The following is a 57,101-nucleotide window of genomic DNA, read 5'->3' on the forward strand; positions in this document are numbered from 1 at the left end:
TCCAGAATCCCAGCACCCTGACGGTGCCGGAGGTTTCTTATTTCCACGGGCCGAGCAGCCGCCCGGGGATGGTGGATGAGGTTGAGGAAGAGGAGGGCGAGCAGCGACAGGCAACCGCCGCTCCGCCAGAGGCAGCCCCGGCAGCACTGCCCGCCGGCCCTGGCCTGTTCTCTCGTTTGGGCGCCACATTCCGCAGCCGGAAGATTGGGCGATCCAGCAAAAAGGGGCCGAATAAGTTGCTGTTTGGCCTTGTGGCCGTCGTACTGCTAGTGATCGGCCTGTATGCATCGCTGCCGCAGCAGCGCTACCGGCACGAGCTGGAAGCGGGACTGACGGCAGCTCTGGACAGCCCGGTGAGCGTGGAGCGGCTCGGATTTGGCTGGGCCGGGCAGCCGGCCTTGCTGGCGAAGGTCAGCAAGGTGGGCGATGGGACCATCAGCCTGGGCGAGGTGGCCCTGGTGCCGCGTTGGGGCAGCCTGTGGTCGGAGCGCCCTGGCTGGCGGCGCATCGAGGTCAATGGCGCGCAATTGCCGCTGGCGGCGGTCGCCGGCCTGCCGACGGTCGCCGAGCGCCTTGGCGCTTCGGGCGAACCGGCCCGGGTCGTGCTACGGGATGCACTGCTGACGCTCGGCCCTTTGGCGGTCGCCGGCCGTTGGCGTGCCGAGTCGGCCGGTGGCGAATCGGTGCAACTGGATAGCGACGATGGCACCTTGCACGCCACCGTGAGCCGGCGGGCCGATGGCGTGGCCGTCAGCTGGCGGGGCCTGGGGTGGAACCCATCTGGCGGTAGCCGTTGGGCCGTGGATCAAGTGGAAGGCGAGGCGCTGGTCGAGCCGGCAACGGGCGACGCCGTTGCCCTGCAGTTGCGCAAGGTCGAAGCCCTGGCCCTGGATGGCCGCTGGCAAGGCGAGGCGCGCCTGGAGGTGCGCGGTGGGCGCATCGCGCTGGAGGGGCGCGCCGCCCTCAAATTCGTGGCCGGGAACCGGCTCGCGTCCCTTGGATTGGTGCCGGTGAAGATTCAGGGGCCTTGCTCCGCCGAGCTGGCGGTGCGCGCCCAAGGGAAGGATTGGGACGCGCTGCTGGCCGGGATGGCTTTCGAGGGGCCGGTCACCGTTGGCAAGGGGGAGCTCACCGGTATCGACCTGCTCCAGTCAGTTCGGGAAGGAGGTGCCAGTCTGACCCGGGGCGGCGTCACCAGCTTCGACAATCTGACCGGCCGCATCCGCCGCGATGGCCGCGGTACGGCGCTGACCGGATTGACCTTGCAGTCGGGGCTGATCGGCGCCAGCGGCCGGGTGGCCGCAGACGGCAACGGCCGGCTCGACGGCCTGTTCGACGTGCAGTTGCGAGGCACCGCCAATCAGTTGCGCGCCCAGCTGGCCTTGACGGGCACGGCGGCCGATCCCCAGCTGCGCCGCCTGAGATAAACAGTCGGTAGACAGCAGGGAAGGGCGCAGCGGTTGCCAAACGAAAAACGCTCCCGAAGGAGCGTTTTTCGTTACGGCGTTGCGCCAGTAAAGACTTAGCCCTTCAGCACTTGGGCGATGCCATCGGCCACGTAGTCGATGTTCTTGGCGTTGAGGGCGGCCAGACAGATACGACCGGTGGACACGGCGTAGATGCCGAAGTCCTTCTGCAGGCTGTCCACCTGGGCGGCGGTCAGGCCGGTGTAGGAGAACATGCCGCGCTGCTTCACCACGAAGGAGAAGTCCTGCTGCACACCCTTGGCGGCCAGCTTTTCCACCAGGCCGGTGCGCATGGCGCGGATGCGGTCACGCATGCCGGCCAGCTCGGCTTCCCACTGGCCGCGCAGCTCGGGGCTGCCCAGCACCGCGGCGACGATGGCGGCGCCGTGGATCTGCGGGTTGGAGTAGTTGGTGCGGATCACGCGCTTGAGCTGGGACAGGACCCGAGCGGATTCTTCCTTGCCGGCGGTGACGATGGACAGGGCACCGACGCGCTCACCGTACAGGGAGAAGCTCTTCGAGAAGGAGCTGGAAACGAAGAACTGCAGGCCCGAGGCGGAGAACAGGCGGACTGCCACGGCGTCCTGGTCGATGCCTTCGGCAAAGCCCTGGTAGGCCATGTCGAGGAAGGGCACCAGGCCCTTTTCACGGCAGACTTCGACCACTTCGGCCCATTGGGCGTCGGACAGGTCGGCACCGGTGGGGTTGTGGCAGCAGGCGTGCAGGACGATCACCGAGCCGGCGGGCAGGGTGAGCAGCTTGGCCTTCATGCCGTCGAAGTTCACGCCGCGGGTGGCCGCGTCGTAGTACGGGTAGGTGTCCACCGGGAAGCCGGCGGCCTCGAACAGGGCGCGGTGGTTTTCCCAGGAGGGGTCGCTGATGTAGATCGTGGCGCCGGGGTTGAGGCGCTTCAGGAAGTCGCCACCGATGCGCAGGGCGCCGGTACCGCCGATGCCCTGGGCGGTGACCACGCGGCCGGCGGCCAGCAGGTCGGAGCCGGCACCGAAGAGCAGGTTCTGCACGGCCTGGGTGTAATTGGCCGGGCCTTCGATGGGCTGGTAGCCACGGGGCGGGGCCGCTTCGAGGCGGGCTTTTTCAGCGGCCTTGACGGCGGCCAGCAGCGGAATCTTGCCGTTGTCGTCGTAGTACACGCCAACGCCCAGGTTGACCTTGGTGGTACGGGTGTCAGCGTTGAAGGATTCGGTCAGTCCGAGAATCGGATCCCGAGGGGCCATCTCGACGGCGGCAAAGATCGAGGAAGTCATAGGTGCTCCAGAAAGCTCCAAAGAAAGGACAACAGGGGTGGGCAGGAACGCAACCGGGAAGCCCGGCCACTAAACCCCTAGAATAGACGGAATCCCCCCGGAAAACCCGGGGCGCAATTCCACCGCGCCCGTTTTTGAAAAACACAAAATCTTAACATGGCTGAAATCGCAAAACTCGCCGATCACCGCCCGGAGGCGGGCACCCAGGTGGTGACCTATCCCGGCAGCCCCTACCGTCTGCACCAGCCGTTTCCGCCGGCCGGCGACCAGCCGGCGGCGATCCGCCAACTGGTCGAGGGGCTGGAGGACGGCCTGTCGTTCCAGACCCTGCTCGGGGTGACCGGGTCGGGCAAGACCTACACCATGGCCAACGTGATCGCCCGTACCGGCCGGCCGGCCCTGGTGCTGGCGCCGAACAAGACCCTGGCGGCCCAGCTCTACGCCGAGATGAAGGAGTTCTTTCCGGAAAACGCGGTGGAGTATTTCGTTTCGTACTACGACTACTACCAGCCGGAAGCTTACGTGCCGTCCCGGGACCTGTTCATCGAGAAGGACTCGTCGATCAACGAGCACATCGAGCAGATGCGCCTGTCGGCCACCAAGTCGCTGCTGGAACGGCGCGACGTGGTGATCGTGGCCACCGTGTCGTGCATCTACGGCATCGGCGACAAGGACGACTACCACACCATGATCCTGCACGTCCGCAAGGGCGACAAGATCGGCCAGCGCGACATCATCGAGCGCCTGGCCACCATGCAGTACACCCGCAACGAGATCGATTTCCGCCGCGGCACCTTCCGCGTCAGGGGCGACGTGATCGACATCTTCCCGGCCGAACATGCCGAACACGCCATCCGTATCAGCTTGTTCGACGACGAGGTGGACGGGCTGACGGTGTTCGATCCCCTGACCGGGCAGATTCTGCACAAGCTGCCGCGCTTTACTGTATATCCATCCAGTCATTACGTGACGCCCCGGGCTACGGTGCTGCGGGCGGTGGAGGCAATCAAGGCCGAGTTGCGCGAGCGCAGCCAGTATTTCCTCTCCACCGGCAAGCTGGTAGAGGCCCAGCGCATCGAGCAGCGCACCAAGTTCGACCTGGAAATGCTCAACGAGCTGGGCTTCTGCAAGGGCATCGAGAACTACTCCCGCCATCTTTCCGGGCGCAAGGCCGGCGAGCCGCCGCCGACCCTGATCGACTACCTGGCGCCGGACGCCCTGATGTTCATCGACGAATCCCACGTGGCCATCGGCCAGGTGGGCGCCATGTACAAGGGCGACCGCTCGCGCAAGGAAAACCTGGTGGAGTACGGCTTCCGCCTGCCCTCGGCCATGGACAACCGGCCCCTCAAGTTCGACGAGTTCGAGGCCATGATGCGCCAGACCGTCTTCGTCTCGGCGACGCCCTCGGACTACGAGGCGACCCACGCCGGCCAGGTGGTGGAGCAGGTGGTGCGTCCCACGGGCCTGGTGGACCCGGAGGTGATCGTGCGCCCGGCCATGACCCAGGTGGACGACGTGCTGTCGGAAATCCGCAAGCGCATCGCCCGGGAAGAGCGGGTGCTGGTGACCACCCTGACCAAGCGCATGGCCGAGGATCTGACCGATTACCTGGGCGAGCATGGCGTCAAGGTGCGCTACCTGCATTCGGACATCGATACGGTGGAGCGGGTCGAGATCATCCGCGACTTGCGCCTGGGTGAATTCGACGTGCTGGTGGGGATCAACCTGCTGCGCGAGGGCCTGGACATCCCGGAAGTGTCCCTGGTGGCGATTCTGGATGCCGATAAGGAAGGCTTCCTGCGCTCCGAGCGCTCCCTCATCCAGACCATCGGCCGGGCGGCGCGCAACCTCAACGGTACCGCCATCCTCTACGCCGACAGGATCACCGACTCGATGCGCCGCGCCATGGACGAAACTGCCCGACGCCGGGAAAAGCAGGTGGCCTTCAACACCGCCCACGGCATCACGCCGAAGGGGGTGACCAAGCGCATCAAGGACATCATCGACGGCATCTACGATGCCGATGCCGCCCAGGAAACCCGCAAGGCGGCCCAGGAGCGGGCCCGCTACGCGGCCCTGGACGAAAAGGATTTGGCCAAGGAAATCAAGCGCCTGGAGAAAGCCATGCTCGAACACGCCAAGAACCTGGAGTTCGAAAAGGCTGCCGCCGCCCGGGACGAATTGTTCAAGCTCAAGGAGCGGGCATTTGGGGCTGCGGTGCACGACGAGGAGTGATGCGTTTTCACGGCGCCAATGAGGCGGCGGGGACGAAATCCGAATCGATGTAAAACATCAATTTCAATAATTTCAATAGCGCCGGATTAAATAAGCGGGGCGTATGAAACCCCTTTATTTACATTTGCTTGTATTTCTTTGATGCAATGCAAATTGCACAAACCCGACCTGGGTGGCATCCTACAATGGAAAAATAAGCGAGTGATTCGAATGACGCGCTTGCACGTCCCGGCCGCTGTGGCTGGTGGTTCGTGTTTCGTGCAACGCATTGAATGGCAAGGTGTTTATGAAAATACTATTCGTTTGCATGGGGAATATCTGCCGTTCCCCGACCGCTGAGGGCGTATTTCGCCACTTTGTCACCAAGGCCGGATTGGCCGATCTGATCGAAATCGATTCTGCCGGCACCCACGGCTATCACGTCGGCGAGGCGCCCGATTCCCGAACCCAGCGCGCGGCGGCGACCCGGGGCTACGATCTGTCCAGCCTGCGGGCCCGCAAGGTGGCGCCGGCGGACATGGATTATTTCGACCTGATCCTGGCCATGGACCGCTCGAACCTGGACAACCTGCGGCGGCTCTGCCCGCCGGAGCGCCAGCACCGGCTCAAGCTGTTCATGCAGTACGCCCGCCAGTTCGACGATTCTGAGGTGCCGGACCCCTACTACGGGCTGGGCCACGGCTTCGATCTGGTCCTCGACATGGTCGAGGATGCTTCCCAGGGATTGCTGGCCTCGATTTGCCGCGAACTGGGCAAGGAGCATATGCTGTCCCCCAAGGAAGAGCAACAGGCCGGCGGCAAGCCCCAGGAGTCGGGCGCCGGCGTGGATCTGCAACTGCCGACGCTGCAGATTCCCCCGCTTGGGGCCAAGGCCCTGCACTGAGCCTTTCGGGCTGCTGAACCCCTAAACCCGTATCGACGAAAACGAAATAACCAAAGACAAAGGGAGCCGCAAGGCTCCCTTTGTCTTTGGGTGGCGCCCCGGGAAGGGGCGCCTGGATAGTGCTTAGTGCTGCTCGCCGGCGGGACGGGTTTCCACCATCACCAGGGGCTCGGAGCTGGTCGCCTGCTGCGGCCGACGCACCGCACGGCCGCGGGGGGCGGCCGGTTCGGGCGTGAAGGCGGGCGCGTTGCCGGACTGGGTCTCGATCATTTCCAGCCCGGAACTGGCCAGGACTTCTTCCAGCTTCGGCGCGGCCGGGGCCGGCACCACCACCGGGGCGGGCGTGGCCGGAGGCGCCAGGGGGGCAGGCGCGGCAGCGGCCACGGGTTCCGCGACGGGCGCGGCAACCGGAGCAGCTTCCACCGGCTCGGCAGGCTGCGTAGCAGGGGCAGCCTCGGTGGCAACCGGAGCCGACGCTTCGACCTGGACCGGCTCGTTGATCGCCGCAGGGGCGGGGGCTTCGACGGCCTGGGGTACGGCAGCAGCTTCTTGGGCCGGGGCGGGAGCGGCTTCGACCACCGGGGCAGCGACTTGAGGCGCCGGGGTTGCGGCAGCGGGGATGGTCACGATGACAGGCTCGGCATTTTCGGCCGGCAGGTCGGCCGCAGCCGCTTCCTGGGCCGCGGTTTCACCGGCGGCTTCCTGAGGACGGCGCTCGCCGCGTTCGCGACGGCCACCACGGCGGCCACGGCGGCGGCCGCCTTCCTCAGCACCGGCTTCGGGGGCTTCACCAGCCTGGGCCTCGCCAGCGGGAACGGCTTCAGCAGCAGCGGCCACGGCAGCTTCAGCGGCGGCGCCGGTCAGCAGGGTTTCGGTTTCGGCCACGGCTTCGGCCTGAGGCTTGGCTGCGCGTTCGCCCCGCTCGCGGCGGCCTTCGCCACGCTCACGGCGCTCGCTGCGCTCCGGACGTTCCTGGCGTTCGCCCTGCTGGGCGGCCTGGGTTTCCTCCGCGCCTTGCGGGGCACGCTCGCGGCGGCCTTCGCCACGGCTGCGGCGGGTTTCACCGGCTTCGCGCGGTTCCCGTGCTTCCCGAGGCTCGCGGCCTTCGCGGGGCTGCTGGGCGGGACGGGCTTCCTGGTTACGGCCGCGGCCCTGGCTTTCACCACGTTCGCCACGACCTTCCCGGGCTTCGCTGGGGCGGGTTTCGCCACGCTCGCTGCGTTCGCCGCGGCGGCCACGGCCTTCACCGCGTTCGCCATTGCGCCGGCCTTCGCCGCGACCTTCGCGCTGGCCGTTACGGCCGCGGGGTGCGGGGGCGGCCGGGGCGGCCTTCTCTTCGGGGCGGTTGCCGCTGAACCAGCCGAGGATGCGGGCGATGATGCCCGGCTCGCCTGCCTTGGCGGGCGTCTCGGCGGCCTTTTCGGCGACCACCGGAGCGGGTTGCTCCGGGGTCAGGTTCTTGATGGCGGCTTCCTGGCGCACCGGCTTTGCGCTGGCTTCGGTGGCCAGGGCCACTTCGTCGGCGGGCGCGTTGACCATTCGGTAGGACGGGGCGCGCACTTCTTCCTGGTTCAGGTCGTCGTGGCGCAGGCGGATGATTTCGTGAGCCGGGGTCTCCAGGTGCTTGTTGGGAATGAGCAGGATGGTGACCTTGTGGCGGAATTCGATCGCCTGGATGTCGTTGCGCTTTTCGTTGAGCAGGAAGGTGCCCACGTCCACCGGCACCTGGCAGTGCACGGCGCCCGTGTTTTCCTTCATCGCCTCTTCTTCGAGGATGCGCAGGATGTGCAGGGCGGCGGACTCGGTGGAGCGGATGTGGCCGGTGCCGTTGCAGCGCGGGCAGGGGATGTAGCTTGTTTCGGCCAGAGCGGGGCGCAGGCGCTGGCGAGACAGCTCCATTAGGCCGAAGCGGCTGATCTTGCCCATCTGCACTCGGGCGCGGTCGTAGCGCAGCGCGTCGCGCAGGCGGTTTTCCACCTCGCGCTGGTTGCGCTGGTTTTCCATGTCGATGAAGTCGATGACGATCAGGCCGCCCAGGTCGCGCAGGCGCAGCTGGCGGGCCAGTTCTTCGGCCGCTTCCAGGTTGGTGCGGAAGGCGGTGTCTTCGATGTCCTGGCCGCGGGTGGCGCGGCCGGAGTTCACGTCCACGGCCACCAGGGCTTCGGTGTGGTCGATCACGATGGCGCCGCCGGAGGGCAGGTTCACCTGCCGGCCGAAGGCGGTTTCGATCTGGTGCTCGATCTGGAAGCGGGAGAAGAGGGGAACGTCGTCCCGGTAGCGCTTGACCCGGCTGACGTTGGCGGGCATCACCGTGCCCATGAAGGCCTGGGCCTGCTCGAAGATCTCGTCGGTGTCGATGAGGATCTCGCCGATGTCCGGCTGGAAGTAGTCGCGGATGGCGCGGATGACCAGGCTGCCTTCCTGATAGATCAGCAGCGGGCCCTTCTGTTCGGAGGAGACGCCTTCGATGGCGGTCCACAGTTGCAGCAGGTAGTTCAGGTCCCACTGCAGCTCTTCGGCGCTGCGGCCGATGGCGGCGGTGCGGGCAATCAGGCTCATGCCGCCGGGGACTTCGATCTGGTCCATTATCTCGCGCAGCTCGGCGCGTTCGTCACCCTCGACCCGGCGGGAAACGCCGCCGCCACGGGGGTTGTTGGGCATCAGGACCAGATAGCGGCCGGCCAGGCTGACGTAGGTGGTCAGGGCGGCGCCCTTGTTGCCGCGCTCATCCTTGTCGACCTGAACGATCAACTCCTGGCCTTCGCGCAGGGCGTCCTGGATGCGGGCCTTGCTGACCTCGACGCCGGCCTGGAAATAGGCGCGGGAGACCTCCTTGAACGGCAGGAAGCCGTGGCGGTCGGCGCCGTAATCGACGAACGCCGCTTCCAGCGACGGTTCGATCCGGGTGATGACCCCCTTGTAGATGTTGCTCTTGCGTTGTTCCTTCGCGGCCGATTCGATGTCGAGGTCGATCAGCTTCTGACCATCGACGATCGCGACACGGAGTTCCTCGGCCTGTGTCGCATTGAAAAGCATTCGCTTCATTGTGGGCTCCCGCGCGCCGGCACGGACAGCCTCCCACTGCAGGGCAGCGAGGCGATTAGTTGTGCGGTTTCCTGTTGTGCATGAAGGGCCGTGAGAGCAACTAATATCCTGAAAATCGCTGGGGGTTTTGGGTAGCGTTGATGGGTCGGTAGGTGTTTTACCGGGTTTCAGCCAGAGGCGCCGTTGTGGGGCGTGCCGGGGAAACCGCTACTGTTCTGCATGGGCGGCTGAACGTGCGTTGCAGGCTGTAATGCTTGAGGCGCGCAAATCCAGTACCATCGCTGCTTTTTGGTGAGCGACATTAACCGTACGATTCGCGTTGGTCCGATCTTGCGCAGGTTCGCGCAAGCGAGGCGTCTGTGGCTGGCCACGGGTGTATTCCGATGCGTTGGAACGGGTCCGTTCGGTCTTACAGCGCAGCGCCCCTTTCAGGCCGGGACGTAAATCGCAGGAAGTATATATCCAAAAATGCCCGAGATTCAAAAAAGCGCGGTGAACCGCGTCGTTATCGACAACGACGATGCGGGGCAGCGCCTGGACAACTACCTGGTACGGGTGTGCAAGGGGGTGCCGAAAAGCCACGTCTACCGCATCCTGCGCAGCGGCGAGGTGCGGGTGAACAGCGGCCGGGTCGATGCCGCCTACCGGCTCCAGGCTGGCGACACGGTGCGCATCCCCCCCATCCGCCTGGCGGAAAAGCCGCCGGCCACCGCCACCGCCGAGGCCGGCATGCTGCGCGCCGACCTGCCGGTGGTCTATGAGGACGACACCTTCCTGGCCATCAACAAGCCGGCCGGGATCGCGGTGCACGGCGGCAGCGGCCTTTCCTTCGGGGTCATCGAGGCCCTGCGCCGCCAGCGCCCCCAGGCCCGCTTCCTCGAACTGGCCCACCGCCTCGACCGGGAAACCTCGGGGCTGCTGCTGATCGGCAAGAAGCGCTCGGCCCTGACCGCCCTGCACGACCTGTTCCGCCACCACCGGGCCGACAAGCGCTACCTTGCCCTGGCCAAGGGGCGCATCGAAAAGCCGGTGACCCACGTCCAGGCAGCCCTGCACAAGTATCTGACCGAAGAAGGGGAGCGGCGCGTCTCGGTGCACGATGACGGCAAGGCTTCCCACAGCATCTTCCGCCTGGTGGCCCGCTGGCAGAGCGCCTCCCTGGTGGAGGCCCAGATCAAGACCGGGCGCACCCACCAGATCCGGGTGCACCTCGACCACTTGGGCCATCCCATCCTGGGGGACGAGAAGTACGGCGATTTCGCCCTGAACAAGGCCCTGGCCAAGGAGGGGCTGAAGCGCATGTTCCTCCACGCCTGGCGGCTTACCTTTCCCCATCCCCTCACCGGGGAGCGGATCAGCCTCGAGGCGCCGCTGCCCGACGACCTCCACGCCTACCTCGGCCGCCTGTCGGCCCGGGAGCAACAAGATTATGGCGAAGCAATTTGATCTGATCGTTTTCGACTGGGACGGCACCCTGATGGATTCGGCGGCGGCCATCGTCACCGCCATCCAGGACGCCAGCCGCGACCTGGGGCTGACCGTGCCCTCCGACCGGCAGGCCCGCTACGTGATCGGCCTGGGCCTGGCCGACGCCCTGCACCACGCCGTGCCGGACCTGTCCCGGGACCGCTACCCGGAGATGGTGGAGCGCTACCGCCACCACTATCTGTCCCGGGACCAGGAGCTGACCCTGTTCCAGGGCGTGCCCGAGTTGATGATGGAGCTGCGCGAAGCGGGCTACGCTCTGGCCGTGGCCACCGGCAAGAGCCGCCTGGGCCTGGACCGGGCCCTCAAGGTGAGCGGCCTAGGCGGCCTGTTCCACGCCACCCGCTGCGCCGACGAATGCCATTCCAAGCCCCATCCCCAGATGCTGCTGGAGCTGATGGATGAATTCGCCGCCCCGGCGGAGCGCACCCTGATGATCGGCGACACCACCCACGACCTGCAGATGGCCGTCAACGCCGGCACCGGCGCCATCGGCGTCACCTACGGCGCCCACGTGCCGGAAGAATTGCAGGCCCTGGCGCCCCTGGCGGTGGTGGACGGCGTGGACGAACTGGGCGCCTGGCTGCGCCGTCACGGCTGATGGACGCCGCGGAGGACGCCGGCTACATCTGCGATTCCGCCAGCCTGGCGGATGGCGGCAAGGGCGTGCGCTTCACGGTGCAGCGCTACGGCGTGGCCGAGCCGGCCTTCGTCGTCCGCTTCGACGGCAAGGTTTATGGATTCCTCAACCGCTGTGCCCATGTTCCGGTGGAACTGGACTGGCAAGAGGGGGAATTCTTCGATCATTCAAGGCTATACTTGATTTGTGCAGTGCACGGTGCGCTTTACGACCCCCAGTCGGGGCGCTGCCTGGGCGGGCGCTGCAACGGGCGGGGGCTGGTGCCCGTACCGGTAATGGAGCGGGATGGCCGCGTGTTCCATGAGCCTTCCCCCAGTACTACTGCCCAGGTTATCCCCCAGGTTTCCAGCCTGTAATGCCGACTGCATGTTTGTGCGTTAAAGTCGCACCCGCCGTACCTGTATCTATTCCTAGACCAATGAGTTTCCATGGCTGACTACCCCCAACCCGATTTCCAACCGAGCGGCAGTTCCGGCAATCCCGACCCTCAATGGGAGCGCAAGCTGCTCGAAAAGCTGGCGAGCGCCTCCCTGAACGAGCAGCGCGCCCGGCGCCGCTGGGGCATCTTCTTCAAGCTGCTCGCCTTCGGCTACCTGGCCGTCTTCCTGTTCATCGCCCTGGGCCTGGGCGGGGGCGACAAGCTGCCGGACGGCAAGCATACGGCGGTGGTCTACGTGCACGGCACCATCGACGCCACCGGCGCCGCCAGCGCCGAGAAGATCAACGCCGCGCTCCAGTCCGCCTTCGAGGACAAGGGCACCGCCGGCGTGATCCTGCGCATCAACAGCCCCGGCGGCAGCCCGGTCCAGTCCGGCATCATCTACGACGAGATCAAGCGGCTGCGCACCAAATACCCGGACACCCCGCTGTACGCGGTGGTCGAGGATCTGTGCGCCTCCGGCGGCTACTACGTGGCCTCCGCGGCGGACAAGATCTACGCCAACAAGGCCAGCCTGGTGGGCTCCATCGGCGTGCTGATGGACGGCTTCGGCTTCACCGGCACCATGGACAAGCTGGGCGTGGAGCGGCGCCTGCTTACCGCCGGCGAGAACAAGGGCTTCCTCGACCCGTTCTCGCCCCAGGAGCCCCAGCAGAAGGCCTACGCCAAGGCCATGCTCGAAGAGATCCACCGCCAGTTCATCGAGGCCGTGCGCAAGGGCCGCGGCAACCGCCTCAAGGAAACTCCGGAAATCTTCTCCGGCTTGGTCTGGACCGGCTCCCAGGGCGTCAAGCTGGGTCTGGTGGACGATTACGGCACGGTGGACAGCGTGGCCCGCGACGTGATCAAGGCGGACAAGCTGGTGGATTTCTCGGTCAAGGAGAACCTGGCCGAACGTTTCGCCAAGCGCTTCGGCGCCGACATGGCCCAGAGCCTGGTGTTCAAGCTGTTCGGCGAAGGTCCGGCGGTGCATTGACCCGCGCGGCGTCTCTCAGCCAAGCAAAACGCCCATCCATCGGATGGGCGTTTTGCTTGGTGGCAACGGAGCAGAGGGCTCAGTACACGTCCCGCCGGTAGCGCCCTGCAACGGTCAGTTCGTCCAGGGCCGCCTCGCCGATCAGCTCGATCAGGGTGTGGTGCACCGCCTCGGCCATTCCCACGGCGTTGCCGCAGATGTAGATGGCCGCGTCCCGGGCCAGCCAGTCCCGCACCTGGGCGCCGGCTTCGCGCAGAAGGTGCTGGACGTAGACCGGCTCGGCCTGGTCTCGGGAGAAGGCCAGGTCCAGGCGCTGCAACAGCCCGCAACGCCGCCAGGCGTCGATCTCGTCCCGGTAGTGGTAGTCGATGGCGGCGTTGCGTTCGCCGAAGATCAGCCAGGTGGGCGGGGCCGGTTCCGCGTGGGGCCCCGTGGCGGCGGCCCGGGCGCGCAGGTGGCCGCGCAGGCCGGCCAGGCCGGTGCCGTTGCCGATCAGGATGAGGGGGCGCCGGGCGTTGTCGCCCAGGCGGAAATTGCGGTGGGGACGCAGCCGGGCCATCACCGTGCCGCCCAGGGGCACGCCTTCGCTCAGCCAGCCGGAGGCGGCACCCAGGCGGCCGTCGGGGCCGCGCTGCTGGCGCACCAGCAGATGCACTCGCCCATCGGCGGGGATCGAGGCGATCGAATATTCCCGGGGCGCCAGCAGGCGGCCGTCCGGGCCGGGGGGCGCGACCTGGAACAGGTCGCCGGATTGCCACGATTCCCCAGACTCTCCTGATTCTCCGGACTCCAACGAGCACTCGGGTGCACCGTCCCCCGCCGGGCCCGGCGGAGGGGCAAGTTCCAGGTGGAAGACCGGCCCGCCCTGGCTGCCCGGATTGAGGTGGCGGCGCACGCACAGGCGCCATGGCGCGTACTCGGGGGCCTGCCAGGCCAGGGGGGCGGCATCGTCGCCGCCGGCCAGGTGGGCCAGGGCGTGCTGCCAGCGTTCCAGGGCGGCGGCGTCGCCGTTGTCGGCTTCGATGCGCTCGAACAGGGGCGTGGCGCCGGCGGCTTGCAGCCAGCCGTCGAGGCGCCGGCCGAAGCCGCAGAAGTGGCGGTATTCCCGGTCCCCCAGGGCGAGCAGGCCGTAGCGCAGGTGGGTCAGCAATGCCGGCTGGGCGGCGGTGGCGTCGAGCAGGCGGCGGACGAAGGCGGCGGCGTTGTCCGGGGCGTCGCCCTCGCCGCAGGTGCTGGCCAGAAACAGCACCGGGCGGCCGGTGTCGTTCCTGGCCAGCCGTTCCAGGGACAGGTCGCCCAGGGCTACGGGGCGGGCGGGCCGGCCGGCGGCGCGCAGGGCGGCGGCGCTGCGCTCGGCCAGCTCCTCGGCGAAGCCGGTCTGGCTGGCGTAGGCCAGCAGCACCTCACCGGAATTCCGTGGGGCGTCGGGGGGCAGGGTGGCGGCGGCCTGGGCGGCGCGCCGCCGCTTGTTGCGCTGGCCCAGGAAGACGGCAGAGCACAGGCCGGCGTAGGCCAGCACCACGGCCGCCGCCCCGGCAAGCCGGGGGGCGTCGGGGAGAATCGGCATCGTGAGATTGGTGAGTGGCGTTATGCGGCGCCGCCTGCGACCGGCCGGCGGGGAAGGGGCCGGACGGTCGCAGGCGGGAGGGGCGGGTTACTGGGGCAGCACTTCCAGGGTGGCGGCGTAGGTCAGGCGCCGTTCGGCGGCGTCCTTGACCGTGGTGCGCTTGTCCTTGACCTCGGCTTCCAGCCAGTACATGCCGGCCTCGGGCCAGGTAAAGGCGATCTTGCCGTCGGCGTCGGTGGTCAGGCGGACTTCGCCGACCTGGTTGCGGTAGCGGGTCTGGCCGCGCACCAGGGCCACCTCGATGCCGGCGGCGGGCTTGCCGTCCACCAGGAAGCGGAAGCTGGCGGCTTCGCCGGCCACCAGGTCGTTGGGGTGGCTGGGGGCCACCGGCACCATTTCCAGGCCGACGCCGCTGGGCTTGAGGGGGCTGGGCTTGCCAACGGTGACGAAGGTCTCGATGCGGCCGACCTGCTCCCCGAGGCGCAGTTCGGTGGCGCCGGCGGGGATGTCCTTGGCGTAGCTGTCGATGCCGCCGCGGAAGCGCTTGGCTTCGCCGTTGAGCTTGTAGTTGCCCATAACGCCGTGGTTGACCACGGCCAGCCGGTAGGTGCCGGGCTGGGCCAGGTTCACGTCGAAGACGCTGCGCAGCTTGCCGCGGGAGAGGTTGTCCACCGCCACCTTGTCGCCATTGGGGGCGGACACCGTCAGGTTGTCCAGGGCCAGGGGCATGTGGTTGAAGAAGAACAGGTCGTTGGAGACGGCGGCGTCCACGGTGATCCACTGGGCCTTGGAGAGGACGGTGGAGGAGGGTTGCAGCCAGACGTTGTGGGCCTGGGCGCTGGGGATGGTCCAGGCCAGGGTGAGGCCCAGGGCCAGGGCGGCGAGGGGAAGGGTACGGGGCATCGCAGACTCCTTGGGAAGTGGAAAAGGCGGCGAGAGAGGCGAAAGGGCGACGGAAGCGGCTCGGGTGCGGCTTGGATGTGGCTTTGAAGGGGCGGGAAAGCGGATGGCGGAATCGGTGGAATCAGCGGCAACCGGGTCAGGTGGCGCGGCCTGCCGCCACAATTGCCGTCGATTTATTAATTTCCTTCATGTTTTCCACGGTGCGGTCGGTGAAACTCAAGAACTGGCGCGGACCTTGGTTTTTCCGCCAGGCGAACACTTGAATTTTATTAATGTATTGGCCGGCCCCATCCTTCGGCGCCGCCGGCACGTGTGCACGCAGATGGCGGCCGGATGGCGGGCGGATTTGGGCCGGATTTTGGGTGGCTTGCGGATCGGTTGTGGTCGGTTGCGGGCGACTTAGGGACAGCGTGCACCTCAGGGCTTCAAGTCCACCACCACGCCGCCCAGCTCGGTCTTGCCCTGGGCCTTCAGCTGTTGCGGCTTTTGCGGCGGCCACTGGAAGGGCAGGTACACCACCTCGCGGCCGCCCACTTCCCGGGCGGCTTCCACGGCCAGGCGGTAGTCGCCGGCGGGGAGGCGGCCCAGGGGCTTGGCACCGTCGGCGAAGCTCAGCTTGTGCTTGCCCACCGCCCGGGTGGCGCTGGTCACCGCATCCATCGGCATCTCCTGCTCGCGGCCGCTGCGCCGCCACCACTGGCGCAGGTCCTGGAGCCACTTGGTGCCTTCCTTGTTGGGCTTCTTCAGGTCGTACCAGACCGCCAGGTTGGCGGCCACGGACTGGTCGGGGCGCTCGATCCACAGGGCCACGTAGGGGCGGTGGTACTCGGCCACGTTGAGGGCGGGAATCTCGATTTCCACCGTCAGGTCGGCGGCCGCGGCAGTGTGGGCGGCGCCGGCGGCGGCGAGGAGCAGTGCGGCAAGGGGCAGGGGATGACGCATGGAGGGCTCGTTGAGGTAGGGGGATCAGTGAATGAAGAGGAGGGCGAGCAGGGCCGGGACCACCAGCCCCAGGCCGACCATGGGCCAGGTGGCGGGGCGGTTGCCGGCGTGGTATTTGAGGATGAGCAGGCCGGTGAGGGAGAACAGCAGGCAGGCGGCGGCGAACACGTCGATGAACCAGCGCCAGGCGGTGCCGGTGTTGCGGCCCTTGTGCAGGTCGTTGAGGTAGGCGATCCAGCCCCGGTCGGTGCGCTCGTACTCCACCGCGCCGCTGTCCCGGTCGATGCGCAGCCAGGCGTCGCCGCCGGGGCGGGGCAGGGCCAGGTAGACCTCTTCCGGCGACCATTCCGCGTCCCGGCCGCCGGCGTTCACCCCCAGGGCGGTGTGGAGCCAGTCCACGAGCGGGGCGGGCAGGGGGGCGTTGGCGGCCTCCGTGGACGCGCCCTCCGGGGCCAGGCTGGCGCGCAGGGGGGCGGGCAGGCGGTCGGCGTGGCGGGTCACCCGGGGATGGGCGGGAATGTCGGCGGCGTGGTTGAGGGTGATGCCGGTGACGCTGAACAGCAACATGCCGAGCAGGCAGATGGCCGAACTGATCCAGTGCCAGCGGTGCAGGGTCTTCAGCCAGCCGGCGTTGCGCTGGCGCTGGGCGAAGTCGTTGCCGGACGAGGCTGCGGGCGCGGCGGCGTTCACAGTTCGGCCCATTGGCGCAGCAGGTTGTGGTAGTGGCTGGTCAGGGCGATCACCTCGGGGTTGTCGCCCACCTGCTGGCGCAGCTTCTGGATGGTCACATCCAGGTCGAACAGCATGGTGCGGCGCCAATCGTCCCGGACCATGCTCTGGGTCCACAAAAAGGAGCAGACCCGGGCGCCCCGGGTCACCGGCTCGACCCGGTGCAGACTGGTGGAGGGATAGACGATGGCGTCGCCGGCGGGCAGCCGGGCCACGTGGCTGCCATAGGTGTCCTCGACGATCAGCTCGCCGCCCTCGTACTCGTCCGGATCGGAAAAGAACAGGGTGGTGGAAACGTCGGTGCGCAGGCCCAGGGCGCTGCCGTGGGCGTAGCGGATGGCGTTGTCCACGTGGTTGCCGAAATGGCCGCCGCCCTCGTAGCGGTTGAAGTAGGGCGGCAGGATGCGCTGGGGCAGGGCGGCGGAGAAGAACAGGGGGTTGGCCATCAGGGCGCCGGTGACGATCTCGCGCAGGCGGGCCAGGGCGGGGGAGCCCTCGGGCAGTTGCAGGTTGCGCTTGGCCTGGGCCGACTGGACGCCGGTGGTGGCCTTGCCGTCGATCCATTCGGCCGCGGCGAGGATCTGGCGACATTCGGCCACCTGTTCGCGGCTGAGAACTTCCGGTACGTGCAGCATCATGATGGTGTTTCCCTTGCCTCGTGGTGGTGTGATGGGCGGGCCGGGCGTCCCGCAAAAACGCAGAAGCCCCGCCCAGGCCGTGGCCGGCCGGGGCGGGGGCGTGGCGCGCCGCGCTTAGAACTTGATGATGCCCGTCAGCATGGCTTGCCGGCCCGGGGCCACGCTCACCATGTGGGTCGCGTAGGCCTTGTCGTAGTAGGTCTTGTCGAAGATGTTGTTCACGTTCAGGCGCACGCTGAAGGTCTTGTCGATGTCGTAGGTGGCCACGCCGTCGAAGCGCCAGTAGCTGGGCACCCACTTGGTGTTGGCGGTGTTGCCGTACACCTTGGACATGTAATAAGCGCCCCCGCCCAGGGTCAGCTTGGGCATCAGCTTGTAGGTGCTCCACAGGCTGAAGCTGTCTTCCGGGGTATTGGGGAACTGCTTGCCCTTGGTGGCCTGGTTGCTGGCGTAGGGGCCCACTTCCACCAGTTCGCTCTTCATGTGGGTGTAGCCGCCGAAGACCTGCCACTTGTCGGTGATGGCACCGGCAAAGCCCAGCTCGAAGCCGTCGGTCTTCTGCTTGCCCACCGTGGAGTAGGTGTTGGCGTCCAGCTGGACCTTGGCGTTGGTCTTTTCCAGCGAGAACACGGCGGCGGTCAGCGCCAGCTTGTTGTTGAGCAGGTTCCACTTGGTGCCCAGTTCGAGGCTGCGCACCTTTTCCGGCTCCAGGTCCTTGATCGACAGGTTGGCGGCGCTGGTGTTGGACAGGTTGTCGGCGCCGTCGCCGGCGCTCATGCCCGAGGGGTTGGCGGCGGTGGCGTAGCTCAGGTAGATGCTGCCGTAATCGACGGGCTTGAACACCAGGCCGGTCTGGTAGCTGGTGAAGCTGCTGCTGGTGCCCATGTTCACCGTCGGCGCGGTGCCGTTGGTGGTGTAGTTGTTCACGTAGGAACGGAAGGTGTCGTGGCGCAGGCCCAGGTTGAGCAGCCAGTGCTTGTTCAGCGTCAGGGTGTCGAAGGCGTAGATGCCGCTGGTGTTGGTGGTGGTCTTCGCGCCGGAGGTGGCGCGGCCGACCGTGCCGGTCCAGGGATCGTTCGGGTTGGGATTGGCGATGTTGGCCAGGGAGTTGCCGACCACGTTGTAGCCGCGGCTGTCGGTTTCGATGTGGGTGAATTCCAGGCCCAGGGTGACGTTGTGCTTGACGCCGCCGGTGGAGAATTCGCCGCTCAGCTGGGTGTCGTTGACCCAGGCTTCGGTCTCGGAATGGCGGCTCTTCTGGCTGCGCCACAGGTAGCCGGCGGGGATGGTGGTGTTGCCGGCAACGCCGCCGATGTTGCTCAGGACGATGTTGCCCGGAGTGAGGTTGAGGCCCCGGCTGTCGCCCGGGTTGGTGGCCACGTAGTCGTTGAGCGACTTGGTGTAGCGCGTGCCGTTGCGCAGGGTCCACTTGTCGTTGAGATCGTGCTCGATCTTCAGGGTGCCGCTGTCCACGTTGGTCTTGCGGAAATCCCGGCCCTTGAGGCCGTAGAAGTTGTTGCGGTTGACGTTCAGCGGGCCGCCGTCGCCGTTGTACTGGAGCTGGTTGGCGGCGGTGTAGGGGTTGTTGTAGGGAATGCCGTAGTCCGGCATGTCGTCGGTCTCGTAGTGGTAGAGACCGGCGGTGACGCGGGTGGCGGTGCCCAGGCCGAAGGCGGCGGACAGATTGGCGCCCAGGTGGTCGTAATCCACGTCCTTGCGGCCCGGCACGTCGCCCTTTTCCTTGAGCAGGGTGAGGCGCACGGCGGCGGTGTCGGCGATCTGGCGGTTCAGGTCGGCGGTGCCGCGCAGGTAGGCATCGGTGCCGATGCCGGCGGTCACTTCGTTGAAGTTGCCGAGACGGGCGTTCTTGGTCGTCATGTTGATGCTGCCGCCCACGGCGCCGCTGCCGCTGTAGGCGGAGTCGGCGCCCTTGACCACGTCGATCTGCTCGACGGCGAACATGTTGCGGGACTGGGAACTGGGGTCGCGCAGACCGTCGATGAAGGTGTTGGCCTGGGAGTCGAAGCCGCGGATGAAGGGCCGGTCGCCCACCGGGTTGCCGCCTTCGCCCATGCCGAAGGTGATGCCGGGCACGGTGCGCAGGGCTTCTTGCAGGGTGGTGGCGTTGGTCTGCTGCAACACTTCCTTGGTGATGACCGTGACGGTCTTGGGGGTGTCGAGCAGCGGCGCGGTGTATTTGGTGGAGGCCGCGGTGTCGGCCTTGTAGCTGGCATCGGGAACCGAAGCGGTCACGTTCACGTTGGGCAGCACGGCCTCGCCGGCGGATTGGGCCAGAGCCGCGCCCGGGACGGAAATCGCCAGGGCGGTGGCGGTCAGGGCGGCGGTGCCGTTGAGACGCGGGTGACGGTCGAGCGGGTGCTTGCGGCTTTCGATGTGAACCATGTAAGGGGAACTCCGGAGAGAGAAGTCAGTTGCTGGCTGGCTTCCCTTCCAATTCCCCCGGGCATCGCGGTCCCGGTGCGGAACGTCGGTGGTCCGCTATGGCTGGAGGGGTGGCTTGCTGTTGGCGCTTGTCGCGGTGCGTTGCCGTACCGCTTAATTTACGAAATGATAAGAAATCTCATTTGCAAAAGTCAAGATTTTGTTACATTCGTCAGCGCGACGGCAGCATGTTGTGTTGCGTAAATGACGACGGCCTGTGACGACGGTGGGTTGGCGGCCTGGGTTGGCGGCCGCTGTGACGCGCGGCACGCAGACACGCGGCAACGAGGCCCGCAGGTCATGGGGCAGGATCGGGTGCGGCGTTCGCTGTGCCTGGAGCGGTCAGCGCCTGGGGCGTCGCCGGCCGTGGGTGGCGGGTTTTAGCGCCACAGCGTTGCCGGGCCGATGTCGGCCAGGGTGGCGCAGCCGGTCAGGGCCATGGCCACTTCCAGTTCCTCGCGCAGCACCTTGATGGCGTGGGCGGCGCCCAGGGGGCCGGCGGCGGCCAGGCCGTAGACCCAGGGGCGGCCCACTAGCACCGCCCGGGCGCCCAGGGCCAGGGCCTTGAGGATGTCGGTGCCGCGGCGGATGCCGCCGTCGAGCAGCAGGGGAATATCGCCGCCCACCGCGTCGGCCACCGCCGGCAGGGCCTCGATGGCCGCCGGCAGGGTGTCCAGGGTGCGGCCGCCGTGATTGGACACCACCAGGCCGTCTACCCCCAGGGCCAGGGCCTGGCGGGCGTCGGCGGGGGAAAGGATGCCCTTGAGGATCAGGGGTAGCCGGGTCAGGCCGCGCAGGGCCTCGATGTCCGCCCAGGTGGGGGCGGTGGCGAGCAGGCCGTCGAAGAGGGGGCTCTGGCCGGGGCGCAGATGGGCCAGGGGATTGGGCGGTGGGGGCATGTCGCGCAGGTTGGCGGCCTCCACCCCGGGCGGCAGGTGGAAGCCGGCGCGCTGCTCGACGTTGCGCAGGCCGTTGATCGGGGCGTCCACGGTCACCACCAGGGCCCGGTAGCCGGCGGCCTCGGCCCGGGCCACCAGGTGCCGGGTGTAGCCCCGGTCGGGCTGGATGTAGAGCTGGAACCACAGGGGCGCCCGAGTGGCGGCGGCGATGTCTTCCAGGGGGACGCTGGCCAGGGTGCTGACCACCATGGCCGCCTCCAGGGCTTCGGCGGCCTGGGCGGCGGCCAGTTCGCCGGCGTCGTGGAAGAGGCGCTGGTAGGCCACCGGGGCGAGCAGGATGGGGTGGGCCAGGGCCTGACCGAACAGTTCCAGCCGGGTGTGGCCGCCGCCCACGTCGCCGAGAACGCGGCCTTGCAAGCGCAGGGCGTCGAAGGCGTCCCGGTTGCGCCGGTAGGTCAGTTCGTCCCCGGCGCCGCTGGCCAGGTAGGCCCAGGCGTTGTCGTCGAGACTGTGGCGGGCGTAGCGCTCATAGTCGGCGACGCAGGCGATGTCGCGGGGGATGGCGCTCAGGCAGGGAGTGGGCATGGCGGCAGTCGTTGGTCATTGATCGGCGTGGATGATAGTGATTCTCATCCGCGAGTCAATGCCAGGACGCTACCGCCGGGGCCGGGCAGGTGGGTTCGCCGCGAGGTGGGCGAGAGGGATTAGGAGGGTGAGGGGGGGCGAGAAAACCAAACCCCGCGCCAGTATTGGCTTTCAGCGGGGCGACCGGGGAACGCCGCGCCAGTGCTTGCTTTCCGGAAGGGCATCCCGGAGATCAAGCACTGGCGCGGGGTTTGGCCGGGGTCAGACCTGGAGCTCGTCCAGCAATTCGCTTTCCAGCTTGACCCGGCCGGCGCTGGAGGCCAGGTCGCCGCCGGAGAGGAGGAATACGTCCTCGACCCGGTCCCCCAGGGTGGCGATCTTGGCGGTGTGCAGGTAGGCGCCGTGGCGGGTGAGGGTGGTGGCGATCTTGTAGAGCAGGCCGGGCCGGTCCGCCGCCACCAGGGAGAGGACGAACTGGGTGCCCTTTTCGTCGGGATGGATGCTCACTTCCGGAGTGATCGGGAAGTGCTTGACCTGCCGCGACAGCCGGCCGGTGGGGGGCGGTTCCGGGGTGCAAGGGTGGGACAGGCGCTGGGCCAGCTCGTGCTCCAGGTAGCTGACCAACTGGCGGTAGTCGTCCCGGCCCGAGACGTCGAGCAGCACGAAGCTGTCCAGGGCGTAGCCGTGGCGGGTGGTGTGCACCTTGGCATCGACGATGGAGAAGCCTTCCCGGCCGAAGAAACCGCAGATGCGGGTAAACAGATCGGGCTGGTCCGGAGCGTAGACCATCACCTGCAAGCCTTCTTCGTTGCGGTTGGGGCGGGCCTTGACGATGGGGGTCGGGGTGTTGATGCGGTAGTGCAGGTTGCGGGTGTGCCAGGCGATCTCTTCGGCGCTGTGGCGCAGGAAGTAGACCGTGTCGAGCTGCTTCCACAGTCCCTCGTGCACCGTATCGGACAGGGCGAAGTAACGCAGCAGGCGCAGGGCCTCCTGCTGGCGCTCCTGGATCACACCGTGGGGCTCGGGGGCGCCGCCCCGGCCCAGGACGTTGCGGGTGGCCGAGTACAGTTCTTCGAGCAACTGGCCTTTCCAGGCGTTCCACACCTTGGGGCTGGTGCCGCGGATGTCGGCCACGGTGAGCAGGTAGAGGGCCACCAGGTGACGCTCGTCCCCCACCACCTGGGCGAAGTGCTTGACCACGTCCGGATCGGAGATGTCCTGCTTTTGCGCCACCTGGCTCATGGTCAGGTGGTGGCGCACCAGCCAGACCACCATTTCGGTGTCTTCCGGGGCCAGGCCGTGACTTTCGCAGAAGGCCCGGGCGTCCGCCGTGCCCAGCTCGGAGTGGTCGCCGCCGCGGCCCTTGGCGATGTCGTGGAAGAGGGCGGCGATGTAGAGCACCCAGGGGCGCTCGAAGCCGTTGATGAGGCGGGAGCAGAGGGGGTATTCGTGGGCGAATTCCTCCACGGCGAAGCGGCGCAGATTGCGCAGCACCTGGAGGATGTGCTGATCCACCGTATAGACGTGGAACAGGTCGTGCTGCATCTGGCCGACGATGGCGCCGAAGTTGGGCAGGTAGCGGCCCAGGATGCCGTAGGCGTTCATGCGCCGGAATTCATGCACGATGCCCTGGGGGCTCTTGAACAGTTCGAGGAACAGGGCCCGGTTGGCCGGGTCGGCGCGGAAGGCGTCGTCGATGCGGAAGCGGGCCCGGTACAGGGCGCGCAGGGTGCGGGCGGTCATGCCCCGCAGCTCCGGGTGGCGCTGGAGCATCAGGAAGGCTTCGAGGATGGCCGAGGGCTGGCGCTCGAACAGGTCGTCGGCGCGCATTTCGAGCAGATCGTGGGCGGCCTGGAAGCGTTCGTTGAGCGGCCGGGTGGTGCCCGCCGGGGGCGGGAAGAGGCGCGCCCCCAGGTTTTGCAGCAGGATGGTGTTGAGTTGCAGCGCCGCCTTGGCCGAGCGGTAGTACTGCTGCATCAGGAGTTCGCTCTCGCGCCGGGTGGCGGTGGGCTCGAAGCCGAACATCTTGGCCACCGCGGTCTGGTGGTCGAACAGCAGCCGGTCCTCGCGGCGCCGGGTGTGCAGGTGCAGGCGGATGCGCACGTCGTCGAGAAAGCGCTCGACGCTGTTGATGAGCTGCTCCTCCTCGGCGGTGAGCAGCCCGGCGGCGGTCAGCTCGGCCCAGCTGGCGCCGATGCCGGCGGCCCGGGCGATCCACAGGATGACCTGGAGGTCGCGCAGGCCCCCGGGGCTTTCCTTGCAGTTCGGCTCCAGGCTGTAGGGCGTCTCGTTGTAGCGCATGTGCCGCTCTTCCTGCTCCAGCTTCTTGGCCTTGAAGAAGGCCTTGGCGTCCAGGCGGCCGTGCAGGCCGGCCTGGAAGGTGCGGAAGAGGGTAGCGTCGCCGGTGAGCAGGCGGGCTTCGATCAGGGCCGTCTGCACCGTGATGTCGCCGTCGGCTTCGGACAGGCACTCGTCCACGGTGCGCACGCTGTGGCCGATTTCTAGGCCGATGTCCCAGAACAGGCTGACCAGCTGGGACAGGCGGGCTTCCTCGCCGATGCCCGGGGCGCCGGGCAGGAGAATCAGCAGGTCGATGTCCGAGGCGGGGAACAGTTCGCCCCGCCCGTAGCCCCCCACCGCCGCCAGGGCGAAGGTTGGCGGTAGCTCCAGCTCGCGCCACAGGTCGGCCAGGGCGCCGTCCACCACCTTGGCCCGGCCGTCGAGCAGGGCCCGGGTGTCGGCGTCGGCCAGGTAGGCGTCGCGCAGGGCGTCCTGCTCGGTCTTGAGGCGGTTGCGGTAGCGGGGGATCAGGTCGGTGGGCAGGTGCAGGGGGGCCATGGCGGACGCCGGTGGGCGGTTGGGTTCGGGGAGGTCGTTACGGGGTCAGGGCAGTCAGGGCAGTCAGGGCAGGATGGGGGCGCCGGCCACCAGGGCAGGCTTGGGGCGGCTGCCCGCCGAGACGGTCAGCACCTCGACGCCGGTCTCGGTCACCACCACGGTGTGTTCCCACTGGGCGGACAGGCTGCGGTCCTTGGTGACGATGGTCCAGCCGTCCGGCATCTCCTTGATGGCGGCCTTGCCGGCGTTGATCATCGGCTCGATGGTGAAGATCATGCCCGGCTTGAGTTCGGGGCCGGTACCGGCGCGGCCATAGTGCAGCACCTGGGGCTCTTCGTGGAATTTCTGGCCGATGCCGTGGCCGCAGAATTCGCGCACCACCGAGAAGCCGTTGCCTTCGGCGTGCTTCTGGATGACGGCGCCGATGTCGCCCAGGTGGGCGCCTGGCTTGACCTGGGCGATGCCCAGCCACATGCACTCGAAGGTGACTTCGCACAGGCGCCGGGCCTGGATCGACCCTTCGCCGACGATGAACATGCGGCTGGTGTCGCCGTGCCAGCCGTCCTTGATCACGGTGATGTCGAGATTGACGATGTCGCCGTTCTTGAGAACCTTGTCCGACGGAATGCCGTGGCAGACCTGGTGGTTGATCGAGGTGCAGATCGACTTGGGGTAGGGGGTGTAGCCCGGCGGGGTGTAGTTGAGGGGGGCGGGGACGCAGCCCTGCACGTTCACCATGTAGTCGTGGCACAGTCGGTCCAGCTCGGCGGTGGTCACGCCGGCCTTGACGTGGGGGGTGACGTGGTCGAGCACCTCGGCCGCCAGGCGGCAGGCGGTGCGCATGTGTTCGATGTCTGCGGGGGATTTGATGGTGATGCTCATTTTTCTAGGGCTCTTCCGAGGGAAAGGCCGGGCGTTGCGCACGCCGGCAAAGGCAAAAAGGATAAGGCCAAGGCCCGGGCTTAGGCAATTTTGCGCGCCGCAGCAACGGGGCGTCGGCCCCATCGGCGTGGTCCCGGCGGCCGGGGCGAAGCGGCAAAAAGCCGCTGCACAATTGAAGCGCCGGTCCGATGGGTGCTATACTCTTGCGGCTTTTCGTTCCGGCCCCGCCGGGACGGAGCAAGCATAAGGCCGCTGGGGGCGGGGATAGTTTCCCTACTTTTCCCGGTTTTGCGGCCTTTTCTTCCCGCGCAGCCTTGGCTGCCGGGGCATTCCACACATCCGCTCATATATGGGGTGTCCGCGCCAAGCGCGGATCGACAATGGCGGATGGCGGTTCAAACCCTTAGGAGTCCTTTCATGGCGACCATGCGTCAAATGCTCGAGGCCGGTGTTCACTTCGGCCACCAGACCCGTTTCTGGAACCCGAAGATGTCCCAGTACATCTTCGGCGCTCGCAACAAGATTCACATCGTCAACCTGGAAAAGACCCTCGTTAAGTACAACGAGGCGATGGCGTTCGTGAAGAAGCTCGCGTCCAACCGCGGCAACATCCTCTTCGTCAGCACCAAGCGTCAGGCTCGCGAGATCATCGCCGAGGAAGCTTCCCGCGCTGGCGTTCCCTACGTCGACCAGCGCTGGCTGGGCGGCATGCTGACCAACTTCAAGACCGTCAAGCAGTCCATCAAGCGTCTGAAGGACATGGAGGCCGCCGTTCAGGACGGTTCCATCGAGCGCATGGGCAAGAAGGAAGCCCTGCTGATGAAGCGCGAGCTGGAAAAGCTGCAAAAGTCCATCGGCGGCATCAAGGAAATGGGCGGCCTGCCCGACGCTCTGTTCGTGGTCGACGTGGGCTACCACAAGATCGCCATCACCGAAGCCAACAAGCTGGGCATCCCGGTGATCGCCGTAGTCGATACCAACCACTCCCCGGAAGGCGTGGACTACGTCATCCCCGGTAACGACGACTCCTCCCGCGCCATCCGCCTGTACGCCCGCGGCGTGGCCGACGCCATCCTGGAAGGCCGTAGCCAGTCCCTCCAGGAAATCGTTGCCGCCGGCTCCGACGACGAGTTCGTCGAAGTTCAGGAAGAGTCCGCCGAGTAAGGCTGGCTGAACGGTTTTTACCCGCCGTGACCATGCAAGCGATGCAAGGCCGGGCGGGCTGGTAGTGCAATGTCAGCGGCCGCCTTCGGGCGGCCGCCGCTTAATCTAGAGATTGGAGCAAGAGATGGCGGAAATCACCGCAGCGATGGTCAAGGAACTGCGCGAAAAGACCGACGCGCCCATGATGGAATGCAAGAAGGCCCTGTCCGAAGCCGCCGGCGACATGGACAAGGCCGAGGAAATCCTGCGCGTCAAGCTGGGCAACAAGGCCACCAAGGCTGCAGCCCGCGTGGCCGCCGAAGGTGTGGTCGGCGTGTACATCTCCGCCGACGGCAAGCTGGGCTCCATCATCGAAGTCAACTGTGAAACCGACTTCGTGGCCAAGAACGACGACTTCCTGGCTCTGGTGAAGAACCTGGCCGAGCTGGTCGCCACCAAGAATCCGGCCGACGTGGCTGCCCTGTCCGCCCTGGAAATCGACGGCCAGGCCGTCGAGGCCGTGCGTTCCGCCCTGGTTGGCAAGATCGGCGAGAACATGAGCATCCGCCGCTTCACCCGCACCGAAGCCCAGGGCAAGCTGGTGTCCTACATCCACGGCGGCGCCAAGATCGGCGTGCTGCTGGATCTGGTGGGCGGCGACGAAGCCACCGCCAAGGACATCGCCATGCACATCGCTGCTTCCAAGCCGAAGTCCCTGGATGCCTCCGGCGTGTCCGCCGACCTGATCGAGACCGAGCGCCGCGTCGCCATCGAGAAGGCCAAGGAAGCCGGCAAGCCCGAAGCCATGATCGAGAAGATCGCCGAAGGCACCGTGCAGAAGTTCCTCAAGGAAGTCACCCTGCTGGGCCAGGTGTTCGTCAAGGCCGAAGACGGCAAGCAGACCATCGAGCAGCTGCTCAAGGCCAAGGGCGCTTCCGTCCCGGGCTTCACCCTGTACGTGGTGGGCGAGGGCATCGAGAAGAAGGTCGCCGACTTTGCCGCCGAAGTGGCCGCCCAGGCTGCCGCCGCTGCCAACAAGTAATAACCACCGTCCTAGGGAGATCCCATGTCCGCACCCCGCTACAAGCGCATCCTTCTCAAGCTGTCCGGTGAGGCGCTCATGGGCGGGGACGCCTATGGGATCAACCGTCAGACCATCTCCGAGATCGTCGAGGAGATTCGGACGGTCACCGACCTGGGCGTCCAGGTCGGTATCGTGATCGGCGGCGGCAACATCTTCCGCGGTGTCGCCCCCGCCGCCACGGGCATGGACCGGGCCCAGGCCGACTACATGGGCATGCTGGCCACGGTCATGAACAGCCTGGCGTTGCAGGACGCCATGCGCGCCGCCGGACTCGTTTCCCGGGTCCAGTCGGCGCTGAACATCGAACAGGTGGTCGAGCCCTACATCCGGGGCAAGGCCATCCGTTACCTGGAGCAGGGCCGCACGGTGATCTTCGCCGCCGGTACCGGCAATCCCTTCTTCACCACCGATACCGCTGCCGCCCTGCGCGGCGCCGAGATCGGGGCCGAGATCGTGCTCAAGGCCACCAAGGTGGACGGCGTCTATACTGCCGACCCGAAGAAGGACCCGACCGCTACCCGCTTCGACAAGATCAGTTTCGACGAAGCCATCTCCCGCAACCTGGCGGTGATGGATGCCACGGCCTTCGCCCTTTGCCGCGACCAGAAGCTGCCGATCAACGTGTTCTCCATCTTCAAGCGCGGCGCCCTGAAGCGCGTCGTGCTCGGTGAGAACGAAGGCACCCTGGTCTATTGCTGACGGAGAACCCGCAATGATCGCTGAACTGAAAAAAGCCACCGAGCAGAAGATGACCAAGTCGCTGGAAGCGTTGAAAAACGATCTGGCGAAGGTCCGCACCGGCCGTGCCCACACCGGTATCCTCGACCACGTGATGGTCGACTACTACGGCACCCCGACCCCGATCAACCAGGTGGCCAACGTCACTCTGCTCGACGCCCGCACCATCGGTGTCCAGCCTTGGGAAAAGCCCATGGTCGCCAAGGTCGAGAAGGCCATCCGCGACGCCGACCTGGGTCTCAACCCCGCCACCCAGGGCGACGTGGTGCGCGTGCCGATGCCCGCCCTGACCGAAGAGCGCCGCCGCGAGCTGATCAAGGTGGTCAAGGGTGAGGGCGAGAACGCCAAGGTGGCGATCCGCAACCTGCGCCGCGACGCCAACAACGGCTTGAAGGAAGGTGTGAAGTCCAAGGAAATCTCCGAGGACGACGAGCGCCGCGCCCAGGACGACATCCAGAAGCTCACCGACAAGTTCGTGGCCGACGTGGACAAGCTGCTGGTCGAAAAGGAAAAGGAACTCCTGGCCGTCTGAGGCCGGGCCTTCCCGCTCTTTCCACCTATGTCATCGTTTGTCAGCTCCACCGGCGGTATCCCGTCGGTGGGCGATGTTCCCCGGCACATTGCCATCATCATGGATGGCAATGGCCGCTGGGCGAAGAAACGCTTCCTTCCCCGCGTCGCCGGTCATACCCGCGGTCTCGAGACCGTGCGCGACATGGTCAAGGCCTGCCTGGAACGGGGCGTGGCCTACCTCACCCTGTTCGCCTTCAGTTCCGAGAACTGGCGCCGCCCCGAAGGGGAGGTGAGCTTCCTCATGCAGCTGTTCGTCAAGGCGCTGCAACAGGAAGTCAAGCGCTTGCACGCCAACGGCGTGCGCCTGCGGGTGGTGGGCGACCTGTCCCGTTTCGATTCCTCGCTGCAGGAGATGATCGCCGCCGCCGAGACCCAGACCGCCGGCAACGAGCGTCTTACCCTGACCATCTGCGCCAACTACGGCGGCCGCTGGGACATCCTCCAGGCTGCCAACCGCTTGGCCCTGGCCGAGCCGGCCAAGCAGGGCACGTGGAGCGAGGACGATCTGGCGCCCTACCTGGCCATGGCCTACGCGCCGGAGCCCGACCTGTTCATCCGCACCGGCGGCGAGCAGCGCATCTCCAACTTCCTGCTTTGGCAGCTGGCCTACAGCGAGCTGCACTTCACCGACATCCTCTGGCCGGAGTTCGACCGGGCCGCCCTGGATGCTGCCATCGCCTCCTATCGCCGCCGCGAGCGCCGCTTCGGCCGCACCAGCGAACAACTCCAGGCCGCCGCGCCTTCGTCCCATGCTTAAGACGCGGGTCATCACCGCGGTCATCCTGCTGCTCGTCTTCCTGGGCGCCATCTTCTACCTGCCGCGTACCGGCTGGGCCCTGTTCTGCGGCGTGGTCGCCGTGCTGGCCGCCTGGGAGTGGGGCGCCTTCCTGAAGTTCGGCGCCACCGCCCGGATCGCCCTGGGCGGGGTGCTGGGGGCGCTGATCCTGGCGCTGATCGCCTTCTTGCCCGGCATGCTCGGCGTCGGCGACGGGTTCGCCTACCAGGGCTGGGGCGTGGGACGCTTTCTCCTCGTCCCCTCGGTGCTCTTCTGGGTCGTGGCCGTGCCGTTCTGGCTGCGCTACCGCTGGCCCCTCAAGTCCCGTGCTCTGGGGCTGGCCGTTGGGCTGGTGGTGATCCTGCCCACCTGGCTGGCATTGGTGCAGCTGCGTGCCCTCGGTCCCTGGCCGCTGCTGGCGATCATGGCCGTGGTGTGGATGGCCGACATCGCCGCCTATTTTTCCGGTCGGGCCTTCGGCAAGCACAAGCTGGCCCCCAACATCAGCCCGGGCAAGACCTGGGAAGGCGCCGTGGGCGCCGGCGTCGGCGTGATCATTTATGGTCTGGTGCTGCGCTATACCTTTCCCTACTACCTGGACATCACTGCGCCGCTGCTGGTCCTGGGACTGGTCCTGCTGACTGCCGTCAGCATCATCGGCGACCTGTTCGAGTCCCTGCTCAAGCGCCAATCCGGTATCAAGGACAGCAGCCAACTCCTGCCGGGTCATGGCGGCGTGCTCGACCGCATCGACAGCCTCACTTCCACCCTGCCGCTGGTGACTTTGCTCTGGCTGGCCTTCCAGCGCTGATCCTGGCCGTCCCGGCGTCAATCCCATGTCCGTGCAGACCCTTACCATTCTCGGCGCCACCGGCTCCATCGGCGGCAGCACCCTGGACGTGGTGCGGCGCCATCCCGACCGTTACCGTGTCTTCGCCCTGACCGCCTTCCAGCGCATGGCCGAACTGGCCGACCTGTGCCGCGAGTTCCGGCCCAATTGCGCGGTGGCGGCCACCGCCGAGCAGGCTGCGGCCCTGGCCGGCGCGTTGCGCGCCGACGGCATCGCCACCGAAGTGCTGTGGGGCGAGCAGGGTTTGATCCAGGTGGCGGCTCACGAACAAGTCGATGCGGTGATGGCGGCCATCGTCGGCGCCGCCGGGCTGGAATCCGCCCTGGCGGCGGCCCGGGCAGGCAAGCGGGTATTGCTGGCCAACAAGGAGGCCCTGGTCATGGCCGGGCCCGTGTTCATGGCGGCAGTACGGGAGAACGGTGCCGTCCTCCTGCCCATCGACAGCGAGCACAACGCGATCTTCCAGTCCTTGCCCCGGGGCTTTTCGCGCAATCTGGACGACGACGGAGTGCGGCGCATCCTGCTCACCGCCTCGGGCGGCCCCTTCCGCACCACCCCGGCCGAGGCCATGGCGGCGGTGACGCCGGCCCAGGCGGTGGCTCATCCCAAGTGGTCCATGGGGCCCAAGATTTCGGTGGATTCGGCGACCTTGATGAATAAGGGGCTGGAGGTGATCGAGGCCTCGTTCCTCTTCAACCTGCCCGCCGAGCGCATCGACGTGGTGGTTCACCCGCAAAGCATCATCCACTCGCTGGTAGAGTACGTGGACGGCTCGGTGCTGGCCCAGCTCGGCAACCCGGACATGCGCACGCCGATCGCCCACGCCTTGGCCTACCCGGAGCGCATCGATTCCGGCGTGGCGCCCCTGGACCTGTTCCAGGTGGCCCGCCTCGATTTCGAAGCCCCGGACCTGGAGCGCTTCCCCTGCCTGGGCCTGGCCTACCGCGCCCTGCGCGAGGGCGGGCGCAGTCCGGCGGTGCTGAACGCGGCCAACGAAGTGGCCGTGGCCGCCTTTCTTGACGGGCGCATCGGCTTTGCCGCCATCCCCCGGCTGATCGCGGCGGTGCTGGACGAGGTCGGTACCGGCGCCGTGCACTCCCTGGGCGACGTCCGGGAAGCGGACCGCCTGGCGCGCCAGGCGGCCCTGGGCCGGGTCGCCGGACATTGATAGCCCCCATCCGGGGGCTATCCCACGCCCTTTTTCGCTGCGCGGCCATTCCGGCCCGGGGCGGGGAGGGCTTCACCAATCCTTGGCGGAGAGATTCCGGGCGCTGATCCGGAAGCCACTCACCGCAGCCTTTTGCGAGAAGACAAGGTGAGCGCTTTTATCCACTACGCCGTCTCGTTTGCCGTGGTCCTGGGCGTGCTGATCGTCGTCCATGAACTCGGCCATTTCGCCGTGGCGCGCTGGTGCGGCGTCAAGGTGTTGCGTTTTTCCGTGGGCTTCGGCCAGCCCCTGTGGCGCCGCCAGGGCCGTGACGGCACCGAATGGGTGCTGGCGGCCTTTCCTCTGGGGGGGTACGTGAAAATGCTCGACGAGCGCGAGGGCAGCGTGCCGCCCGACGAGCGTCATCGGGCATTCAACGTCCAGCCGGTGGGACGGCGCATGGCCATCGTCGCCGCCGGCCCCCTGGCCAATCTCCTGCTTGCCGTCCTGCTCTACACCGTGGTGTTCTGGCAGGGCGCGCCCGAACTGCGGCCCTTGCTCGGCACGCCGCCGGCGGGGTCGGCGCTGGCGGCGGCCGGGGTGGAGAACGGGGACGAGGTACTGCGCCTCGATGGCCGCGACGTGGCGTCGTTCCAGGATCTGCACTGGCAATTGCTGCGCCAGGTGGGCAACGGCGATTTCATCGTCCTGGAAACCCGCAATCAGCGCGGCGAAATCAACGACCGGCGGGTCCTGGTAGGCCCGACCCTGGCCGAGGTCGGCCTGGAGGCGGAATTGCCGGAAAAGCTCGGCATCACCCTGTTCCGCCCGTTGGTGGCGCCGCGGCTGGGCAGCGTGGCCGAATCCGGCCCGGCGGCCGCAGTCGGGTTGCAGGCCGGGGACCTGGTCCTGGCTATCGACGGCCGCGATGTCCGGGCCTGGAGCGACGTGGTGATGGCCGTCCGGGAGGCGCCGGGCCGGCCGTTGCAACTGGAAGTCCGCCGCGGCGACGCGGTGCTGGAGTTCACAGTGACCCCGGCCGAGGACAACGACCGGGGCAAGCCCATCGGCCGCATCGGCGTCGGTGTGGCCAATCCGGGCGACCTGCCGGCCATGGCGGTGACGGTGCGCTATCCCCTGGGGGAATCCCTGCGCCGCGCCGTCCGGGAAACCTGGGAAAAATCCCTGTTCAGCGTACAGATGTTCGGCAAGATGCTGATTGGGCAGGTTTCGCTGAAAAACCTGTCCGGACCGGTCACCATCGCCGACTACGCCGGGCAGTCGGCACGGCTGGGCTGGGCCTCCTTCGTCAAGTTCATGGCCTTGGTCTCGATCAGCCTCGGCGTGCTCAATCTCTTGCCGATTCCCGTCTTGGACGGGGGGCACCTGATGTATCATATGCTGGAGTTTTTGCGGGGCCGCCCCGTGTCCGAACGCGCTCAGGAAGTCGGGCAGCGGATTGGCCTTTCCCTGCTGTTTGCCCTCATGGCATTCGCCCTTTATAACGATTTCGCCCGTCTCGCTACCGGTTGATTATGAAGAAAAACCTCCTTGCGGGGTTGATCGGGGGGCTTTTTGCCACCGCGATCGCCGCGCCTGCCTGGGCCTTTGAACCGTTCGTCGTCAAGGACATCCGCGTCGAAGGCATCCAGCGTACCGAAGCCGGTACCGTATTCAGTTATCTCCCGGTCAAGGTCGGCGAGACCATGACCGACGAAAAGGCCTCCCAGGCCATCAAGGCCCTGTTCGCCACGGGCTTCTTCAAGGACGTGCGCATCGAGGTCGACAACGACGTGCTGGTGGTGGCCCTGGAAGAGCGGCCGGCCATCGCCAAGATCGATTTCGTCGGCATGAAGGAGTTCGAGAAGGACCAGATCCTCAAGGCTCTCAAGGAAATCGGCATCGCCGAGTCGCGCATCTTCGACCGGGCCATGCTGGACAAGGCCGAGCAGGAGCTGAAGCGCCAATACCTGGCCCGGGGCAAGTACGCTGCCCAGATCAAGACCACGGTGACTCCGCTGGAGCGCAACCGGGTGGGTGTCAACTTCACCATCGACGAAGGCGACGTGGCGAAGATCCAGGAGATCAACATCGTCGGCGCCCAGGCTTTCAAAGAGAAAGACCTGCTCAACCTGTTCCAGCTGACCACGCCGACCTGGCTGTCCTGGTACACCAAGAACGACCAGTATTCCAAGCAGAAGCTGTCCGCCGACCTGGAAACCCTGCGCTCCTACTACCAGAACCGGGGCTATCTGGACTTCAACATCGAGTCCACCCAGGTGTCGATCAGCCCGGACAAGAAGAGCATCTTCATCACCATCAACCTCAACGAGGGCGAACGCTATCAGGTGTCCTCGGTGAAGTTGGCCGGCGACCTGTCCCTGCTGCCGGAAGAAGAGTACAAGAAGGCGGTGACGCTCCACGCCGGCGACGTTTTCTCCCGGGAGAAGCTCAACGCTTCCACCAAGGCCATTTCCGAGCGTCTCGGCGCCCAGGGCTACGCCTTCGCCAACGTGAACGCCGCACCCGAGGTGGACAAGGAAAAGCGCCAGGTGGCCTTCACCATCTTCGTGGACCCGGGCAAGCGCGTCTATGTCCGCCGCATCAACGTCGCCGGCAACACCAAGACCCGCGACGAGGTGGTGCGCCGCGAAATGCGCCAGATGGAGGGCGGCTGGTACGACGCCGACAAGATTCAGCTGTCCAAGCAGCGCATCGACAAGACCGGCTATTTCTCCGAAGTCACGGTGGAAACCCCCGCGGTGCCCGGCACCTCCGACCAAGTGGACGTGAACGTCGGCGTGACCGAGAAGCCTACCGGCAACATCATGCTCGGCGCCGGCTTCTCCAGCGCCGACAAGGTGATCCTGTCCGGCTCCATTTCCCAGTCCAACCTGTTCGGCAGCGGCAACTTCCTGTCCCTGCAGATCAACACGGCCAAGGCCTTCAAGACCTACGCCCTGTCCTACACCAACCCCTACTTCACCCAGGACGGAATCAGCCAGGGCTTCGACGTCTACAAGAAGACCTACGACCCCTCCCTGTCGTCCACCTACGTGCAGACCTATAAGACGGTCTCTTGGGGCGGCGGCGTGCGCTGGGGCGTGCCGATCGCCGAAAAGGAAGCGATTAGCCTCGGCGTCGGCTACGACAGCACCAACGTGACCCTGTTCTCGGACAGCCGCCGTCTCTACCAGGACTTCGTGGCCAAGAACGGCAATAACAACTCCAGCGTGCTGCTGTCGTCCGGCTGGTCCCGGGATACCAAGGACAGCCTGATCTACACGACTTCCGGCGCCTACACCCGGGTCGGCGGCGAAGTGTCCACCCCGGGTGGCACGTTGCGCTTCTACCGCCTGTCGGCCCAGCACCAGCGCTTCTTCCCCCTGTCCCAGACCTTCACCCTGATGGTCAACGGCGAGGTGGGCATTGCAGGTGGTTACGGTGGTAAGGATCTGCCCTTCTACAAGAACTTCTATGCCGGCGGCGTGAGCTCGGTGCGCGGCTACCAGCAATCCAGCCTGGGGCCGAAGCAGGACGGCGAAGCCATCGGCGGCCAAAAGCGCTTCCTGCTCAGCAGCGAACTGCTCTTCCCGTTCCCAGGCTCCGGCGTGGACAAGTCCCTGCGCCTGTCCTGGTTCGCCGACGCCGGCCAGGTGTACGGCTCCGGCGACGATTACGGCCGCTACGAGAAATTCGCAGTATCGGACCTGCGCTATTCGACCGGTCTCGCCCTTTCTTGGAGTTCTCCGCTCGGCCCGTTAAAATTCAGCATCGCCAATGCGCTGAACAAGAAGGAAGACGATAAGACGCAGCGCTTCCAGTTCCAGTTCGGAACGGTTTTCTGATCTAGGAGTACAAGTTGAAACGCAAGATGCTCGCGGTGGCCCTGTCCGCCGCCCTGTTCGGCCTGGCTGGCACTGCCGCCGCCGACACGAAAATCGGTTTTGTGAACACCCAGCGCGTTTTCCGCGACGCCCCCGCCGCGGTCAAGGCGCAGAAGAAGCTGGACGGCGAATTCTCCAAGCGCGACCAGGAGCTCCAGGCCATGGCCAAGAAGCTCCAGAGCCTCCAGGAAGGCCTGGAAAAGAACGCCGTGACCCTGTCCGAAAGCGATCGCCGCAACAAGGAACGGGAAATCAACGATCTGAACCGGGATTTCCAGCGCAAGCAGCGCGAGTTCCGCGAAGACCTGAACCTGCGCCAGAACGAAGAGATGGCGGCGGTCCTGGAGCGGGCCAACAAGGCCATCAAGGCCATCGCCGAGTCCGAGAAGTACGACCTGATCCTGCAGGATGCGGTCTGGGCGAACCCGCGCCTGGACATCACCGACAAGGTCATCAAGGCCCTGTCCGACGACAAAGCGGCCGCCAAGTAAATTGGCTGGCCTGACTTTGGCGGGCCAGGGAATGCGCCTGGCGGACATCGTCGCCCGTTTGGGGGGCGAGCTGGTCGGCGATGGCGATACGCTTATCCGCAGCATCGGCACTCTGGCCCAGGCGGGGGAGGGCGACATCGCCTTCCTCGCCAATCCCAAGTATCGGGGCCAGCTGGCAGAAACCGCCGCTTCGGCGGTGATCGTTCCACCCTCGGCGGCGGACGGTACGGACCGGCCGCACATCGTCGCGGCCAACTCCTACCTCTATTACGCCCGGGTTGCCCAGTTGCTGTACCCGGCGGCGCTGCCCAATCCGCCCGTTCACCCCAGCGCGGTGATCGGTGAGGGAGTGGTGCTGGGACGCAACGTGGTCATCCACGCCGGCTGCGTGATCGGTGACGGGGTCGAGATCGGCGACGACACGGTGATCTACCCGAACGCCGTGGTCTACCACCACTGCGTCATCGGCCGCCGTTGCGTGATCCAGGCCGGCGCGGTGATCGGCGCCGACGGCTTCGGCTTTGCCAAGGACGGCGCCGCCTGGGTGAAGATTCCCCAGATCGGCCGGGTGGTGATCGGCGACGACGTGGAAATCGGCGCCAATTCGACCATCGACCGGGGGGCCATCGACGACACGGTGATCGGCAACGGCGTCAAGATCGACAACCTGGTGATGGTCGCCCATAACGTCCAGATCGGCGAGCACACGGCCATGGCCGGTTGCGTCGGCATTGCCGGCAGCACCAAGATCGGTGCCCGCTGCACCATCGGCGGTGCCGGCATGATCAGCGGGCACCTGACCCTGGGGGACGACGTGCATATTTCCGGCGCTACCCTAGTGGCCCGCAACCTGCCCAATCCCGGTCACTACACGGCCGCCTACCCGCTCGAAGCCCACGAGGGCTGGCTCAAGAACGCGGCCCACCTGCGCCATCTGGACAAGCTGGCGAAGCGGGTCCGCGAGCTTGAGAAAAAACTTGAAAAATCAGAGGGAACCAATTGAATTCCATGGACATTAAGGCAGTGATGGAGCACCTGCCGCATCGCTACCCGTTCCTCATGATCGACCGCATCCTGGCCATCGAGCCGGGCAAGACCGTACATGCGCTCAAGAACGTGTCGATCAACGAGCCGATGTTCCAAGGCCACTTCCCCGGCAATCCGGTGTTCCCCGGTGTGCTGATCGTCGAAGCCCTGGCCCAGGCCGCCGGCGTCCTGGCATTCACCTCCACCGGCGACAAGCCCAACGAGAAGACCGTCTACTACCTGGCCGGCGTGGACAAGACCCGCTTCAAGAAGCCGGTGGTGCCGGGCGACCAGCTGCACCTGCACGTCACCGTGGACAAGGTCAAGGCCGGCATCGGCCGTTTCAAGGCCGTGGCCCAGGTGGACGGCCAGACTGTATGCGAAACCGAACTCCTCTGCGCGGTGCGGACCATCGAATGACCCAGATCCACCCGACCGCCGTCGTCAGCCCGGGAGCCCGGCTGGGGGATAAAGTCTCCATCGGCCCCTACAGCGTCATCGGCGAGAACGTCGTCATCGGCGACAACACCTCCGTCGGCTCCCACACGGTGATCGAGGGCCATACCGAGATCGGCCGGGACAACCAGATCCATCACTTCTGCGCCCTGGGCGGTATTCCCCAGGACAAGAAGTACGACGGGGAACCGACCAAGCTGGTGATCGGCGACCGCAACACCATCCGCGAATTCTGCTCGTTCCATACCGGCACGATCCAGGATGCGGGCGAGACGCGCATCGGCAACGACAACTGGATCATGGGCTATGTGCACATCGCCCATGACTGCGTTGTCGGCAACCACACCATCTTCGCCAGCAACGCCCAGATCGCCGGCCACGTGCATGTGGAGGACTGGGTGATCCTGGGCGGCATGACCGGGGTGCACCAGTTCGTGCACATCGGCGCCCACGCCATGACCGGCGGCGGCACCATCCTGTTCCAGGACCTGCCGCCCTACGTGATGGCCGTCGGCAACAACCCGGCTCCCAAGGGGATCAACAGCGAAGGCCTGAAGCGCCGCGGCTTCTCTCCCGAGAGCGTCATGGCGATCAAGCGCGCCTACCGCACCCTCTACCGCTCCGGCCTGACCCTGGAAGAGGCCCGCGACAAGATCGCCGCCGAAGCCGGCGCCCATCCCGAGCTTGCCGTTCTGGTCGACTTCCTCGCCCAGTCCAAGCGCGGCATCCTGCGTTAAGCCATGACCCGTCCCCTTCGCATCGCCATGGTGGCGGGGGAGGCGTCGGGCGACCTCCTGGGCGCCAACCTGATCGCCGCCCTCAAGGAACGCCTGCCCGACGCCCACTACTACGGCATCGGCGGGCCGAAGATGCTCACCCAGGGGCTCGACTCCTGGTGGCCCCAGGAAAAGCTGGCGGTCATGGGCCTGGTGGAGGTGCTCAAGCACATCAAGGAGCTGTCCGGCATCCGCAAGGGCTTGGTCAAGCGCCTGCTCGCCGAGCCGCCCGACGTCTTCATCGGTATCGACGCCCCGGACTTCAACCTGGGGCTGGAAAAGCGGCTCAAGGCCAAGGGCGTGCCCACGGTGCACTACGTCAGCCCCTCGATCTGGGCCTGGCGTCCCGGGCGGATCAAGGGCATCGCCAAGGCGGTGTCCCACATCCTCTGCCTGTTGCCCTTCGAGCCGGCCCTGTACGACGCCAAGGGCATCCCCAACACCTACGTGGGGCATCCCCTGGCCGACCAGATCCCGCTCCACGTCAGCCAGTCCGAGGCACGCCACAAGCTCGACCTGCCCGCCGGCGCGCCGATCTTCGCCCTGCTGCCGGGCAGCCGCACCACCGAGCTCAATTTTTTGGCCGACACCTTCATCGCCACGGCCAGGCTGATTGTCGAGCAACTGCCCGGTGCCATGTTCCTGGTGCCCCTGGCCACCCGGGAAACCCGGCTCCAGTTCGAGACCGCCCTGTACCACGCCGGCGCCCAGGACCTGCCGTTCCGCTTGCTCTTCGGCCACGCCCAGGACGCCATGGCGGCGGCCGATACCGTGCTGGTGGCGAGCGGCACCGCCTCCCTGGAGTGCGCCCTGATGAAGCGCCCTATGGTGATTACCTACAAGGTGGCCCGGATGTCGGCCTTCCTGTGGCGGCGCATGTCGATCTCGCCCTGGGTGGGGCTACCCAACATCCTGGCCCACCGCGAAGTGGTGCCCGAGCTGTTGCAGGAAAAGGCCACGCCGGCCAACTTGGCGGCGGCCCTGCTCGACCTGCAGCAGAACAAGGAGGTGAGGGCGGCCATGGTGGACGAGTTCGAGCGCCAGCACCTGCTGCTGCGCCAGAATGCGGCGGAGAGGGCCGCCGGTGCGGTGCTCCGGACCCTGGGCGTGGCCCCGGCCGTCGTCGCGCCGCCGGTCTATGCCTCCCAGCCGGCCTCCCATGGCTGAGAAGGTCGCCAAGGCGCCACTGGTCTGGCTGGCGGGGCGCATCGCCGGAGTAGACGAAGCCGGGCGCGGCCCTCTGGCTGGCCCGGTGGTGGCCGCTGCGGTGATCCTCGATCCATCCCGGCCCATTGTCGGCCTCAACGACTCGAAGAAGCTATCGGAAAAGCGCCGCGACGCCCTGGCCCCGGAAATCCGTGAGAAGGCCTTGGCCTGGGCGGTGGCCGAAGCCAGCGCCGAAGAGATCGACCGGATCAACATTCTCCAGGCCACCTTCCTGGCCATGACCCGGGCGGTGGTGGGCCTGGGGGCGACGCCGGAGAAGATCCTGGTGGACGGCAACAAGGTGCCCCGTTCCCTGGCCGAGCTGTGCCCGGCCGAGGCCGTGGTCAAGGGCGACGGCACCTACGCCTGCATCGCCGCCGCCTCGATCCTGGCCAAGACCCACCGGGACGCCCTGATGAAAGCCCTGGACCGGGACTACCCGGCCTACGGATTCGCCCAGCACATGGGCTACCCGACTGCCGCCCACCTGGACGCCTTGCAGGCCCACGGCCCCTGCGTCGCCCACCGGCGCAGTTTCGGTCCGGTGGCACAATTGAGCCTGCTCTGACGCCCGCTCGCCCCGCTGCCTTGGCTTGCGGCGGGGAGCCGGCCTACCCATTTCCATACTTTTTCCTGCGTCCTCCATCGTGAAGAACGTCCGCACCATCAATTCCCGGGACAACCCCCGCATCAAGCGCCTGAAGAAGCTCGCCGGCTCGGCCCGGGAGCGGCGGGAGGAGGGGCTGATGCTACTCGACGGCGTGCATCTGCTCGAAGCCCTGCTGGCGGTGCGCATCAAGCCCCGGGAGCTGTACGTGGCGGAAAGCGCCCTAGCGCAGGCGTCGGGCGAGATCGCCGCCTGCCTGGCCCGGCCGCTGCTCGGAGCCACACCCCTGTACGTGCTGCCCGATTCCCTGCTGCGGGACGTGGCGCCCACCGAGACGCCGACCGGCCTCCTGGCCGTGGCCGAGCTGCCGGCGCTTCCGGAACAGACCGATCCCCAGGCCGACGCGGTGCTGCTCGACGGTGTGCAGGACCCGGGCAACCTGGGCACCCTGATCCGCACCGCTGCCGCCGCCGGCTTCCGCCAGATCGTCCTGTCGTCCGGCTGCGCCGACCCCTGGAGCCCTAAGGCCCTGCGCGCTGCCCAGGGCGGCCAGTTCCGCGCCACCCTGTTCGAGGGCCAGGACCTGTGCGCCTTCCTCAAGGGCTACCGGGGAACACCCATGGTGACGCGGCTCGACGGGGCCACCTCCCTCTACGCCATGGCCGATACCCCATTCCAGGGGCCGGTGGCCTGGGTGTTCGGCGCCGAGGGGCGGGGCGTTTCCCCGGCGGTGATGGCCGCCGTGCCCACCGGCGTGCTGATCCCCCTGCCGGGCCGGGTCGAATCCCTCAACGTGGCCGCCGCCGCTGCGGTCTGCCTGTTCGACACCCTGCGTCGGCGCGGCGTTAAATAATTACGGGAGCACCCGGCGTGCCCAACAAAAAACCCGGCTTCGGCCGGGTTTTTTGTTGTCTGGGTTGCCTTGGTTGTTCAAGGCACCGTGTTCAGAAGTCTTCGCTGCGCTCGATGCGCACTTCCTGCATCACCGTGGTGGAGATTTCCTCGATGGACTTGGACGAGGAATCGAGCCAACGGATGCCTTCGCGGCGCATCAGCTTTTCGGCCTCGTGCACTTCGTACTGGCAGTTGGCCAGGGACGCATACTTGCTGTTGGGCCGGCGTTCTTCGCGGATCTGGGAGAGGCGCTCCGGGTCGATGGTCAGGCCGAACAGCTTTTCCCGATAACGCTCGATGGTGGACGGCAGCTTCATGCGCTCGAAGTCCTCGGGGATGAGCGGGAAGTTGGCTGCCTTTACGCCGAACTGCATGGCCAGGTACAGGGAGGTGGGGGTCTTGCCGCAGCGGGACACGCCCACCAGGATCACGTCCGCTTCCATCAGGTTGCGGTCGGTGATGCCGTCGTCGTGGGCCAGGGTGTAGTTGATGGCGTCGATGCGGCTCTGGTAGCCGGTGGAGTTGGTGGTACCGTGGGACTTGCCCACGCTGTGGTTGCACACCGCGCCCAGCTCGGCCTCCAGGGGGGCGAGGAAACTCTCGAAGAACGACAGGCAGAAGGCGTCGGCTTGATGGACGATGGCCGAGAGCTTGCCGTCCACCAGGGTGGTGAACACGATCGGGCGGATGCCGTCGCGCTGGGCCGCCTCGTTGATGCGCGCCACGGCGGCATGGGCCTTGTCCTCGGTGTCGATGAAGGGCGCGCGCACCGGCTTGAACTTCACGCCCTCGAACTGGGTGAGCAGGCTGTGGGCCAGGGTTTCGGCGGTGATGCCGGTGCCATCGGAAATGTAGAAGACGGTGCGGTTGATCGACGAGTTCATGGGGAAGAGGGTGAGGGCAAAGAAAAACGGCGGCCAGTGACAGGCCGCCGTTGAAGTTTACTGGAAGTTGCTATTCCGGACTCAGGGAATCATCCACGTAAACACGTAGGCCTGCAGGGTGGTGATGATGCCCACCATGGTGGCGAACAGCAGGCTGTGCTTGACGGTGAAGCGGAACAGGTCCGATTCCTTGCCCACCAATCCCACGGCGGCGCAAGCCACGGCGATGGACTGGGGCGAGATCATCTTGCCGGTCACGCCACCGGTGGTGTTGGCCGCCACCAGCAGGGTGTCGGAAACGCCCACCTGGTGCGCCGTGGTGGCTTGCAGGGAGCAGAACAGGGCGTTCGACGAGGTGTCCGAGCCGGTCAGGAACACGCCCAGCCAGCCGAGGAACGGCGAGAAGAACGGGAACAGGGCGCCGGTGCCGGCCAGCAGCAGGGCCAGGGTGGCGGACAAGCCGGAGTAGTTGGCGACGAAGGCGAACGCCAGCACCATGCCGATGGAGTAGATCGGGCGCTTCAGCTCGACCACGGTCTCCTTCAGGGTCTTGGCCGCATCGGAGGGCTTCATGCCGAGCACCAGCATGGTGATGATGGCCGACAGGAAGATGGCGGTGCCGGTGGCGGCCAGCAGGTCGAGCTTGTAGACCGCAGCGTAGGGCGTGGCCTTGGCGACGATCGGCTCCACCTTGGTCACCAGCTTGTCGAGCATGGGCACCGGGAACTGGAACACCGTGCCGTACAGGGCGCCGTCCTTGGCGAACAGGGCCTTGAAGGGCTTCAGGCTCCAGATGGTGACCATGACGGTCAGGATGACGAAGGGCGACCAGGCCTTGGCGATCTGGCCGAAGGTGTAGTGCTTGTCTTCGCCCAGCTCGGCGTGGTGCTGCTTGTCGAAGCGGAAGATGTTCTTCGGCTTCCAGTTCTTCAGGAACACGGTCAGGCAGATCAGGCTGACCAGGGCCGAGGTGATGTCCGGCAGTTCCGGGCCGATGAAGTTGGCGGTGAAGTACTGGGTCACGGCAAACGACAGGCCGGCCACCAGGATTGCCGGCCAGGTCTCGCGTACGCCGCGCAGGCCGTCCATCATCATCACCAGCCAGAAGGGCACGATCACCGACAAGAGCGGCAGCTGGCGGCCGGCGGCCTGGCCGATCTTGAAGGCGTCGATGCCGGTCACTTGGCCGGCCACGGTGATGGGGATGCCCATGGCGCCGAAGGCCACCGGAGCGGTGTTGGCGATCAGGCACAGGCCGGCGGCGTAGAGCGGGTTGAAGCCCAGGCCGACCAGCAGGGCGGCGGTGATGGCCACGGGAGCGCCGAAGCCGGCTGCGCCTTCGAGGAAGGCGCCGAAGGCAAAGCCCACCAGCAGCATTTGCAGGCGCTGGTCATCGGTGATCGACACCACCGACGAGCGGATGACGTCGAACTGGCCGGTCTTGACCGTGATCTTGTAGAGGAACACGGCGGCCACGATGATCCAGGCGATCGGCCACAGCCCGTAGAGGAAGCCGTAACCGGCCGAGGCCAGGGCCATCGGCACCGGCATCTTGTAGAAGAACACGGCCACGGCCAGGGCGATGGCCACGGTGATGGTGCCGGCGATGTGCCCCTTCATGCGCAGGACGGCGAGCGCGATGAAGAAGAAGAAAATCGGCAGCGCGGCGACCAGCGCCGACAACCAGAGGTTGCCGAGGGGGTCGTAAATCTGCATCCACGGTTGCATGGGGTACAGCCTCCTTCAGGGATTGCGGTGGTTTGTCGAAGTGAATCAAACAAGGTGCTGGGGTTGTCCCTCGCGGTCGGTTTTTATTGGTGGATGCCTGGATCGCCGCACGGGTTATGGGTTTCCACGGAGCCCCTCGGGAAAACGAGCACACACGGGCCTCCCGAGGCGATCCCTTTCGAGATCGGCTCCCTGTCTTGCGTTTGGAGGTGGGGGTGTCGTTTCCCGCGGCGCCGCCGGGGAAGGTTCGGTCAGCAGGTCGCCATGCGGGCGGCCTCCTGGCTGCATTCGTCGAGCAGGTGGACGATGGAGTGGTAGGGCACGCCGGTGGCGGCGGTCAGGCCGATCTCACAGGTCTTGTTGCTCGAATAGCCGCCGCAACAATTGGCCGGCACGTCATCGTGAATCTTGCGCAGGGCGTGGGCGTTGAGTTCGGGCACGACAAAGCCCCGGTCGCCGCCGAAACCGCAGCACTTCACCTCGGGCGGCATCACCACCTGCTCGGCGCAGGCCTGGGCCAGGGCCTTGAGCTTGGCCTCGGCGCCCATGCGCCGGGCGCTACAGTTGAGGTGTACCAGCACCGGGTCGGCCTTCTTTTGCAGCATCAGGCGCGGCAGCAGGGCGTCGTGGGCGAACTCCACCAGGTCATAGACCGGCAGCCGCTCGGCCAGGTAGGTCTTCATGCGCAGGGTGCAGGCGCTGGCGTCGAGCACGATCGGGTACTTGCCGTTGTCGCTGGCCTCGCGCAGGGCCGCTTCCAGCTCCGCCGACTTGCGGTCGGCTTCCGCCGCCAGGCCCTTGCTGGCAAACGACTGGCCGCAGCACAGGGCATCGACGCCAGCGGGGACGATCGGCGCGTAGCCGGCTCGCTCCAGCACCCGGATGACGGTGGCGGAAAGGGCCTGTTCCGGCGACTCTGCGCCGAAGATGCGCCCGGCGCAGGTGGGGAAATAGACGATCTTGTCGCCCTGGCCGACGCGGGCGCGGCCCGCCGGCTGGGGCCGGGGCATGCCGGCCTTCCAGGCGCCGCCGGTGAACTTGCCGAGCAGCGTGGCACCCACCAGGGATTCGGCCAGGTGGCCGGCCTTGAGGGCGGTGCGCGCCAGGGCCTGGGTGGTGGCGAAATTGCGGGCAGCCACCTGGCCTAGCTGGCGGGCGACGCCGGACAGGTTTTCGCCGCGCACGGCGCGCACCAGGGCGCCGGTCTCGATGCCCACCGGGCAGGCGGTGGAGCACAGGCCGCAACCGGCGCAGGTTTCCAGGCCCTGGTAGAGGTAGTCCTCGCCCAGCTCGCCAGTGGCTTCACCGGCGGCATGGCGGCGCGATAGCTCGCGCCAGGCGACGATGCGCTGGCGCGGCGACAGGGTCAGGCCGTGGGAGGGGCACTGGGGCTCGCAGAAACCGCACTCGATGCAACGGTCCACCGGGGCGTACAGCTCGCCGGCGGCGGGCATGGGCTTGAGGTGCTGGAGGTGGGCCTCCGGGTCGTCGTTGATGATCACGCCCGGGTTGAGCAGGCCTTCCGGGTCGAACAGGTCCTTGATCTGGCGCATCAGGCCGTAGGCCCGGGCGCCCCATTCCAGTTCGACGAAGGGCGCCATGTTGCGCCCGGTGCCGTGCTCGGCCTTGAGGGAACCGTCGTACTTCTTGACCAGCAGGGCGCACACGTCGTCCATGAAGGCGGCGTAGCGGGCCACCTCGGTTTCGATGCCGAAGTCCTGGGTGAACACGAAGTGCACGTTGCCTTCCAGGGCGTGGCCGAAAATGATGGCCTCGTGGTAGCCGTGCTTGGCGAACAGGTGTTGCAGGTCGAGGCAGCAGGCGGCCAGGTCGGGCACCGCCACCGCCACGTCCTCGATGATCACCGTGGTGCCCGGCTTGCGCACCGCGCCGACGGCGGGGAAGGTGCCCTTGCGCACGTTCCAGAGGCGCTCGATCTCGGCGGCGTCGGTGGTGAAGGCCGGGGCTTCCACCAGGGGATAGGCGTTCAGTTCGTCGAGCACCGCGCCGATGCGCGCTTGCAGCTCGGCGGCGGAGGGCGCCCGGGTCTCGATCAGCAGGGCGGTGGCGCCTTCGTCCAGGGTCTTGAGCAGCGGCGGCATGCCCGGCTTGTGGGCCACGGCGCGCAGCGAGGCCCGGTCGAGCAGTTCGACGGCATCCACCGGCCGGGCCTTGAGACCGACCACGGCGCGGCAGGCGGTCTCCATGTCCGGGAAGAAGGCCAGGGCGCTGGCCTTGTTGGCGTATTCCGGCACGGTGCGGTAGGTCACCTGGGAAATGAAGCCTAGGGTGCCTTCGGAGCCGATCATCAGGTGGGCCAGGATGTCCACCGGGTCGGTGAAGTCCACCAGGGCGTTGAGGCTGTAGCCGGTGGTGTTCTTGATCTTGTACTTGGTGCGGATGCGTTCGCACAGGGCCGCATCGGTGCGCACGTCGTCGGCCAGTTGATCCAGGCGGGAGAGGAGGGCGGCGTGGCTGATGCGGAAGGCGGCGACATTGGCCGGCTCGCCGGTGTCGAGCACGGTGCCGTCGGCCAGCAGCACCCGGATCGCCGCCAGGGTGTTGTAGCTGTTCTGAGCGGTGCCGCAGCACATGCCGCTGCTGTTGTTGGCGGCCATGCCGCCGATCTTGGCGGCGTTGATCGATGCCGGGTCGGGGCCGATCTTCTTGCCCAGGGGGGCGAGGCGCCGGTTTACCTCGGCGCCCACCATGGCCGGACCCACCGCCACGGTGGCGCCGTCGGCGGCGATGGCGCAGGTGGCGAAGCCCTCGCCGAGCAGTACCAGCACTCCGTCGGTGACCGCCTGGCCGCACAGGCTGGTGCCGGCGGCGCGGAAGGTGACCGGGCGCCGGTGCTGGCGGGCCAGATGGGCCACATCGCGAACCTCAGCCTCGTCATTGACCACCGCCACCACTTCCGGCACCAGGCGGTAGAAGCTGCCGTCGGTGCCATAGGCAAGGCGGCGCAGTTCGTCGGTAATGACCCGATCAGCGGGCAGGCGGCGGCGCAGGGCGTCGATCAGAGCGGACACGGTCGGTGCTCCCAGGCAGGGATAATCGGTGGAAAAAGAAGGGGGCCGGTGGGGTTTAGACGCGCTCGCGCACCATGTCCCGCAGCCGTTTCGGCGCGGGCTTGAGGGGCGTGCGGGCCACCGTCCAGCCGCTCTGGCGCGACGGCGTCAGGGCGCGGAAGCGCGACGCCAGCCAGGTGAAGGCCCGGTAGGCGCCAGGCTGGGCGTAGATGCGCGCCCACAAACGCCAGACGAAGGACACCAGGGGCCGGTAGCCCGCCCCCTGGCCGACCATCGCCGGATGGGGATGGGGGGCGCTCTGGGCTTCGCCGCGCAGGCGCACCAGTAGTTCCGGGATGGGGATCTTCACCGGGCAGACTTCGCCGCAGGCGCCGCACAGGGTGGACAGGGTGGGCAGCAGGTGGGTCTGCTCCAGTCCCATCATGTGGGGCGAGACGATCTTGCCGATGGGGCCCGGGTAGGTAGTGCCGTAGGCATGACCGCCGATGCGGGTGTACACCGGGCAATGGTTCATGCAGGCGCCGCAGCGGATGCATTGCAGGGTCTTGCGCAGTTGTTCGTCGGCGTAGGCCTGGGAACGGCCGTTGTCGAGCAGCACCAGATGCACCTCTTGCGGGCCGTCCTTCTCGTCGGCCTTGCGCGGACCGGAGATCAGGTTGAAGTAGGTGGATACCGCCTGGCCGGTGGCCGAGCGGGTCAGGATCGAGTACAGGGGGGCCACGTGCTCGAGCTTTTCCACCACCTTCTCGATGCCGGTAATGGCGATGTGCACCTTGGGCACGGTGGTGCACATGCGGCCGTTGCCTTCGTTTTCCACCAGGCACAGGGTGCCGGTCTCGGCCACGGCGAAGTTGACGCCGGACAGGCCGATTTCGGCCTGCTCGAACTTCTCGCGCAGCACCTGGCGGCCGATCTGGATCAGGGCGTCCACGTTGTCGGTGTAGTCGACCCCGGGCACCTTCTCGGCGAACAGCCGGGCGATCTGCTCCTTGGTCTTGTGGATGGCCGGCATGATGATGTGGGAGGGCTTCTCCCCGGCCAATTGGACGATGTACTCGCCCATGTCCGATTCCAGGGCGCCGATGCCGGCGGCTTCCATGGCGTGGTTGAACTCGATTTCCTCGCTGACCATGGACTTGCCCTTGACGATCAGCTTGGCCTGATGGCGCCGGGCGATGTCGAGCATGATGGCGTTGGCCTCGTCCGGGGTCTCGGCCCAGTGCACGTGGACGCCGTTGCGGGTCAGGTTGGCTTCGAGCTGTTCCAGCAGGTCGGGTAATTTCGACAGGCTGTACTGGCGGATCGCCTCCGACAAGCTGCGCAGGGACACCAGCTCCGATTCGTCCGGGAACTGGGCGGCCCGCTTGGCCATGAGAAAGTCCATGGCACCGCGGAAGCTGCTGCGCAGGTGGTCGTCGTTGATCGCCTCGTGGACCCGCTCGCGCAGGGCCTCGGCGGAAACGAAGGCGATGGGCTTGCCTCGGGTGGCGTGGGCGGTGTGAGGCGTGGGGGCGTTCATTGCGCCGCTCCTTCCCGGGTGGTGACCAGCACGATCAGCTCCTTCGGGCCGTGGGCGCCGTAGGCCAGGGTCTGCTGGATGTCGGCGGTCTTGGACGGGCCGGACACCAGCAGGGCATTGGTGGGCAGGCCGCCAGCCCAGTTCTCGGCGCGCAGGGCGTCGAAGAAGGTGGGGTGGATGGTGGCGGCGTCGAGCAGCACGAAGTGGATCGGCGGCACCAGGGACAGGGTGCGCGGCTCGGCGGGGGAGGGCCACAGGATCAGGGTGCCGGTTTCGGCAATGGCGCCCCGAGCCTGGGTGAAGCCTGCATCTACCTTATGAAAGAGGTCGGCCTTGATGTCTTCCACCTGGCCGGCCCAGGGGCGCAGGGCGGTGCCATTGGCGGCGAAGGCCGCGGCGTCGAGGCGCTGGCCGGCCGGGGTGGCGGCGCCGTAGAGCAGGCTGGACACACCCTTTTCAGCGCACAGGCGGGCGAGCAGTTCGGGCCAGGATTCTTCCAGGGTGACGTGGACGTCGGCGTGGAAGCTCTCGATGCCGGTGCGGAAGCGGGCCAGCCGGTCCAGGGTCGATTCCTGGCGGTCCCGGGCGGCGTAGTGGGCGTCGAGCTGAGGCGTGGGCACGGGCAGGGGGATTTGCGGCGCGTTGGCGCGCAGCTTGGCGAGGATGCGGTCGCGGGCGCTCATGTCAGTTGCTCCCGGAAGCCTGGCCGCCGGTGCGGCGCAGCAGGAAGGTGGCCAGGTGTTCGCCCGGCAGGGAGGCTTTCACCCGGCCCGCATCCAGGTCTTCCTTGGCGGCGCGCTTGGTGATGTTGAGCAGGCAACCGCAGTCGGCGGTGACCACTTCGCTGGCGCCGGTGGCCTTCAGGGCCGCGACCTTGTCCGTGACCATGGCGGTGGACACGTCCGGGTGCTTGAGCGAGAAGGTGCCGCCGAAGCCGCAGCATTCCGATTCATGGCCGTGGTGGGCGAGGGTGACGTTGCCCAGCTTGGCGAGGAGTTCCCGGCCCACCAGGTGGGTGCCCATTTCGCGCCGCGCGGAACAGGAGGTGTGCAGGGTGACGGTGGTGGGCTCGCCCTGGTCGGGGCGGTTGAAGCCGACCACGTGGAGCAGGAATTCGGCGAACTCGTAGGTCCGTTCGGCGATGGCCTTGGCCTGGGCGTAGCGTGCCGGGTCGTCGGCGAAGATCTTTTCCCAGTGCCAGCGGATCATGCCGCCGCAGGAGCCGGAGGGCACCACCACCGGGTAGTCCTCGGGAAACAGGTCGAGCTGGGAGGCGGCTACTTGGCGCGCCTCGTCGGGAAAGCCGCTGGAGAAGGCGGGTTGGCCGCAGCAGGTCTGGTTGTCCGGGAAGATCACCCGGATGCCTTCCCGTTCCAGGAGGGTGATGGCGTCCATGCCGGCCTCGGGGACGAACAGGTCCACCAGGCAGGTGCCATAGAAATACACCGCCTGGGGGCGGGGGGGATAGGCGCGCACGGGGTGTTCGCCCGCGCTCACGAGGGGGACGCTCATGTCTCCTCCAGTCCTGCCGGTTGGCGCCCACGATGTGGGTCGCAGCGGCTTTTCGGTTGGTTTCGGTTATGAACCGGTAAATCGACTTACGGTAAATTGGTAAGACCAATCAAACCGATGGCGACAGAAGTTACGCGCAGCGGGCAATAAAGTCAATCATCTATAAGACTCAACTGATTGATTTTGCGGTGCACAATCGAAAACCACTGTGGTTTCTACGTACCGGAATCTTGAAAACCCAGTGTTTAAGCCGTATCATGGTGGTCTGACCAATTTAATGGAGCGGCAATGTCTGGCGGCAAGCTTGCAGTGCAGCGACTCTCGGACACCATCGCCCTGGACCTGGAACGGCGCATCCTGGAAGGTTCGTTAAAGCCCGGGGACCGCTTGCAGCCAGAGCGCGAACTGGCCGCCGAACTGGGCGTGTCCCGTCCCTCGTTGCGCGAAGCCATCCAGAAGCTCGTCTCCAAGGGCATGCTGCAAAGCCGCCAGGGCGGGGGCACCTATGTCACCGACCAGCTCGACGCCGCTTTCACCGACCCCTGGCAGGAGATGCTGCGCCAGCATCCCAACATCCAGGGCGATCTGCTCGAATTCCGCGGCATGCTCGAATCCGAGGCCGCCTCCCTGGCCGCCCGCCGCGCCACCGACGCCGACATCCTGCGTATCGGCCAGGCCTTCGAGCGGGTCGAATCCCTGTTCGCCCAGGGTACTTCGGCCAAGGTGCTGGAGCAGCAGGTCAAGGCCGACCTGGCCTTTCACCAGGCCATCGCCGAGGCGGCCCACAACGTGATGTTTGGCCACCTCACCGCCAGCTTGTTCCGCGTCACCCACGACCACATCGACGTCAACCTGCGCCACCTGCGCCGCTTCGAAGAGGACTGGCTGGAACTGCGCCACCAGCACGCGGCGATCTGGGAGTCGATCCGCAGCCGCAACCCCCAGGCGGCCCAGGATGCGGTGCGGCGGCACATTGATTTCGTTCGGGAAAGCATGATCGAGACGGCGCAGCACGCCGAGCGGGAAACCCGTGCGCTGCGCCGCTTAAAGTGAGAAAATCCCCCACTTTCGCCGCGGCCCGCTGATCTGCACGCGGCCGGGTTTTGGCCGAAACCCGCATAAACAAAGGTTTTTCCGTAGTTTCTTTTTGCCCCCAACCTTGCATTCATGCATTACTCGAAAGGATTAATCCGGCGATGAGCGCTTATGTGATCAGCTTCGATCAACTGCGTATGGACGACGTTGAGAAAGTGGGGGGCAAAAACGCCTCACTCGGCGAGATGATCAGCCAACTGGCGAACACCGATGTGCGTGTTCCCGGTGGTTTCGCCACCACGGCCGAGGCCTACCGGGTGTTCCTGGCCCACAACGGGCTGGCCGACCGCATCCAGAAGGCTCTTGAAACCCTGGACGTGGACGACGTCAAAAAGCTGGTGGAAACCGGCGCCCAGATTCGTCAGTGGATCGTCGACACTCCGTTCCCGGCCGAACTGGAAAAACAGATCGCCGAGCACTACCAGGCCCTGATCAAGGATTCCTCCCCCGAGGCGTCCTTCGCCGTGCGTTCCTCCGCCACCGCCGAGGATCTGCCGGATGCTTCCTTCGCCGGCCAGCAGGAAACCTTCCTCAATATCGTCGGCCTGGAGAACATCCTCCACGCGATGAAGGAAGTGTTCGCCTCCCTGTACAACGACCGCGCCATCGCCTACCGGGTGCACAAGGGCTTCACCCACGCCGAGGTGGCCCTGTCCGCCGGCGTGCAGCGCATGGTCCGTTCTGACACGGGCGCTTCCGGCGTGATGTTTACCCTGGACACCGAATCCGGCTTCCGCGACGCGGTGTTCATCACCGCCTCCTACGGCCTCGGCGAGACCGTGGTGCAGGGTGCGGTGAACCCGGACGAGTTCTACGTGCACAAGCCCATGCTGGAAGCGGGCAAGAACGCCGTGATCCGCCGCAATATCGGCTCCAAGCTGATCAAGATGGTGTTCACCGACCAGAAGGTCGCCGGCAAGTCCACCCAGACCGTGGACGTGGCCGAAGCCGAGCGCATCCAGTTCTCGATCTCCGACGCCGAGGTCATGGAGCTGGCCCGCTACGCCGTGATCATCGAGAAGCACTACGGCCGCCCGATGGACATCGAGTGGGGCCGCGACGGCGTGGACGGCAAGCTGTACGTCCTGCAGGCCCGTCCCGAGACCGTGAAGTCCCAGGAAGGCCACGACCGGTTGCAGAAGTTCAAGCTCAAGAGCTATTCCAAGGTGCTGGCCTCCGGCCGCGCCATCGGCCAGAAGATCGGTGCCGGCCCGGTGCGCATCGCCACCGATCCCTCCGAAATGGACAAGGTCCAGCCCGGCGACGTGCTGGTGGCCGACATGACCGACCCGAACTGGGAGCCGGTGATGAAGCGCGCCTCCGCCATCGTCACCAACCGGGGCGGCCGTACCTGCCACGCGGCGATCATCGCCCGTGAGCTGGGCATTCCCGCCATCGTCGGCTGTGGCGACGCCACCGAGACCCTGTCCGACGGCGACCTGGTGACCGTGTCCTGCGCCGAAGGCGACACCGGCCACGTGTACCGCGGCAAGCTCGACTTCGAAGTGATCTCCCGCGATCTGGGCACCATGCCCGACATCGACACCAAGATCATGATGAACGTGGGCAACCCGGAGCTGGCCTTCGAGTTCTCCCAACTGCCCAACGGCGGCGTCGGCCTGGCTCGCGTCGAGTTCGTCATCAACAACGTCATCGGCATCCACCCCAAGGCCATTCTGGACATCGACCGCCTGCCCGCCAGCAAGCGCGAGGAAATCCAGCGCCGCGCCCGGGGCTACGCCAGCCCGAAGGAATTCTTCGTCGAGAAGCTGGCCGAAGGCGTGGCCACCATCGCCGCCGCCTTCTGGCCCAAGCCGGTGATCGTGCGCCTGTCCGACTTCAAGTCCAACGAGTACCGCAAGCTGCTCGGCGGCGAGCTGTACGAGCCGGAGGAAGAGAACCCCATGCTGGGCTTCCGCGGTGCGTCCCGCTACATCGCCCAGAGCTTCCGCGACTGCTTCGAGATGGAATGCCGCGCCATGAAGAAGGTCCGCGAGGAAATGGGCCTGACCAACGTGGAGCTGATGGTTCCCTTCGTGCGCACCGTGGACGAGGGTAAGCAGGTCGTCGATCTGCTCGCCCAGCACGGCCTGAAGAAGGGCGAGAACGGCCTCAAGCTGATCATGATGTGCGAGATCCCGTCCAACGCCCTGCTGGCCGAGCAGTTCCTGGAGGTGTTCGACGGCTTCTCGATCGGCTCCAACGACCTGACTCAGCTGACCCTGGGCCTGGACCGGGATTCCGGCCTGGTGGCCTCCCTGTTCGACGAGCGCGATCCCGCCGTCAAGACCCTGCTGGCCATGGCGATTTCCGCCGCCAACAAGAAGGGCAAGTACGTTGGCATCTGTGGCCAAGGGCCTTCCGACCACCCCGATCTGGCCGAGTGGCTGATGGAGCAGAACATCACCTCCATCTCCCTCAACCCGGACACCGTGGTGGACACCTGGCTGCGCCTCGCCGGCCAGGGCCAGTAACAAGGTCCGCGGCATGACCGTCGCCTGGTGGCACTGGCTGCTGCTGGGCGTCGTTCTGATGGGCATCGAGCTTCGGCTCGGTGCCCTTTTCGTTTGCTGGTTCGGCGCTGGGGCCTGGGTAGTGGCGGGCGTGCTCTACGCCTTTCCCGCCGCCTCTTTCGGTGCACAGGTTTTTCTCTGGCTCACCGCGTCCATGACCCTGGTGTGGACCTGGTTCCAGGTTTTTCGCCGCTAGGGGCGAGTTGGGCGGTGCCCGAGGGCGCAAAAAAGCCGGAGCGCTGGTGCGTCTCCGGCTTTTTGTTTGTGGTCAGTCTAGCCGCAGCAGGTTTCAAACCCCGCGTCCCTGGCCGATCTTGAGAGTGCCACTCTGGAGCGCCAATACTGGCGCGGCCTTTGGCGACAGGTAGCTGAAGAGCGAGTATTGGCGCGGGGTTTGGATGAAGGGGAGGGGGCTGGCGTGCGATCAGCGCTGCCGTTCCTTCATCAACTGGCCCTGTTCGCGCTTCCAATCCTTCTCTTTTTCGTCGCTGCGCTTGTCGTGCAGCTTCTTGCCCTTGGCCAGGCCGATTTCCAGCTTGATGCGACCCCGGGTGTAGTGCAGGTCGATGGGCACCAGGGTGTAGCCGGCCCGCTCGACCTGGCCGATCAGCTTGTCGATCTGGGCACGGTGCAGCAGCAGCTTGCGGGTGCGGGTCGGGTCCGGCGTGACGTGGGTCGAGGCGGTGGGCAGGGCGGTGAGGTGCATGCCGAGCAGCTGGATCTCGCCCTTCTTGATCACCACGTAGGATTCCTTGATGTTCACCCGCCCGGCGCGAATAGCCTTGACCTCCCACCCTTGCAGGGCGAGGCCGGCCTCGATCTTTTCCTCGACGAAGTAGTCGTGGAACGCCTTCTTGTTGACGGTGATGCTCATGGCGCCTGGGTTTTCGCTAAAATGATCGATTCTACTTGATTCCCGGGGCGAGGGCGCCCCGCATCCCCATGGCCCTGGTTGAAAAGTCGGTACTCATCGAACATACGGCACAACACATGTTCGACCTGGTGGACCGGGTCGAGGACTATCCCCAGTTTCTCCCCTGGTGCGGCGCCACCGAACTGAAGCAGCGCACCGAGAGCAAGACTGTCGCCACGCTGCACATCAACTACCACAGCGTCAAAGCCCACTTCACCACCGAGAACGACAAGGAAGTCCCGCGCTGGATGGCCATCAAGCTGGTGGATGGCCCGTTCCGCAAGCTCGAAGGCCGCTGGCACTTCAAGCCCCTCGGCGATGCGGCCTGCAAGGTGGAGTTTTCCCTCTCCTACGAGTTTTCCAACAAATTGCTGGAAAAGATCATCGGCCCGGTGTTTTCGCACATCGCCAACACCTTCGTCGATGCCTTCGTCAAACGGGCCGACCAGCTCTACCGCCGTCCTTAGCGTTTAGCCTCCGAGGAGCCGCGATGAAGATCGAAGTGGTGTACGCCCTGCCCGGCCACCAGGAACTGGTGGCCCTGGACCTGCCGGAAGGCGCCACGGCGCAGCAGGCCATCGAAGCCTCGGGACTGCTCGCCAAGTGCCCCGAGATCGACTTGGCCAGCAACAAGGTGGGGGTGTTCGCCAAGCTGGTCCGCTTAGATACACCGCTGCGCGACAGGGACCGGGTGGAAATCTACCGTCCCCTGATCGCCGACCCCAAGGAAGTGCGCAAGCGCCGCGCCGCGGAGGGCAAGGCGATGAAGAAGGGGGCAGGGGAGGCTCACGAGGGCGCCGTCTAGCCGCTTATGCCTCGCATTGCGGGTCCAACAAAAACGCCCTGGCATGCCAGGGCGTTTTTGTTGTCGCGTTGCTGCGCGGGCGCAGCGCAGAACTTACTTGCAGAGCTCGTTCACCGACTGCCGGCTCCGGGCGATTTCACTATCGCGCTGGGCATCGTCGAGGATTTCCCGTTCGCCCTTGTCATTGAAACGGGCAATGCGTTGGCCATTCTGCAGGGCGGCCAGGTATTCGCTGGCGCGCTTGCATTCATCCTGGCGGCGGGCCTTGTCCTGGGCTTCCTTGGCGGCCTTTTCCTCCTGGTCCCGGTTTTCCATCTGGCGCTTGCGAAATTCCAGGTCCTTGTCGGCCATGGTCTTGGGGGCGGCGGCCGGGGCGCCGTTGCTGCTTGCTTGCGCGTTTTTCCCCTGTGCCGCTTCGGCCTTGTCGGCCGGTAGGGCATAGCCCGGGTTCTTGCCGTCGCCACCGCTGGAGCGGGCCGGGGTCTTGCTCGTGCGGGGCGGGGGCGAATCGGAAATGATGGTCTTGCCGTTGGCATCCTTCCAGATGTAGGTCTCGGCGCCAGCCTGGCCGGCAAGCCCGGCGAGGGCCGCGATGCCGGCGATAGCGGCTGCGCGGGCGAGGGGGGCAAAACCTCGCGACAGCAGGCCCGGGGCAGGCGGAGAGCGGCGGAAGATGGGCATCGAGCGATCCTTTTATTGTCCGTGGATTGGCTACCCGCGTATAATCGCATTTTGAGCCAAAGGTTTGAAGCCATGCGTCTGATCCAGAAGGCGTTGACGTTCGACGACGTCCTCCTCGTTCCCGCTCACTCCGACATCCTCCCCCGCGATGTCAGTCTGCAGTCCAAGCTGACCCGTCAGATTTCCCTCAATATGCCGCTGGTGTCCGCCGCCATGGACACCGTGACCGAAGCCCGCCTAGCGATCGCCATCGCCCAGGAAGGCGGCATCGGCATTGTGCACAAGAACCTCACTCCCAAGGCCCAGGCCGCCGAGGTGTCCAAGGTAAAGCGCCACGAGGCCGGCGTGCTCAAGGACCCGATCACCATCACGCCGAACATGACCGTCGGCCAGGTGGTGGAAATCACCCGTCAGCACCGCATCTCCGGCATGCCGGTGGTGGACAAGGGTGGCAAGGTGGTGGGCATCGTCACCAACCGCGACCTGCGTTTCGAATCCAACCTGGCCCAGTCGGTCAAGGAGATCATGACCCCGCGCAAGCGCCTGGTCACGGTCAAGGAAGGCGCCAGCATCGACGAAGCCAAGGAACTGATCCGCCTGCACCGCCTGGAGCGCGTGTTGGTGGTGGACGATGAATTCCACCTGCGCGGCCTGATCACCGTCAAGGACATCCTCAAGGCCACCGAATACCCCAATGCCGCCAAGGATGGCCACGGCCGCCTGCGCGTCGGCGCCGCCGTCGGCGTCGGTGCCGGCACCGAAGAGCGGGCCGAGGTCCTGGCCGAAGCCGGCGTTGACGTGATCGTGGTCGATACCGCCCACGGCCACTCCCAGGGCGTGCTCGACCGCGTCACCTGGGTCAAGAAAAACTTCCCCAACGTGCAGGTGATCGGCGGCAACATCGCCACCGCCGAAGCCGCCCTGGCCCTGGTCGATGCCGGCGCCGACGGCGTCAAGGTCGGCATCGGCCCCGGTTCCATCTGCACCACCCGTATCGTGGCTGGCGTGGGCGTGCCCCAGATCACCGCCATCCACAACGTTTCCGAAGCCCTCAAGAATACCGGCGTGCCCCTCATCGCCGACGGCGGCATCCGCTACTCCGGCGACATCGCCAAGGCCATTGCCGCCGGCGCCAATGCCGTCATGCTGGGCGGCCTGTTCGCCGGTACCGACGAGGCACCGGGCGAAGTCGAGCTGTTCCAGGGGCGTTCCTACAAGTCCTACCGGGGAATGGGCTCCCTGGGCGCCATGCAGGCCGGCGCCGCCGACCGCTACTTCCAGGAAAGCACCGCCAACGTGGACAAGCTGGTGCCCGAAGGCATCGAGGGCCGTGTGCCGCACAAGGGCCCGGTGCTCAACGTGATCCACCAGCTAATGGGCGGCCTGCGTTCGTCCATGGGTTACCTGGGCTGCCCGACCATCGGCGACATGCACGCCAACGCCACCTTTGTGGAGATCACCTCCGCCGGTGTGCGCGAGTCCCACGTCCATGACGTGCAGATCACCAAGGAAGCACCCAACTACCACGTGGATTGATCCACCGTCGGTTCCCCGGGGCGGCCCAGCGCGGCCGCCCTTCGCGTTTTTACCAGAGCATTTCGCCATGGCTCACCAGAAAATCCTCATCCTCGATTTCGGCTCCCAGGTCACCCAGCTCATCGCCCGCCGCGTGCGCGAGCAGCAGGTCTATTGCGAGCTGCATCCCTTCGACGTCAGCGACGAGTTCGTCCGCCAGTTCAACCCCCAGGGCATCATCCTCTCGGGCGGCCCGAACTCGGTGTACGAAGCCCTGGACTGGAAGGCGCCCCAGGCTGTCTTCGAGCTGGGGGTGCCGGTGCTCGGAATCTGCTACGGCATGCAGACCATGGCCCAGCAACTGGGCGGCAAGGTGGAAAGCTCGGGCA

General features: G+C 66.5%; 49 protein-coding genes (2 of these 49 only partly in view). 30 read left to right on the forward strand and 19 right to left on the reverse strand.

All coding sequences use genetic code 11. The features are described 5' to 3' along the window. On the forward strand, positions 1-1,427 hold the 3' portion of the coding sequence (locus tag LWW89_RS05930; protein ID WP_293262633.1) for a hypothetical protein. The gene continues 289 nt to the left of window position 1, outside the view; the window shows 1,427 of its 1,716 coding nt (coding positions 290-1,716); the start codon falls outside the window, past its left edge; the stop codon is at positions 1,425-1,427. Between the two features lie 95 nt (positions 1,428-1,522). Here LWW89_RS05930 and LWW89_RS05935 read toward each other — a convergent pair whose 3' ends face one another. Then, the gene (locus tag LWW89_RS05935; RefSeq protein ID WP_293262636.1) at positions 1,523-2,731 is read right to left on the reverse strand and encodes an amino acid aminotransferase; all 1,209 of its coding nucleotides are present in this window, start codon (positions 2,729-2,731) and stop codon (positions 1,523-1,525) included. A 156-nt stretch (positions 2,732-2,887) separates the two neighbouring features. Between LWW89_RS05935 and uvrB the strand changes: the two genes are divergently transcribed. Then, positions 2,888-4,969, forward strand: a complete 2,082-nt coding sequence (gene uvrB / locus LWW89_RS05940) for an excinuclease ABC subunit UvrB (protein ID WP_293262639.1) — start codon at positions 2,888-2,890, stop codon at positions 4,967-4,969. A gap of 286 nt (positions 4,970-5,255) precedes the next feature. Next, on the forward strand, positions 5,256-5,852 hold the full coding sequence (locus LWW89_RS05945) for a low molecular weight protein-tyrosine-phosphatase (RefSeq protein ID WP_365781078.1): 597 nt from the start codon (positions 5,256-5,258) through the stop codon (positions 5,850-5,852). A gap of 123 nt (positions 5,853-5,975) precedes the next feature. Here LWW89_RS05945 and LWW89_RS05950 read toward each other — a convergent pair whose 3' ends face one another. Further along, positions 5,976-8,897, reverse strand: a complete 2,922-nt coding sequence (locus tag LWW89_RS05950; protein ID WP_293262642.1) for an Rne/Rng family ribonuclease — start codon at positions 8,895-8,897, stop codon at positions 5,976-5,978. Positions 8,898-9,365: 468 nt separating this feature from the next. Between LWW89_RS05950 and LWW89_RS05955 the strand changes: the two genes are divergently transcribed. The 4 genes from LWW89_RS05955 (at position 9,366) to LWW89_RS05970 (ending at position 12,437) form a co-directional block, all read left to right on the forward strand. After that, entirely contained in the window at positions 9,366-10,343 is a 978-nt protein-coding gene (locus LWW89_RS05955) for an RluA family pseudouridine synthase (RefSeq protein ID WP_293262645.1), read from the forward strand. Beyond that, positions 10,327-10,983 carry an HAD-IA family hydrolase gene (locus LWW89_RS05960; protein WP_293262648.1) on the forward strand — a complete coding sequence of 219 codons (657 nt, stop codon included), beginning with the start codon at positions 10,327-10,329 and terminating at the stop codon, positions 10,981-10,983. Before LWW89_RS05955 ends, LWW89_RS05960 begins: the two co-directional genes overlap by 17 nt. Further along, entirely contained in the window at positions 10,983-11,378 is a 396-nt protein-coding gene (locus tag LWW89_RS05965; protein WP_293262651.1) for a Rieske 2Fe-2S domain-containing protein, read from the forward strand. Before LWW89_RS05960 ends, LWW89_RS05965 begins: the two co-directional genes overlap by 1 nt. Positions 11,379-11,450: 72 nt before the next feature. Then, on the forward strand, positions 11,451-12,437 hold the full coding sequence (locus LWW89_RS05970; RefSeq protein WP_293262654.1) for a S49 family peptidase: 987 nt from the start codon (positions 11,451-11,453) through the stop codon (positions 12,435-12,437). Positions 12,438-12,516: 79 nt separating this feature from the next. On the opposite strand, the gene LWW89_RS05975 is transcribed toward LWW89_RS05970, so the two are convergent. The 9 genes from LWW89_RS05975 to map form a co-directional block, all read right to left on the reverse strand. Beyond that, positions 12,517-14,004, reverse strand: coding sequence for a sulfite reductase subunit alpha (locus LWW89_RS05975; RefSeq protein WP_293262657.1), 1,488 nt, complete (start codon positions 14,002-14,004; stop codon positions 12,517-12,519). Between the two features lie 87 nt (positions 14,005-14,091). Beyond that, entirely contained in the window at positions 14,092-14,907 is an 816-nt protein-coding gene (locus LWW89_RS05980) for a DUF4198 domain-containing protein (protein ID WP_293262660.1), read from the reverse strand. Positions 14,908-15,324: 417 nt separating this feature from the next. Beyond that, positions 15,325-15,849, reverse strand: a complete 525-nt coding sequence (locus LWW89_RS05985) for a DUF2271 domain-containing protein (RefSeq protein ID WP_293262663.1) — start codon at positions 15,847-15,849, stop codon at positions 15,325-15,327. 24 nt (positions 15,850-15,873) lie between these two features. After that, the gene (locus LWW89_RS05990) at positions 15,874-16,539 is read right to left on the reverse strand and encodes a PepSY-associated TM helix domain-containing protein (protein WP_293262666.1); all 666 of its coding nucleotides are present in this window, start codon (positions 16,537-16,539) and stop codon (positions 15,874-15,876) included. Continuing rightward, complete coding sequence (locus tag LWW89_RS05995; protein WP_293262669.1) at positions 16,536-17,216, reverse strand: Fe2+-dependent dioxygenase; 681 nt, start codon at positions 17,214-17,216, stop codon at positions 16,536-16,538. Before LWW89_RS05995 ends, LWW89_RS05990 begins: the two co-directional genes overlap by 4 nt. 114 nt (positions 17,217-17,330) lie before the next feature. Next, complete coding sequence (locus LWW89_RS06000; RefSeq protein WP_293262672.1) at positions 17,331-19,619, reverse strand: TonB-dependent siderophore receptor; 2,289 nt, start codon at positions 19,617-19,619, stop codon at positions 17,331-17,333. Positions 19,620-20,038: 419 nt separating this feature from the next. Beyond that, the gene (locus LWW89_RS06005; RefSeq protein WP_293262675.1) at positions 20,039-21,142 is read right to left on the reverse strand and encodes an alpha-hydroxy acid oxidase; all 1,104 of its coding nucleotides are present in this window, start codon (positions 21,140-21,142) and stop codon (positions 20,039-20,041) included. A 261-nt stretch (positions 21,143-21,403) separates the two neighbouring features. Beyond that, a complete protein-coding gene (locus LWW89_RS06010) occupies positions 21,404-23,980 on the reverse strand; it encodes a [protein-PII] uridylyltransferase (RefSeq protein WP_293262678.1) in 2,577 nt (858 codons plus the stop codon). Between the two features lie 63 nt (positions 23,981-24,043). Next, positions 24,044-24,862 carry a type I methionyl aminopeptidase gene (gene map / locus LWW89_RS06015; protein ID WP_293262681.1) on the reverse strand — a complete coding sequence of 273 codons (819 nt, stop codon included), beginning with the start codon at positions 24,860-24,862 and terminating at the stop codon, positions 24,044-24,046. Positions 24,863-25,279: 417 nt separating this feature from the next. On the opposite strand from map, the gene rpsB reads away from it, so the two are divergent. From rpsB to LWW89_RS06095, 16 genes are all read left to right on the forward strand, one after another. After that, positions 25,280-26,026: a 30S ribosomal protein S2 gene (gene rpsB / locus LWW89_RS06020; protein WP_293262684.1), complete on the forward strand. Its 747-nt coding sequence runs from the start codon at positions 25,280-25,282 to the stop codon at positions 26,024-26,026. 124 nt (positions 26,027-26,150) lie between these two features. Continuing rightward, positions 26,151-27,047, forward strand: coding sequence for a translation elongation factor Ts (tsf, locus tag LWW89_RS06025; protein ID WP_293262687.1), 897 nt, complete (start codon positions 26,151-26,153; stop codon positions 27,045-27,047). Positions 27,048-27,071: 24 nt separating this feature from the next. Continuing rightward, complete coding sequence (gene pyrH / locus LWW89_RS06030; protein ID WP_293262689.1) at positions 27,072-27,788, forward strand: UMP kinase; 717 nt, start codon at positions 27,072-27,074, stop codon at positions 27,786-27,788. A 13-nt stretch (positions 27,789-27,801) separates the two neighbouring features. Next, positions 27,802-28,359: a ribosome recycling factor gene (gene frr / locus LWW89_RS06035; protein WP_293262692.1), complete on the forward strand. Its 558-nt coding sequence runs from the start codon at positions 27,802-27,804 to the stop codon at positions 28,357-28,359. Between the two features lie 27 nt (positions 28,360-28,386). Then, positions 28,387-29,157, forward strand: coding sequence for a polyprenyl diphosphate synthase (gene uppS / locus LWW89_RS06040; RefSeq protein WP_293262695.1), 771 nt, complete (start codon positions 28,387-28,389; stop codon positions 29,155-29,157). After that, positions 29,150-29,986, forward strand: a complete 837-nt coding sequence (locus LWW89_RS06045; RefSeq protein WP_293262698.1) for a phosphatidate cytidylyltransferase — start codon at positions 29,150-29,152, stop codon at positions 29,984-29,986. The genes uppS and LWW89_RS06045 overlap by 8 nt, the downstream gene beginning before the upstream one ends. A 25-nt stretch (positions 29,987-30,011) precedes the next feature. After that, entirely contained in the window at positions 30,012-31,193 is a 1,182-nt protein-coding gene (ispC, locus tag LWW89_RS06050; RefSeq protein ID WP_293262701.1) for a 1-deoxy-D-xylulose-5-phosphate reductoisomerase, read from the forward strand. 147 nt (positions 31,194-31,340) lie between these two features. Further along, on the forward strand, positions 31,341-32,705 hold the full coding sequence (rseP, locus tag LWW89_RS06055) for an RIP metalloprotease RseP (protein ID WP_293262704.1): 1,365 nt from the start codon (positions 31,341-31,343) through the stop codon (positions 32,703-32,705). A gap of 2 nt (positions 32,706-32,707) precedes the next feature. Further along, positions 32,708-35,020 (forward strand): outer membrane protein assembly factor BamA, encoded by a 2,313-nt coding sequence (gene bamA / locus LWW89_RS06060; RefSeq protein ID WP_293262707.1) that lies wholly within the window; start codon positions 32,708-32,710, stop codon positions 35,018-35,020. A 14-nt stretch (positions 35,021-35,034) separates the two neighbouring features. Then, positions 35,035-35,550 (forward strand): OmpH family outer membrane protein, encoded by a 516-nt coding sequence (locus tag LWW89_RS06065; protein WP_293262710.1) that lies wholly within the window; start codon positions 35,035-35,037, stop codon positions 35,548-35,550. Between the two features lie 31 nt (positions 35,551-35,581). Beyond that, entirely contained in the window at positions 35,582-36,553 is a 972-nt protein-coding gene (gene lpxD, locus LWW89_RS06070; protein WP_293262713.1) for a UDP-3-O-(3-hydroxymyristoyl)glucosamine N-acyltransferase, read from the forward strand. 5 nt (positions 36,554-36,558) lie between these two features. Continuing rightward, positions 36,559-36,996 carry a 3-hydroxyacyl-ACP dehydratase FabZ gene (gene fabZ, locus LWW89_RS06075; protein ID WP_293262716.1) on the forward strand — a complete coding sequence of 146 codons (438 nt, stop codon included), beginning with the start codon at positions 36,559-36,561 and terminating at the stop codon, positions 36,994-36,996. Further along, positions 36,993-37,769, forward strand: coding sequence for an acyl-ACP--UDP-N-acetylglucosamine O-acyltransferase (gene lpxA, locus LWW89_RS06080; RefSeq protein WP_293262719.1), 777 nt, complete (start codon positions 36,993-36,995; stop codon positions 37,767-37,769). Before fabZ ends, lpxA begins: the two co-directional genes overlap by 4 nt. A 3-nt stretch (positions 37,770-37,772) precedes the next feature. Then, complete coding sequence (lpxB, locus tag LWW89_RS06085) at positions 37,773-38,975, forward strand: lipid-A-disaccharide synthase (protein ID WP_293262722.1); 1,203 nt, start codon at positions 37,773-37,775, stop codon at positions 38,973-38,975. Next, on the forward strand, positions 38,968-39,582 hold the full coding sequence (gene rnhB / locus LWW89_RS06090; RefSeq protein ID WP_293262725.1) for a ribonuclease HII: 615 nt from the start codon (positions 38,968-38,970) through the stop codon (positions 39,580-39,582). The genes lpxB and rnhB overlap by 8 nt, the downstream gene beginning before the upstream one ends. A 79-nt stretch (positions 39,583-39,661) precedes the next feature. Then, complete coding sequence (locus tag LWW89_RS06095) at positions 39,662-40,474, forward strand: RNA methyltransferase (protein ID WP_293262728.1); 813 nt, start codon at positions 39,662-39,664, stop codon at positions 40,472-40,474. Between the two features lie 91 nt (positions 40,475-40,565). Here LWW89_RS06095 and LWW89_RS06100 read toward each other — a convergent pair whose 3' ends face one another. The 6 genes from LWW89_RS06100 to LWW89_RS06125 form a co-directional block, all read right to left on the reverse strand. Further along, a complete protein-coding gene (locus LWW89_RS06100; protein ID WP_293262731.1) occupies positions 40,566-41,399 on the reverse strand; it encodes a pyruvate, water dikinase regulatory protein in 834 nt (277 codons plus the stop codon). Between the two features lie 81 nt (positions 41,400-41,480). Then, positions 41,481-43,127, reverse strand: a complete 1,647-nt coding sequence (gene lldP, locus LWW89_RS06105) for an L-lactate permease (RefSeq protein WP_293262734.1) — start codon at positions 43,125-43,127, stop codon at positions 41,481-41,483. A gap of 251 nt (positions 43,128-43,378) precedes the next feature. Further along, the gene (locus LWW89_RS06110) at positions 43,379-46,159 is read right to left on the reverse strand and encodes an FAD-binding and (Fe-S)-binding domain-containing protein (RefSeq protein ID WP_293262737.1); all 2,781 of its coding nucleotides are present in this window, start codon (positions 46,157-46,159) and stop codon (positions 43,379-43,381) included. 55 nt (positions 46,160-46,214) lie between these two features. Then, positions 46,215-47,678 carry a LutB/LldF family L-lactate oxidation iron-sulfur protein gene (locus tag LWW89_RS06115; RefSeq protein WP_293262740.1) on the reverse strand — a complete coding sequence of 488 codons (1,464 nt, stop codon included), beginning with the start codon at positions 47,676-47,678 and terminating at the stop codon, positions 46,215-46,217. Further along, on the reverse strand, positions 47,675-48,361 hold the full coding sequence (locus LWW89_RS06120; protein ID WP_293262743.1) for a lactate utilization protein: 687 nt from the start codon (positions 48,359-48,361) through the stop codon (positions 47,675-47,677). Before LWW89_RS06120 ends, LWW89_RS06115 begins: the two co-directional genes overlap by 4 nt. Position 48,362: 1 nt before the next feature. After that, the gene (locus LWW89_RS06125) at positions 48,363-49,190 is read right to left on the reverse strand and encodes a (Fe-S)-binding protein (RefSeq protein ID WP_293262745.1); all 828 of its coding nucleotides are present in this window, start codon (positions 49,188-49,190) and stop codon (positions 48,363-48,365) included. A gap of 288 nt (positions 49,191-49,478) precedes the next feature. Between LWW89_RS06125 and LWW89_RS06130 the strand changes: the two genes are divergently transcribed. From LWW89_RS06130 to LWW89_RS06140, 3 genes are all read left to right on the forward strand, one after another. Continuing rightward, positions 49,479-50,243, forward strand: coding sequence for an FCD domain-containing protein (locus tag LWW89_RS06130; protein WP_293262748.1), 765 nt, complete (start codon positions 49,479-49,481; stop codon positions 50,241-50,243). 143 nt (positions 50,244-50,386) lie between these two features. After that, positions 50,387-52,759, forward strand: coding sequence for a phosphoenolpyruvate synthase (gene ppsA, locus LWW89_RS06135; RefSeq protein ID WP_293262751.1), 2,373 nt, complete (start codon positions 50,387-50,389; stop codon positions 52,757-52,759). Between the two features lie 13 nt (positions 52,760-52,772). Further along, entirely contained in the window at positions 52,773-52,994 is a 222-nt protein-coding gene (locus LWW89_RS06140; protein WP_293262754.1) for a hypothetical protein, read from the forward strand. Between the two features lie 228 nt (positions 52,995-53,222). Here the strand turns inward: LWW89_RS06140 and smpB are convergent, their stop codons facing one another. Next, positions 53,223-53,672 carry an SsrA-binding protein SmpB gene (smpB, locus tag LWW89_RS06145; RefSeq protein WP_293262757.1) on the reverse strand — a complete coding sequence of 150 codons (450 nt, stop codon included), beginning with the start codon at positions 53,670-53,672 and terminating at the stop codon, positions 53,223-53,225. A 68-nt stretch (positions 53,673-53,740) separates the two neighbouring features. Between smpB and LWW89_RS06150 the strand changes: the two genes are divergently transcribed. Both LWW89_RS06150 and LWW89_RS06155 read left to right on the forward strand, forming a co-directional pair. Continuing rightward, complete coding sequence (locus LWW89_RS06150; RefSeq protein WP_293262760.1) at positions 53,741-54,178, forward strand: type II toxin-antitoxin system RatA family toxin; 438 nt, start codon at positions 53,741-53,743, stop codon at positions 54,176-54,178. A 23-nt stretch (positions 54,179-54,201) separates the two neighbouring features. Next, the gene (locus tag LWW89_RS06155) at positions 54,202-54,516 is read left to right on the forward strand and encodes an RnfH family protein (protein ID WP_293262763.1); all 315 of its coding nucleotides are present in this window, start codon (positions 54,202-54,204) and stop codon (positions 54,514-54,516) included. 93 nt (positions 54,517-54,609) lie between these two features. On the opposite strand, the gene LWW89_RS06160 is transcribed toward LWW89_RS06155, so the two are convergent. Continuing rightward, positions 54,610-55,197, reverse strand: a complete 588-nt coding sequence (locus LWW89_RS06160; RefSeq protein ID WP_293262766.1) for a DUF4124 domain-containing protein — start codon at positions 55,195-55,197, stop codon at positions 54,610-54,612. 72 nt (positions 55,198-55,269) lie between these two features. Between LWW89_RS06160 and guaB the strand changes: the two genes are divergently transcribed. Both guaB and guaA read left to right on the forward strand, forming a co-directional pair. Continuing rightward, on the forward strand, positions 55,270-56,733 hold the full coding sequence (gene guaB / locus LWW89_RS06165) for an IMP dehydrogenase (protein ID WP_293262769.1): 1,464 nt from the start codon (positions 55,270-55,272) through the stop codon (positions 56,731-56,733). A gap of 67 nt (positions 56,734-56,800) precedes the next feature. Further along, on the forward strand, positions 56,801-57,101 hold the 5' end (the start) of the coding sequence (guaA, locus tag LWW89_RS06170; protein ID WP_293262772.1) for a glutamine-hydrolyzing GMP synthase. 1,265 nt of this gene lie beyond the right edge of the window; only the first 301 of its 1,566 coding nucleotides appear in the window; the start codon lies at positions 56,801-56,803; the stop codon falls past the right edge of the window.

Source organism: Oryzomicrobium sp. (assembly GCF_021287045.1).
Lineage (GTDB): Bacteria > Pseudomonadota > Gammaproteobacteria > Burkholderiales > Rhodocyclaceae > Oryzomicrobium.

Bases quoted from the DNA above. Each gene is read 5' to 3' on its own strand.
- ispC (WP_293262701.1), top strand. From the start codon at position 30,012: ATGTCCGTGCAGACCCTTACCATTCTCGGCGCCACCGGCTCCATCGGC.
- LWW89_RS05945 (WP_365781078.1), top strand. From the start codon at position 5,256: ATGAAAATACTATTCGTTTGCATGGGGAATATCTGCCGTTCCCCGACC.
- rpsB (WP_293262684.1), top strand. From the start codon at position 25,280: ATGGCGACCATGCGTCAAATGCTCGAGGCCGGTGTTCACTTCGGCCAC.
- fabZ (WP_293262716.1), top strand. From the start codon at position 36,559: ATGGACATTAAGGCAGTGATGGAGCACCTGCCGCATCGCTACCCGTTC.
- LWW89_RS06120 (WP_293262743.1), bottom strand. From the start codon at position 48,361: ATGAGCGCCCGCGACCGCATCCTCGCCAAGCTGCGCGCCAACGCGCCG.
- map (WP_293262681.1), bottom strand. From the start codon at position 24,862: ATGAGCATCACCATCAAATCCCCCGCAGACATCGAACACATGCGCACC.
- LWW89_RS06140 (WP_293262754.1), top strand. From the start codon at position 52,773: ATGACCGTCGCCTGGTGGCACTGGCTGCTGCTGGGCGTCGTTCTGATG.
- pyrH (WP_293262689.1), top strand. From the start codon at position 27,072: ATGTCCGCACCCCGCTACAAGCGCATCCTTCTCAAGCTGTCCGGTGAG.
- LWW89_RS06150 (WP_293262760.1), top strand. From the start codon at position 53,741: ATGGCCCTGGTTGAAAAGTCGGTACTCATCGAACATACGGCACAACAC.
- uvrB (WP_293262639.1), top strand. From the start codon at position 2,888: ATGGCTGAAATCGCAAAACTCGCCGATCACCGCCCGGAGGCGGGCACC.
- lpxD (WP_293262713.1), top strand. From the start codon at position 35,582: ATGCGCCTGGCGGACATCGTCGCCCGTTTGGGGGGCGAGCTGGTCGGC.
- smpB (WP_293262757.1), bottom strand. From the start codon at position 53,672: ATGAGCATCACCGTCAACAAGAAGGCGTTCCACGACTACTTCGTCGAG.
- LWW89_RS06010 (WP_293262678.1), bottom strand. From the start codon at position 23,980: ATGGCCCCCCTGCACCTGCCCACCGACCTGATCCCCCGCTACCGCAAC.
- LWW89_RS05980 (WP_293262660.1), bottom strand. From the start codon at position 14,907: ATGCCCCGTACCCTTCCCCTCGCCGCCCTGGCCCTGGGCCTCACCCTG.
- lpxA (WP_293262719.1), top strand. From the start codon at position 36,993: ATGACCCAGATCCACCCGACCGCCGTCGTCAGCCCGGGAGCCCGGCTG.
- rnhB (WP_293262725.1), top strand. From the start codon at position 38,968: ATGGCTGAGAAGGTCGCCAAGGCGCCACTGGTCTGGCTGGCGGGGCGC.
- bamA (WP_293262707.1), top strand. From the start codon at position 32,708: ATGAAGAAAAACCTCCTTGCGGGGTTGATCGGGGGGCTTTTTGCCACC.
- ppsA (WP_293262751.1), top strand. From the start codon at position 50,387: ATGAGCGCTTATGTGATCAGCTTCGATCAACTGCGTATGGACGACGTT.
- lpxB (WP_293262722.1), top strand. From the start codon at position 37,773: ATGACCCGTCCCCTTCGCATCGCCATGGTGGCGGGGGAGGCGTCGGGC.
- LWW89_RS06100 (WP_293262731.1), bottom strand. From the start codon at position 41,399: ATGAACTCGTCGATCAACCGCACCGTCTTCTACATTTCCGATGGCACC.
- LWW89_RS06125 (WP_293262745.1), bottom strand. From the start codon at position 49,190: ATGAGCGTCCCCCTCGTGAGCGCGGGCGAACACCCCGTGCGCGCCTAT.
- uppS (WP_293262695.1), top strand. From the start codon at position 28,387: ATGTCATCGTTTGTCAGCTCCACCGGCGGTATCCCGTCGGTGGGCGAT.
- frr (WP_293262692.1), top strand. From the start codon at position 27,802: ATGATCGCTGAACTGAAAAAAGCCACCGAGCAGAAGATGACCAAGTCG.
- LWW89_RS05985 (WP_293262663.1), bottom strand. From the start codon at position 15,849: ATGCGTCATCCCCTGCCCCTTGCCGCACTGCTCCTCGCCGCCGCCGGC.
- LWW89_RS06000 (WP_293262672.1), bottom strand. From the start codon at position 19,619: ATGGTTCACATCGAAAGCCGCAAGCACCCGCTCGACCGTCACCCGCGT.
- lldP (WP_293262734.1), bottom strand. From the start codon at position 43,127: ATGCAACCGTGGATGCAGATTTACGACCCCCTCGGCAACCTCTGGTTG.
- LWW89_RS06160 (WP_293262766.1), bottom strand. From the start codon at position 55,197: ATGCCCATCTTCCGCCGCTCTCCGCCTGCCCCGGGCCTGCTGTCGCGA.
- LWW89_RS06155 (WP_293262763.1), top strand. From the start codon at position 54,202: ATGAAGATCGAAGTGGTGTACGCCCTGCCCGGCCACCAGGAACTGGTG.
- tsf (WP_293262687.1), top strand. From the start codon at position 26,151: ATGGCGGAAATCACCGCAGCGATGGTCAAGGAACTGCGCGAAAAGACC.
- LWW89_RS06005 (WP_293262675.1), bottom strand. From the start codon at position 21,142: ATGCCCACTCCCTGCCTGAGCGCCATCCCCCGCGACATCGCCTGCGTC.
- LWW89_RS05995 (WP_293262669.1), bottom strand. From the start codon at position 17,216: ATGATGCTGCACGTACCGGAAGTTCTCAGCCGCGAACAGGTGGCCGAA.
- LWW89_RS05975 (WP_293262657.1), bottom strand. From the start codon at position 14,004: ATGCCGATTCTCCCCGACGCCCCCCGGCTTGCCGGGGCGGCGGCCGTG.
- LWW89_RS05935 (WP_293262636.1), bottom strand. From the start codon at position 2,731: ATGACTTCCTCGATCTTTGCCGCCGTCGAGATGGCCCCTCGGGATCCG.
- LWW89_RS05950 (WP_293262642.1), bottom strand. From the start codon at position 8,897: ATGAAGCGAATGCTTTTCAATGCGACACAGGCCGAGGAACTCCGTGTC.
- LWW89_RS05965 (WP_293262651.1), top strand. From the start codon at position 10,983: ATGGACGCCGCGGAGGACGCCGGCTACATCTGCGATTCCGCCAGCCTG.
- LWW89_RS06045 (WP_293262698.1), top strand. From the start codon at position 29,150: ATGCTTAAGACGCGGGTCATCACCGCGGTCATCCTGCTGCTCGTCTTC.
- LWW89_RS05955 (WP_293262645.1), top strand. From the start codon at position 9,366: ATGCCCGAGATTCAAAAAAGCGCGGTGAACCGCGTCGTTATCGACAAC.
- LWW89_RS05970 (WP_293262654.1), top strand. From the start codon at position 11,451: ATGGCTGACTACCCCCAACCCGATTTCCAACCGAGCGGCAGTTCCGGC.
- LWW89_RS06115 (WP_293262740.1), bottom strand. From the start codon at position 47,678: ATGAACGCCCCCACGCCTCACACCGCCCACGCCACCCGAGGCAAGCCC.
- LWW89_RS06130 (WP_293262748.1), top strand. From the start codon at position 49,479: ATGTCTGGCGGCAAGCTTGCAGTGCAGCGACTCTCGGACACCATCGCC.
- LWW89_RS05960 (WP_293262648.1), top strand. From the start codon at position 10,327: ATGGCGAAGCAATTTGATCTGATCGTTTTCGACTGGGACGGCACCCTG.
- guaB (WP_293262769.1), top strand. From the start codon at position 55,270: ATGCGTCTGATCCAGAAGGCGTTGACGTTCGACGACGTCCTCCTCGTT.